The following is a 49,314-nucleotide window of genomic DNA, read 5'->3' as shown; positions in this document are numbered from 1 at the left end:
TAAGATTAACTCAAAAGAAAATACCAAAAATGAACTAATTGAAAAAATACTCCATCGAAACAACCTAAACGAAGCCTTTAAACAAGTAAAATCCAATAAAGGTTCAGCAGGAATAGATGGAATATCAACAGAAGAACTCCTAGAACATCTAAAAGAAAACAAAGATAAAATACTAGGACAAATAAGAGCAAGGAAATACAAACCCAAACCAGTAAAAAGGGTACAAATACCAAAAGCAAACGGGAAGAAACGAAATCTAGGAATACCCACAACAACAGATAGGGTAATACAACAAGCAATAGCACAAGTATTAAGCCCAATCTATGAAAAGAAATTCTCAGAAAACAGCTATGGATTTAGACCCAATAGAAGTGCACATGATGCCCTAAAAAGGATAAAAGAAATAGCAGATGAAGGAAATACTTGGGTAGTAGATTTAGACCTAGAAAAATACTTCGACACAGTAAACCAATCCAAACTCATACAAATCCTATCAGAAGAAATAAAAGATGGAGATGTAATATCCTTAATACACAAATATCTAAAATCAGGAATAATGATAGATGGAATAAAAATAAAATCAGACAAAGGAGTACCACAAGGTGGACCACTAAGTCCGATACTCGCAAACATCTACCTAAACGAAGCTGACCAAGAATTTGAAAAATGGGGATACAAATTTGTAAGATATGCAGACGACATGCTAATATTCGCAAGAAATAAGAAAGCAGCCGAAAGATACTACAAAAGAGTCAAAAAGCTGTTAGAAGGGAAATTAAAGCTAAAAGTCAATGAGGAAAAGACCTCAATAAGAAAATTAAGCCAAACAAAATATCTAGGATATGGATTTTACCATAATAATGGAACCCAATTAAAAGTACACAAAGAAAGCCTAAAGAAACTAAAAGCAAAACTAAAAGCAGTAACAAACAGAAGTAATGCACTAGGCTATAGGCAAAGAAGAATAAAAATTAACCAAATCGTAAGAGGATGGATTCAATATTTCAAACTTGCAAACATGAGAAACCATCTTCAGAAACTAGACGAATGGTTAAGAAGAAGAATTAGAATGTGTGCATGGAAAAGCTGGAAGAAAGTCAAAACTAAATTTACAAATTTAGTAAAATTAGGAACAGGAAAGTTTCAAGCTTGGCAATGGGCAAATACACGTAAATCCTATTGGAGAATAGCAAAAAGCCCAGTACTCAATAGAGCTCTTAACAACAAAAGAATAGCTGAAAGGGGCTATATATCCCTAGTCAGCTATTACAATAAAGTTCAAATTAAACTGTAGAACGGGTCTGTAAATAATTTTGTGTATCAACCTAAATCCTGATATAAGGGTAAGGGTTGATACATTTTTTTATGTATCAATGTTTGTCCATTCCTATAGGAATGGAGCTTTACTTAATTTTACACAACTTTAATAAACTGTCAAATTTTTATGAAAATTTGCAGCCGATTTCATACTAAATTTTTATCTTGATTAAAACCTCCCTTCAAAAAATATTGATAATTGGGATAAGATTTGATCCCAGCCTCGTATTCTACTTGTCCATTTGCTTGAGGCATCTACCATTGCTAGATACAAGCTTTTTTGTAGAGCATAGTCATTTGGAAATATGGTTTTATTTTTAGTTACTTTTCTTAGTTGCCTATTGAAGTTTTCCATGGCATTTGTTGTATATATCAGTTTTCTTATTCCGTCTGGATATTTAAAATACGTCGATAATTCTGCCCAGTTGTTTTTCCAAGAGCTTACACACATTGGATATTTTTTATCCCATTTTTCTTCAAAGACTCCTAAATTTGTTAAGGCTAAGTCTTCTGTTGGTGCCTTGTATACTGCTTTTAGGTCTTTCATTAATTCTTTTATGTCTTTGTAGGATACATATTTTGTTGAGTTTCTTATTTGGTGGATTATACATTTTTGTATTTCTGCTTTTGGATATACTGCTTCTATTGCTTGTGTGAATCCTGGGAGGTTATCTGTTGAAACTATCAGGATATCTTCAAGACCTCTTTCTTTTAGTTGGTTTAAGACTAGTAACCAGTATTTGCTTGATTCATTTTCTCCTACCCACATTCCTAGTATTTCTTTAAATCCTTCTAGGTTGTAGCCTAGGGCAATGTATACCGCTTTTTTGACTACTATGTTGTTTTCTCTTACGTGGTAGTGTATAGCGTCTAAGAAGACCATTGGATAGATTTTTTCTAGTGGTCTATTTTGCCACTCTTCTATGGTTGGTAGTATTTTGTTGGTTATTTTACTTACCATTGTTTCTGATATGCCAAAACCATAAATATCTTTGATGTGAGATGATATGTCTCTTGTTGTCATTCCTTTGCCATACATTGATATTATTTGATTTTCTATGTTTGATATGTCTTTTTCATATTTCTTTAATGATTGTGGTTCAAATGTTCCTTCTCTATCTCTTGGTATGTTTAAATCTATATTTCCATATGATGATCTAACTGTTTTTTTACTAGTGCCATTTCTTGTATTTAAGGAAAGTGGTTTTTCTCCATATTCATAGTCTAAATGCTCATCTAATTCTGCTTTTAAAAGTTCTTCCATTGTATCGCCTAAAAGATCTTTTAGTGCTTCTTGAATATCTTGTGCACTTTGAGGCTGGTATTCTTCAATTAACATTTTTGCTATTTTGCTTCTTTTTGTTTCTGGTCTTTTTCTTGGCATAAAAATTCCTCCTGATTAGTTTTCACTTACCCTAATCAGGAGGTTTCTATACACAAAATTTTACACAGTCTCTGTAGAACCGCCGTATACGGAACCGTACGTACGGTGGTGTGAGAGGTCGGTAGATGAATTAATCATTAACCTCCTACTCGATTAAAACAACTTAATCTTCTGATGGATTTTCGGAAAAATCAGCTCTTGTTCTACGAGCTTCTACACCTACATTTGAATTTTCATCAGCTTCGTCAGTGATGCTTCTTAGATTTTCTTGATCTGGACCTAGTTTTCTATCTAGAGATTCTCCACCTGCGTTTTTGTTAGTTTCCCTAACTTTTTTATCAAGTTCAGAGTTTCCTCTGTATTGATTTGTGTTATTTACTTTATTTTCGTCTGTCATTGAATATCTCCTTTCCATATCAATTATCTTCACACTTATATTATAACATATTTATATAAAAATTTCATTAGATATCGTTTGCTATGATTTTTATTATCTCAATTATAGTTTCACTAGCCTTAATCATATGTTCAATTGGAATTAATTCATAAACTCCGTGATAGTTCATGCCACCAGTAAAGATATTTGGTGTTGGTAAACCCATGAAAGATAGCTTAGAACCATCTGTTCCTCCTCTGATAGGCTCTATAATTGGGCTGATACCCAAATTCTCCATGGCTTTTTTGGCGTAGTCAACTATTTTCATATTTTTTTCAATTATTTCGCCCATATTATAATAGGAATCGTTTAATTTAATATTAATTATATTACCATATTTTTTGTTTAAGAAATTTGCATTATCTTTAAATTCTTTTTTCATAGCTTCAAACTTATTCCTATCATGCTCTCTAATGATATATTCCATCTTAGTGTTTTCAATATCACCATTAATACTTAAAAGATGAAAGAAACCTTCGTAGCCTTCTGTATGTTCAGGCCTTCTTACATCCCCCAAAAGATTGTCAAATTCTCTAGCAACTGTAATTGAATTAATCATAGTATTTTTCGCTGAACCAGGGTGAATTGATTTTCCTTTAATACTTACAATTCCACTAGCAGCATTAAATGACTCATATTCTAATTCACCAAGATAGCCACCATCAACCGTGTAGGCAAAGTCAGCATCAAAAGCTTTTACATCGAATGTATCACAGCCTGTTCCTATCTCCTCATCAGGAGTAAAGGCAATCATAATATCACCATGTTCTATTTGCGGATTGTTTATTAAAAATTCGATTGCATTCATTATTGATGCAATACCTGCTTTATCATCAGCTCCGAGCAGGCTTTCTCCCCTGGTTGTTATTAATGTTAGCCCTTTAAGCTTATTTAGGATTGGAAATTCTTCGACTCTTATACTTCTTTCATCATTAAGTTTGATATTACCACCTTCATATTTTATGATTTGAGGATTATCTATTTTGCCGTACATTTCTGGAGAGGTATCCATGTGGGATAAGAAACCTACTCTTGGAATGTCTTTATTAGAATTGGATTTTAGTTTAGAAAATACGAATCCTTCTTCATTAATGTTTGCTTCTAATCCAAGTTCTTCTAGTTCTTTTTTTAATTCTTTAGCTAAGACAAGTTGTCCAGGAGTGGATGGTTTTTGCCTTTCTCCTTTGTCTGGATCGCTTTTAGTATCAAATGTTATATATTTCAAAAATCTTTTTGTTATATTTTCCATATTACACCTTCCTTTCTTTTAATTATACTCTAAAGATTGTAAAGTTAACGAATATTGGTATATTAAATAGAGAAAAGGTGGGATTATGAATAATAAAAAACTTAAAATGATTGTTGAATCTAAAATTCCTTCTTATGGAACAGCCCATGCAGCAGGTTTAGATTTATATTCATACACAGATAAAGATATAATCGTTAAAGCAGGAGAAACAGTTAAGGTTCATACTGGTGTTAGGGTAGAGATTCCAGAAGGATACTTTGGAGGAGTATATCCTAGATCTTCTACAGGTGTAAAAAAACAACTTATGCTTTCTAATACAATTGGTGTAATTGATTCTGATTATAGGGGCGAGATTATGGTGTTCTTTTATAACTATGGCAAGGAAACACAAGTCATAAAAAATGGTGATCGATTAGCTCAATTAATCATACAACCATACCAAAGGTGTGACATAGAGCTTGTAGATAATTTGAATGATTCAGCCAGGGGAGAAGATGGATTCGGTTCAACAGGTCAGTAATGAAAAATAGGATGTATAAAAGATTTAAAAAGAACAAGTATAAGATATATTTAAGCTTAATAAGCCTAGTATTGGCAATTTTTCTGATTATATTTGTTAAAAATACGATATCTGATTATTATTTGAAAAAATATGATAAAGAAATCATTGTAATTAGGGATAGCGATAATATCCAACATTCTTATTCTTTAAGAGAAATTAGATCGCTTAAAGCTATAAAACAGAAGGTTAGAATAAATAAAGGGCTTGAAGTTGTTGAATTAACAGGAGTTGCCCTAGAAAAACTCTTAGGTGATTTAGGTTATAATCTAGAGGAAGCTCCAGATTTACTTATAGAGGATTCTAATGGTAATACTACTACTTTTCCGATGTCTGTTGCTTTGGAAGTAAATAGGGTTCTTCTTGTATATAAGATTAATAACAAAGCTAACAGGGATTATGATGATTCAATGGGAACATTTTCGATAATAGATACTACAAGCGATAACAAATCCTCTTGGGTAAAGGACGCTAAGCTTTTAAATATACAGTAATACTCATGTTAGGCATGAGTATTTTTTTGCTAGGCTATAAATTTATGAAATGGAGTTAAAATGAAGAGCAATTTTAAGTACGATAAACTTACTCCTATGCTAAAACATTATGTAGATGTAAAAAATGATTTTAGAGATTCTATACTCTTATACAGGGTAGGCGATTTTTATGAAAGTTTTTTTGATGATGCGATTATAACAAGTAAGGCCTTATCTCTAACTTTGACTGGTAAGGATTGCGGACATGAGAAAAAGGCACCCATGTGTGGAGTACCTCATCATGTTATTGATAGCTACGCTTTTAAGTTGGTAAAGCAGGGCTATAAGGTGGCCTTATGTGATCAGGTAGAAGATCCTAAAGAAGCTAAGGGGCTTGTAAAAAGAGCTATAACTAGGGTAATTACTCCTGGTACTATTACTGATATGGAATCCTTGGATAATAGGGAGAATAATTATCTTTTATCATTATTTCAAAATGATTATGGTCTATCTATAAGCTATTGCGATATATCTACTGGTAAACTAGTTTGCCTTGAAATAAAGGGACTTAGTTCGTCTTTAGCAAAAAAGGCAATAGATCAAATTGAAAGAATCAATCCTTCAGAAATCCTAATTAATTCAGATTTTTCAGATAATGTATTGAAAAGATATTTCAATGATAATGAAATCTTTCTTAATTATATAGAAAATCCAAAGGACTATCTTAATAGAGCAAGTATGATTAAGAATCATCTCGGTGAAACGAATTTCAAAAAAATCTCTAATATGAGATTAGCTATCTTGTCCTTAGCTAATTTAATTGATTATATTTATAAGTATCATAAGGATAACCTAAGCCACATTAACAATATTGAAGTTTTAGAAATAAACGATTATATGCAGCTTGAGGCAAATACAAGAAGGAATTTGGAGCTTCATAGAAACTTAAATAATAATACCAAAGAAAACACACTTTTAAGTATTTTAGATAAAGCTGATACCGTGATGGGATCTAGGCTAATAAATGAATATTTGGAAAGACCTCTTATTGATAGGGATAAAATAAATAGGAGACTTGATATAGTTGAAAGCTTCCTTGAAGATAGGATTCTTTCTAACAATATTTCCAATATTTTATCAGATGTTTACGACCTAGAAAGACTTATTGCAAAAATATCCTACAAAAGAGCAAACGCAAGGGATTTTATTTCGATAAAAAACTCTATAGCAAATATGCCCAAACTTAGAGAAATACTAGAAGCAAGTGAAAGTGAGCATATAAGAAATATAGCTTTAAATCTGCCAGATGTTAGCGATATATATGAACTGATTGATAAAGCTATTGTAGATGATCCGCCCCTAGGGATAAGCGAGGGTGGGATAATAAAAGATAAATACAATACAGAGCTTGATTCTCTAAAAATAGCTTCTAAAAATGCTCAAAGCGATTTGATTTTATATGAAAATGAGGAGAAAGAAAAAACTGCTATTAAAAATTATAAAATAGTTTTTAATAAAAATAATGGTTATTCTATTGAAATAACTAAGGCTAACTTGGATAAGGTCCCAAAAAACTATGTCAGAAAACAAACTCTAAAAAATCAAGAAAGATATACTAGTGAGAGATTGGAAGAGATTGCTAATATAATTTTGGGTGGAAAAGATAAGCTTAATGAGCTAGAATATAAGATTTTTTCAAATATTAGAGAAAAAATACTGGCAAATACTATAAAGTTACAAGCTCTCGCTAAGATGCTTGCTATGATTGATGCCTTGAACACATTTGCAAAAATAGCCCTAGAAAATTCTTATGTAAGGCCAAAGCTAAGAGATGACAATATTATAAAAATTAAGGATGGTAGACATCCGGTTATAGAAAATAATCTAAAAGAGAATGAATTTATTCCAAATGACACCGACATAGGTAGTAGAGAAAATCTTATTCAAATAATAACTGGGCCTAATATGGCTGGTAAATCGACTTATATGAGGCAAATGGCAATAATTATAATCCTTGCTCAAATTGGCTCTTTCGTACCTGCAAAAGCTTGTGAAATATCAATTTGTGATCAAGTTTTTACAAGAATTGGAGCAAGCGATAATATTTCTAAGGGCGAGTCGACCTTCATGTTAGAAATGAATGAGGTAAGTAATATATTAAAAAATTCTACTAAGGATTCTTTTGTAATATTAGATGAAGTAGGTAGGGGAACCTCTTCTGATGATGGTCTTAGTATAGCTATGGCTATAGTCGAGTATCTAAGTAAGCACAAGAAAGTTAAGACTGTATTCGCAACACATTTTCATGAACTAACCATTCTAGAAGATGAACTAGAAAATGTAACAAATCTTAAAATAGAAATATTAGAAGAAAATAATAATCTAGTATTTTTAAGGAAAATAAAAAAGGGTAAATCTGATAGATCGTACGGGATAGAGGTTGCAAAACTAAGTGGTTTGCCTAATGAAATAATCGATAACGCTAAAATAATTATGGACAAATTATCTACGAATGAGATATTTGAAATAAATAAAAGTAAGGAATTATCATCTTCTATCGCAGATATATCAAATCAAAAAATACTTGCTATAAAAAATCTTGCTTCAGCTGTAGATATAAATAGCCTAACACCAATAGAAGCGATTAATAAACTAAATGATTTATTAAAGAAAATTGGAGAATTGTAATGACTATAATAAAATTGGACGATCAGACTATCGAAAAGATAGCGGCTGGTGAAGTTATAGAATCTCCAGTTTCAATCATCAAGGAATTAGTCGAAAATTCTATAGATTCTGGAGCGGATACTATCACCGTCGAAATAAAAAATGGTGGTAAGACTTATATAAGGGTTACAGATAATGGTTGTGGAATAGCAAGAGGTGAGATTGAACTTGCCTTTAGTAAACACGCTACATCAAAGATTAAAGACTTTAATGATTTATATGATATATATTCGTTAGGTTTTAGGGGTGAAGCTCTCGCAAGTATTGTCACTGTTAGCCAACTAACCGCTATAAGTAAAACTGATTTTGAAGATATAGGAAGTAAGATAAATTTTGATAATGGTAAATCTTCTTTAACAAGTATAGCTACTAATACGGGAACTAGTATTGTTGTTAAAGACTTGTTTAGAGATATACCTGTTCGTAGGAGATTTCTTAAATCTGATACGCTCGAAGCAAATCGTATAAGTAGACTAATGTACGCTTTTGCTATTGGTTATAAAGATATATCTTTTAAATTTATAAAAAATGACAATATTGAATTTTCAACTAATAAAAATGAGGACTTGAAAGTAAGAATCTCAAAACTCCTTGATGATAGTTTAGGTGAAAATTTAATTAGCCTTAAAGCTAAAAATGATATCTACAAAATTAATGGCTATATATCAAATTCTAACTATTATAGGGGCAACAGATCCGTACAATATATCTATATTAATAATCGCCTAGTTGATAGTGACTTGATTAGGGATAGGATCGAGCTAAATTATAGGGGTCTTATTCCTAATGCTAGATTTCCAGTTTATTTTATCTATATTAGTACTAATCCTAAAAATCTCGATGTTAACGTTCATCCTAATAAGAGGAGTATTAAGTTTTCCTATGAAGATGAACTTATAGAATTAATTGATGGAACCCTTAGCATAAAATTAGGGGAGAACAATAAGGCCAAAGAGATAGATGTAAGGACAGAAACTAGCGAAGATTTAATGGATTTTTCTGATTATGGACAAATTCTCAATAAATATAACAAAGTATCTTCTTTCGCCAAAGAAGAGAATAAGAGTAATTTGTACAAAACTAAAGAAAAAAAAGATTATAAATCTAAGTCGCTTGATGATTTCTTTAACAATAATATAGAATTAGACGTTCAAAATGACAGTATTGAAGATAAAAGAAAAATATCTATTTCAAATAAAAATCAGCCTAAAGAAGAATTCGAAGAACAAACATATTTGGAGGACTTTGAGTTTTTAAGCTATAAGTGTTCTATTTTTAATAGATATTCCTTATTTGAAAAGAAAGATGAACTTTATATTTTAGACCATAGAAGGGCATCGGAGAAGATTAACTTTGATAAGTTTATTAAGCAATTATCCAATAAATCAATTGATAAACAAATTTTACTAGATCCTATAATAATAAAGTTAAATAGAAATGATTTTGAAAAATTTAATAGTAAAAAAGAATTCATAAATAACTTAGGTTTTGACGCTGAAATTATAAGTGATGAGTCAATAATTATAAGGTCAACTCCTTTTATTTTTGAAATTCCAGAAAATGATAAATTTTTCTATGATCTTATTGATATTGATTATGACAGGGATGTAGATTATCTTTATAACAAGCTTAGGAAACTGAACCTTTCATATATTTTTAGGAAGGGAGATAAGATTGGTGAAAAAGAGGCTTTCGCCTTAATTAAAGACATATCAGCTATGGCTAATCCATATAAAACTAGCGATGGCAAAGCAACTCTTATAAAAATAAATGAAAAAGATGTGGAGAAATATTTTGAAAAATAGATTAATAGTAATAACTGGCCCTACGGCTAGTGGAAAAAGCGATATAGCAATTAATCTTGCAAAATCTTTGGAAAGTCAGATAATATCAGCTGATAGCCAACAAGTTTATAGATATATGAATATTGGTACAAACAAAACAGAAGACATTTTTGAAGTTGATCACTTTATGATAGATTTGATTAATCCTGATCAGCCTTTTTCTGTTGAGGATTTTTCAAGAGAGGCTAGAAGTTTGGTAAAAAAAATCAATGATAATAATAGAATTCCTATAGTAGCAGGTGGTACAGGTTTTTATATAGATTCATTAATTTATGAGATGAATTATGGTCAAGTTAAGAAGGATCAAGGATATAGAAATGAATTACAAGCCCTTGCCATTGATAAGGGTAATGAATTTTTATATAAGCGTTTATCTGAAATTGACCCTGAAACTGCCAAAAGATACCATCCTAATGAAGTTAATAGAATTATTCGAGCCTTAGAAATTTATCATCTAAGTGGTAAGATTCCTTCAGATATTAGGAGCGGAGAAAGAAAATTAAATGATAATATTAATCCTCTAGTGTTTTTTCTAAATTATGATAATAGAGATCTGTTATATGAAAGAATCAATCATAGAGTCCTTAAAATGATAGATGATGGGCTAGTAGAAGAAGTGAAATATTTAGTTAGAAAATACAAGCTAACTGATAAATCTCAGTCTATGTCAGCAATAGGCTACAAAGAAGTACTAAGCTTCTTAAATGATGAAATAACTTACGAAGAAATGATTGAGCTAATTCAAAAAAACACCCGACATTATGCAAAAAGGCAAATAACTTGGATGAAGAAATATCTAGATTATGGATTTACCCATGAAATTAAGATGGATAAGTTAACTAAAGATGATGCAAGTGATATAATTTTAAGTATAATAAAGGGAGCTTATGATTTATAAAAATATTTACGACAATTATAAAATAGATTACAATTTTGATGAAGAAATCAAAGATATAGAAAGTTCATTGCATGAAGAATTTTTGAAAATTGATGAAATTTCTGAGTATAATCAACTAAAGGTTTTAAGTGCCTTAAAAAAGAATGACCTTCAAACATCAGACTTTATGCAAGCTACAGGTTATGGCTATGCTGATGTGGGAATGGATAAGATTGAGGCTATATTTTCAGATATTTTTAATACTGAGGATGCCTTGGTTCGTCCGAGCATAGTTTCAGGAACTCATGCCTTATCTATAGTTTTATTTTCGCTATTAAATAGCGGAGACCAGATGGTATCGATAACTGATGACCCTTATGATACAATGCAACAGGTTATTGGAATTGCAGGTAATAAAAAGGGAAATCTTTTAGAAAAAGGTGTTATATATGATAAATTAGCCTTAGATGATGAAAATAAAATTCAATATGACAAAATCAAGGATCTTGTAACATATACAACAAAGATTGTATTGATACAAAGGTCAACTGGTTATACCCGAAGAAGAGCTTTTACTATTTCTGAAATCAAAGAAGCCATTATAAAAATAAGACAAGCTAATCCTACGGCCATAGTTTTTGTAGATAATTGCTATGGTGAATTTACAGAAACTCTAGAACCTACTGAAGTAGGTGCAGATATTGTTGCCGGATCTTTAATTAAAAATTTAGGTGGTGGTATAGCCATTACAGGTGGCTATATATGCGGTAAAAAAAATCTCATTGAATACTGCTCAAATTACTTGACAGCTCCCGGAATCGGAAAAGATGAGGGGTTAAGTTTTGGTACAAATAGGCTAGTTGCGGAGGGATTATATTTTGCTGCTCATATTGTAAAAGAAGCTATGAAAGTTGCTATCTTATTTGCTAAAGCCTTTGCTAAATTGGGCTATGAAGTAATCCCAAAGACCGATGACCCAAGATCAGATTTAGTTCAATCAATAATATTAAGAGATCCTGATAAGGTCAAGACTTTCTGCAAGGCTATTCAAGAAGCTTGTAGTGTTGACTCTAACTTCGTTCCCGAAGCTTATCCTATGCCAGGCTATGAAGATCCAGTTATAATGGCTGCAGGAGGTTTTGTAGAAGGAGCTACATCTGAATTATCAGCTGATGGTCCTTTGAGAGCACCATATATAGTTTATTTGCAAGGTGGTCTTAACTACTATCATGGAAAACTTGCCTTAAAGATTGTACTAGATAGATTCAAAAAAGAAGCTTATATATAAACTTATAAAAGCTCAGCTATAATCCTGTATTTTTAAGGATATAGTTGAGCTTTTATATATCTATATTAGAGAGAGGATTCTTATTTACAGCATTTTTTAAATCTTCGTCATCGAGGTGAGTATAAATCTGAGTGGTCGAAACATTTGCATGCCCTAAGATATCTTTTAATGCTCTTATATCTACATTTCCATACTTATACATTAGGGTCGCTGCCGTATGTCTCAACTTGTGAGTTGAGTAAACACTTACATCAAAGCCTGCTTTTTTTAAATATTTATCTATAGTACTTTGAACAGCCCTATTAGAAATTCTTTTTTTTCTTGTTGAGATAAATAGGGCATCAATATCAATGTTTTTAACATATTTACCTCTAACTTCTATATACTTTTCTATTAGATCTATACAATTACTGGTTAGATAAATAGTTCTTTCTTTATTGCCTTTACCAATAATGTTAAAATGATCATTTGAAATATCCCTTAAATTAACACTAACAAGTTCAGAAAGTCTCATGCCAGTAGTAAGGAAAGTAAATATAATAGCTAAATCTCTACATTTTAAGAATTCGTTTTGTTCTCCTTTAACAGTTTCGAGCAATTTCTCAGTTTCTTGTAAGGTTAGATAAACAGGTTGCCTTTGACTTATCTTTGGGTTAGTTAATTTATCGCTAATATTTGTATCAATAACTTCAATCTCGGAAAATAAATATTTATAAAAAGATCTTATGGCAGAAATTTTTCTAGACCTTGTTGAAGCTAAGTCACTTTTGTCATTATCCAAGTAACTTAAATAAGAATAGAAGTCCTGCAAGGATAAGGTCTCAAAGAATTTGGGGTCAACAATTTTATTAATCGATTCAGGGTCGAACTGTTCATCAAATCTTTCAAAATCACCATAATATATTTTTCTGACAAGCATAAACCTAATCATAAGATTCAAATCATAATTATATTCTCTAATTGTATTAGAAGATAGGCCTCTAATAGATTTTAAATAATTAAGATAGTCTGTTAATATAATTGGTGAAATGATTTCTTTCATAAATTCCTCGGTTTAGCTTAAGAATATTGTTCTTTAATAAAATTGTACCTCTTTCTAGGTCAAAATACAATTATTGCACAAAATTATTATTTTGTGCAATAATTTATCTATGATTGACTACTCCTCTTTTATAAAATAACATAATACTTCTTTGTTCTTTTATTTAGTTCGATTAAAACTGTTTAGTATATATTTTCCTATAATAATGGCTAGAACAGCATTAAGGTATCTTCTACTCAATAGTAACCAACATCTTTATATTTTCCTATATTACTAATGATATTACTTGTTTATGAAATAATTTTTTATAATGCCTTATATTATGGATCTTTGTTTTGGTAAATATTAGAAGAATTTTACGAAGAAATTTAGGATTGATTCATCAATTGCTAATCTTATATTACCTATAATTTAAGTCATTGATAAAATTTTCTTAAATAAAAAACATAGGCCCTATTTTAGCTTGTAAGCGATTTAAAAATAAAAGGAATGCTATTGTATGTCTTTGATTGCAGTTGGTTTTATTATAATTTAAGTTATTATTGTTGGATTAAATGGTCAAGTAAAAATTATTATAATTTAAAGACCTTGTGTTAAAATAATAGGTCCCTATATTGCCTTGTTAGAGATTTAAATATAAAAGGAATACTAATATAATTATGGCTTTTCATTAATTTCTTTTAACTAAATTAAAAGACTACCAATTAAATGGTAGTCTAGTTTAAATACAATATTTTATTTAGCAAAATCTATCACTTTAGACTCTCTTAATACGTTTACTTTTATTTCACCTGGATATTCTAGTTCTTCCTCTATTTTCTTTGCAATTTCTCTAGCAATTACAATCATTTCATCGTCAGAAATTTTCTCTGGTTTAACCATAATCCTAAGTTCTCTACCAGCTTGTAGAGCAAATGATTTTTCAATACCGTCGAAAGAATTTGCGATTCCTTCAAGGTTTTCAAGTCTCTTAACGTATTTTTCTAAGCTTTCACGCCTTGCACCTGGTCTTGCTGCTGATATAGCATCAGCTGTTTGAACTAAAATTGATTCTACACAGTTAGGTTCAACCTCGCCATGATGTGATTCTATAGCATTTATAACGTATTTATTTTCACCGTATTTATTTGCCATTTCAACACCCAAGCTAACATGTGTTCCTTCTTGTTCACGATCTATGGCTTTACCAATATCGTGTAGTAGTCCACCACGTCTAGCTATTTGAGGATTAGCGCCTATCTCTTCAGCTAACATACCTGCAAGATTTGCAACTTCGACAGAGTGCTTTAGAATATTTTGGCCATAAGAAGTTCTAAATTTCATTTTACCAACTAATCTTACTAGTTGAGGATGTAAATTAACTACTCCAGCCTTTTCAACTGCCTCTTGTCCATCTTCCATAATTCTTTGTTCAACTTCTTCGTCTGCCTTTTCTAGCATTTCTTCAATTCTAGATGGGTTGATTCTTCCATCTTGAATTAATCTTTCCAAGGCGACCTTTGCTACTTCACGTCTCACAGGCTCAAAAGAAGATATAACAACAGCTTCTGGGGTATCATCAATTATCAAATCTACTCCGGATGCTTGCTCAAATGCTCTAATGTTTCTACCTTCACGTCCTATTATTCTACCTTTCATTTCATCATTAGGTAGAGAAATAACTGAAACAGTATTTTCAGCAACTTGTTCTGCAGCATATCTTTGGATAGTTGTTGCTAGAATATCAGTAGCTATTTTTCTACTTTCAGCTTTTACTCTTTCTTCAGCTTCTTTTATTAGCTTAGCAGATTCATGAATGGTTTCACTTTTAACGTTTTTAAGAATTATTTCTTTAGCTTCACTATTGGTGAGTCCAGCGATGTTTTGTAATTCCAATTGCTGTTCTTCAATCAATTTATCAATTCTGTCTTCTTTTTGTTTTAACTTTTTCTGATCACTAGAGATTTGATCAGACTTTTTGTCAATCAATAAAGATCGATTGTCTAAGCTTTCTTCCTTTTTCAACAGACGAGATTCTCTCTTGTCGAGGTCTTTTCTAATCTGTTTAAACTGTTCTTCATTTTCAGATCTTAATTTAGATATTTCATCTTTTGCTTCTAGAAGAGTTTCTCTTCTTAAAGCTTCTGCTTGGTTGTTGGCATCTTCAATTATTTTTCTGCTTAATTCTTCAGCAGATCCTATTTTAGATTCACTAACCTTCTTACGATAAAGATAGCCAGAATTAAAAGCTAACAATACGAAGGCGACAGCGATAAGAATAACGATTGGGTTAATACTTTCAAACATCATATCACCTCCTAATATAGGAATTATACATTCCTATATCATTATACCATAAATTATCATTTATACGAAAATATGAAATCTTATTTATTAATTTACAATATAAGTACAGGTAAAGACTAACCTTTAATAATTATTTTGGCAGGTGCACCAACAGCTGTAGCATTTGAAGGAACATCTGTTAATACAACTGCATTGGCACCGATTTTTACATTATCACCTATTACAATATCACCTAACAAGACTGCACCAGCTCCAATCAAAACATTATTTCCAACAGTTGGGTGTCTTTTACCTTTTTTGCTTGAAACTCCGCCTAGGGTAACTGAGTGGTAAATCAAACAATCATCACCTATTTCAGCTGTTTCACCTATAACTACCCCCATACCATGATCTATATAGCATCTTCTTCCAATTTTTGCTCCTGGATGGATTTCGATACCAGTCTCAATTCGTGACTTATAGGCAATCTCTTGAGCTTCGTAAAGACTTCCTTCCAAGAAAAGTTTGTGGGCATACCAATGATACATTAAGGCTCTGATGCCAGGGGAGAAAAGTGCTGCTTCTTCTCTGCTTTTTAATGCAGGATCTTTCCTAAGAGCGTTATCTATTAGCTCTTCCTTGTATTTTTTATAACTGTTCATTTTCATACAATTCAGTAGATAGGTATCTTTCTCCTGTATCTGGAAGAACTGTTACTACTGATTTCCCTTCTCCTAATTTGTCAGCAATTTCTATAGCTCCACATACATTAGCTCCTGATGATATACCAACTGCTAACCCCTCGTCTTTGGCAAGCTTCCTACTCATCTTAATTGCATCATCTGAACGAACATCGACAATTCCATCAAGTATATTAAAATCTAAGTTAGGAGGTATGAAATTTCCACCAATTCCTTGTATCTTATGTCCTCCTGCCTTTCCACCAGAAAGAATTGGACTTTCTTTTGGTTCTATTGCATAAACCTTTGTTTCTTTGTTATGTTCTTTAAGCCTTTTTCCTATACCCGTAACAGTTCCACCAGTACCTACTCCAGCAATAAAGGCATCAGGTGTAAGTTCTTTTAAAATTTCTGGACCAGTTGTTTCATAATGAGCTCTTACATTAGCTGGATTTGAGAATTGATCAGGGAAAAAATAACCATTTTCTTCAGATAATTCTTTAGCCTTGTCATAGGAACCTTGAAGGCCTCTTTCACTTGTCCTAATTACTTTTGCTCCATAAGCCATAGCCAATTTTGCTCTTTCAATGCTCATAGAAGCAGGCATGGTAAGTATAAGTTTATAACCCTTACAAGCAGCAAGAGCAGCAAGAGCTACACCAGTATTACCACTTGTAGGCTCAACAATAGTACCTCCTTCTTTAAGATAACCTTTATTTTCAGCATCTTCAATCATATATAAGGCAATTCTATCCTTAATAGAGCCAGCTACGTTATTTTTTTCGACTTTAGCGTATATATCAGCTCTGCCTTCCTTCTTTAAGGAATTAAGTTTGATCAAGGGAGAATTACCTATTAGTTCTTTTGCGTTATTTTTTATAGTCATAAAAATCCTTTCCAAATTTAATATTTCTGTTTATACCTTATTATATATACCCTAAACTATAAATTATAATAAAAAAAAGAGCCATAGGCTCCTTTTAATAACTATCTCATTTGGCTTTGAACTTCTTTAGCAAAGTCTTCTTCTTTTTTTTCTAGACCTTCACCAACTTCAAATCTAGCAAATCTTCTAATTTTAATGTTTTCTCCAACATCATTTGCTGTATCTCTTAGATATTGCTCAATTGTGATGTCAGGATTTTTAACAAATGGTTGATCTAATAGACAAACTTCAGAGAACCATTTTTTCATTCTTCCTTCAACCTTCTTTTCAGCAATCATCTTTTTCTTATCTTCAGGCATATTATCATTCGCTTCATTCATTGCTTGATTTACAAGAATTTCTTTTTGTTCTTCGACAGTTGCTTCATCAGCATCTGATTCAGAAATAAATAAAGGATTAACTGCTGCAATGTGCATAGCAATATCTTTAGCAAAATTTCTAACTGTATCTGTGTTTGCAGAGAAGTCTGTTTCTGTATTGATTTCAACGATTACACCGATTTTGTCATTGTGGATGTATGAACCAATTACACCTTCAGCCGCAATTCTTCCAGATTTCTTGTCAAGAGTTGCTTGTCCTTTTTCTTTAAGGAGCTTTTGAGCTTGGTCAATATCACCATTAGCTTCTTCTAAAGCTTTTTTACAATCCATCATTCCAGCGGCAGTTCTTTCTCTTAATTCTTTAACTAATTTTGCACTAATTGCCATTGTAATCTCCTTAATTTTCTTCAGTTTCGTCTAGTGATTGAGTTTTAAATTCTTCAGCTGCTTCTTTTATATCTTCATCAGAAACATCTTCTGTTTCTTCTTCAGCTACATCTTCATCATCTTCTTCAGCTTCAAATTCTTCGGCTGCATCGAATTGACTACCTTGGTTAGCTTCTATTACAGCATCAGCAATTACAGATGTTATTAATTTTACAGCTCTTATAGCATCATCATTACCTGGTATAGCGATATCAACTAAGTCTGGGTCACAGTTAGTGTCAACTATTGAAACAACAGGTATTCCTAGAATTTTTGCTTCATGAACAGCTATTGCTTCTTCACCTGGGTCTACAACGAATAGAACATCTGGAAGATTTTCCATTTCTTTAATACCACCTAGGTTCTTTTCTAGTCTGTCCATTTCCTTTTGTATTTGAAGAACTTCTTTTTTAGGTAGAAGATCGAAAGTTCCGTCTTCTTCCATTGCTTCATATTTTTTAAGTTTATTAATTGATTGTCTAATTGTTCCGAAGTTTGTTAACATTCCACCTAACCATCTGTTAGATACATAGAATTGTCCACTTCTTTTTGCTTCTTGCTCAATAGAATCTTGAGCTTGTTTTTTTGTACCAACAAATAGAACCTTACCGCCATCAGCAACTATATCTCTTACTGTAGCATATGCTTCTTCTATTTGGTTAGCTGTTTTTTGTAAATCTATAATATAGATTCCATTTCTTTCTGTGAAGATGTATTTAGCCATCTTAGGATTCCATCTTCTAGTTTGGTGTCCAAAGTGTACACCAGCTTCTAATAATTTTTTCATTGAAACTACTGCCATAAATATTACCTCCGTTTATTCTTCCACCCTCTTCTACTGATGATTTAACCAATAAAGGCAACGAAATCATCATCCAAGGATGTGTTTATTCGTAGTACATGTTGATGATACCACATATTCGTTTTGATTTCAACACTAAAACATAGCTTCTACAAATAATTCTGAATTAAATTTTTCTAAATCGTCAATTCCTTCACCAACCCCAATATATTTTACAGGAACTTCTAATTCCACTTGTAAAGGAAAGATTACTCCACCCTTGGCAGTTCCATCTAGTTTGGTTAGGATAAGTCCTGAAATATCAGTTACATTTTTAAACTCTCTAAGTTGGCTAACAGCATTTTGTCCTGTTGTAGCATCTAGTGCAAGTAGATTATCTCTATTTGCCTTATTAGCGTGAGTTGCTATTGTTTTATTAATTTTTTCTAGTTCTTTCATTAAGTTTTTCTTATTGTGAAGTCTTCCAGCTGTATCACAAATTAGAACATCAACGTTTTTAGCCTTAGCAGACTTAATTGCGTCAAATATAACTGCTGATGGATCTGAACCTTCTTGGTGAGAAATCATCTCAATATTGGCTCTTTCAGCCCATTCGCCTAATTGTTCAATTGCAGCAGCCCTGAAGGTATCAGCAGCTGCAAGCATTACTTTTTTCCCTTCCTTCTTTAAATTGTTAGCAAGTTTTCCTATAGTCGTTGTCTTGCCAACGCCATTTACCCCAATAACCAAAATTACTGACAATTCGTTATCTTTAAGTTTTAGGTCATTATCAAGATTTTTCTCATCCAATTTTCTAGTCATTATTTCCTTTAAAACTGGATATATCAAATCAACATCCTTAATACTTCTTTTTTTGATTTCTTCCCTAAGTTCATCCACAATTTCTACTGTGGAAGTCATTCCTATATCTGCAGAAATTAAAATTTCTTCGAGTTCATCATATAAATCGTCATCTATCTTCACATTTCTTGTAAATAAATTTTTAAGGTTAGAGGTAAATTGATCCCTGGTCTTGCTAAGCCCATCTTTAAGTTTAGCAAAAAATCCCTTATCATTTTCTGAGCTAATTGATGGATCATAAGCTGTTTCTTCTTCATCTTCGAAATCTTCTTGAGACTCATATAAAGCACTTTTTTCATTTAGATTTCCATAGTCACTATCATCATCTTTTATTACATTAACTAAACTTTCTTCACTTTCTTGAATATCTTCATTGCTTTCATATTCTTCTGTCGAAGAAAAATCAGCAAAGTCATTATCTTTGTTTTCTATCTGCTCTACTTGTTCTTCTTTATTTTTTTTCCTCTTAAAAAAATCAAACATTCTGACTCCTTAATTTATATTTGTTGGATTAAGTGCTGGTATGAAACTTGTATCTTTATATTTATTTATAAAATCTTTACGTACTTTACTAACGCAATTTATTAGATAATTTAGGTCATTATCATTTACTTTTATTAATATATTATACCTAAATTTGTTATTTATTCTTGCTATCTTACAGGGGTTGGGACCTATTATTTCAATGGAAGAATCTTTTCTTGTAATCCTACATAAACTCTTGTAAAACATTTTTGATATATCAATAGTTTTAATCCTAGATTCGTTAACAATCCTAATTGTAAGTAGATTTTTATAGGGTGGATAGTTGAAAGCTTTTCTCAAATTTAACTCATAATCGCAAAAACTTTCATAGTCATTGTTCTTGGCAGCCTGAATAACAAAGTTATCAGGTCTATAACTTTGTATAACAACCCTACCAGCTAATTTATCCCTACCGGCCCTACCTGAAACTTGAGTAAGAAGTTGAAAGGTCGTTTCATTAGCTTTAAAGTCACCTACATTTAAGCTTAAATCAGCAGATATTATTCCTACAAGAGAAACATTTTTAAAATCAAGGCCTTTTGCTATCATTTGGGTTCCCAAAAGGATATCAATTTTGTTTTCCTTCATCCCCTTATACATTTTTTCGTACATTTCTTTATTTGTTGCAGTCATTGAATCCATTCTCATTATATTAGCTTCTGGGAAAAGTAGTTTTACTTCTTCTTCTAATTTCTCCGTACCAGCTCCGAATTCTTTAATCTTCTTTGAGTGGCATACTGGACAAATTGTTGGCTGCTTCTTAGTTCTACCACAATAATGACAGACTAATCTGTCAACATTTTTATGGTAAGTCATAGCAACATCACATGCTTCACACTTGATTACATTTCCGCAGGCTCTGCAAAAAGTAAATGAATCATGACCAACTTTATTTAAAAATAATATGCTTTGTTGTTTATTTTCAAGATTCTTAATTATTTCATCTCTAAGCATCTCTGAAATCATAGAATAATTTGATTTTTTTAACTCTTCTCTCATATCTACAACTTCTATAATAGGCATATTATTGTTTATTCTATTTTCTAGCCTTATCAGATCAAAAGCTCCTCTCTTGACCCTATCCATGGTTATTATTGATGGGGTAGCTGAAGCTAAGATTAGGTTACAAGAATGATAGTTTGCCCTTCTTATTGCAATCTCATCAGTATGATATTTAGGATCATTTGAAGAAATATATGAACCATCATGTTCCTCGTCAATTATAATAATTCCCAAATTTTTGAAGGGAGCAAATATTGCTGATCTTGCACCTATGACGATCTTTACTTCTCCGTTATTTATCATTCTCCATTGGTTGAATTTTTCCCTTGGGGTAAGTCTTGAATGCATAATAGCAATTTTTTCTTTAAATCTTCCCTTGAATCTTTCGATGGTTTGAGGTGTAAGAGAAATTTCTGGAACTAGTATTATAGCTTCTTTTTCATCCTTGATGACTTCTTCAACCATTTGAAGAAATATTTCGGTTTTTCCACTACCTGTCACCCCATATAAAAGAAAATGCCCATTCTTTTTGGACTTTATAGTATTAAAGGCTCTTTCTTGCTCTTCGTTTAGGTCAAATTTCTTATATTGATCAAAACTGGATTTTATTTCTTTATCTGCTTCTTTCTTTTCAATAAGAATTATATTCTTATTAACGAGAGAATTTAAACTACTTCTACTAGCTGCACTTTTTGCTAATAGGCTTTTGACATCTGTAAGACCGTTTTTTGATAGATAATCAATTATTTTCTTTTGCTTAACAGCATTTGCATTAAGGATAAATTTACAATCTTTATTGAGTCTTGCATACTCAATGTATTGAATTTTTTGAGTCCTTTTAACATCAAAACTTTGTCTAACAATATTATCTGCTAAGTATTTATAAAGTTTTTCCTTATAGTCGGGGAATCTTTCTTTGATTTCTTTAATTTCCCTTTTTTCATTTAGAAAGTCTAGAAATTCATTTGATAAATTACTAATATTTTTGTAAAATACATGAATATCTTTGATACTTGTAGGCGGCAAAACCTGCCTTAAAGAAGCTTGGATAGGAGATAGATATCTTTTGGACATAAAAAAAGCTAAATCAATTAACTCATTTGAAATTAGCTTTCTATCATCTACAAGGTCAATAATTTCTTTAATTTTATAATCTGCTTCAATTTCTTCTGTTATCTCATAAACAAAAGCAAGTACAGCTTTGTTAGACTTGCCAAAAGGCACTAAAACACGCATAGCTAGGCTAAGACTTGCAAGAAATCTTTCAGGAACTTTATATGTGAAACTTCTATCCAAAAATCTACTATTTGTGTCTAAAATTACTTTTGCGTACAAAATATCACCTTAATAAATCTAAAATTTCGTTAGCTAGTTCTTGTTTGGGCATAATATTTAACCTTCTAATATCATTTTTCGATATAATAGAAGCGATGTTTGTGTCAACATCAAAGCCTGCCCCCCATCTAGTTAAATCATTAGCTATAATATAATCCAGATTTTTCTTTTCTAGTTTTGCCTTTGCATTTTCAATCAAATTATCAGTTTCTGCAGCAAAACCAATTATAGTTTGTTTGGTTTTTTTACTAGCGAAATATTTAATAATGTCAGCATTTTCTATTAAATTTAATTCTAAGCTATTACCAGTTTTTTTTATCTTTTTATCAGATGGATTTTCTACCCTATAGTCAACTGGGGCTGCAGCCATAATTAAAGCGTCAGAGGAATCAAAGTACTTGGCTATAGTATCTTTCATCTGTTTGTTTGTTCTAACTTCTATCCTTGTTATACCATCAATTTCCATTGGTTTAACAGGACCAGATACTAATACTACTTCTGCTCCACGTTTTTTTGCTTCATAGGCTATATTATAACCCATCTTTCCACTAGACTTATTGGTAATGTATCTAACATAATCTATAGGCTCAACGGTTGGTCCAGCACTTATAATTATCTTCTTATTAGCCAAATCTTTTTTAGTAAAATAATCTTCTAAGTAAGCTACAATTTTGTAAGGCTCTTCAAGACGACCATCTCCAACTGTATTACAAGCGAGTAAACCTGCCTCTGGTTCAATAACTCTAACTCCATAGCTTTTGAGTCTATCTATATTTTTGATTGTAGCTTTGTTTTTAAGCATATTGCTATTCATGGAAGGAGCAATAATTACGTCCTTATCACAAGCAAGATATGATGATAATAGGAAATTATCTGCTATACCATTAGCCATTTTGGCAATTGTATTTGCACTAGCTGGAGCAATCAAAAAAACATCTGCCCATTTAGGTAAATCTATATGATGGACAGTTTCGTGTCTTCCTTCAAATAAATCGGTATATACCCTACACTTACCCATAGTTTCAAAACTCATTGGTCTAACAAATTCACAAGCAGATGGAGTCATTATTATTTTAAGATTTGCATCTTTTTTCTTTAGCCTTGAGCACAAATCTAATATTTTATAAGAAGCTATCCCACCAGTAATACCTAGAAGAATATTTTTTTCTTCTAGCATTTTTTGGTAACTTTCTGTTCTATAACTTCATGTAGAGCTTGAGTTACAGGTTTAGCCTCGATAGTATCTGTAAGTGGTGCTGAACCATTAACAATTCTTCTTGCTCTTTTTGCACACATCATACAAATTTCATATCTACTTGGACTAATTTCACTTAGTTTTTTGAAAGATGGATTATTCATCGTCATTCTCCTTAAAATTAATTTTATCTTCCCTAAATACCCTATGCTTTTCTGCATTAATTATTTCATTTACAGATGTAATAGCTGAGTTTAGGTGGTCATTTACTACTAAATAATCGTAATCATTGATATGTTCGAGTTCTTTTCTAGCATTATTCATCCTGATTTTTATGTCTTCATCAGTTTCTGTTCCCCTACCTACTATTCTATTTCTAAGTTCTGTAAGTGAAGGTGGTGCCAAAAAAATAAAGACTCCATTATCAGTATTTTTCTTGATATTAAGAGCTCCTTGAACATCTATTTCTAATATTACTATTTTTCCTTCATTAATCTTGTTTTCAACAAATTCTTTGGGAGTACCATAATAGTTATTATGGACGTGAGCATATTCTAGGAACTTATCTTCTTCAATCATTTTCTCAAATTCTTCATGACTTTTATAAAAATAACTTACTCCCTCTATCTCCCCATCTCTCTTCTTTCTTGTAGTTGCTGATACCGAATATACCAAGTTACTTTGTGTATTCATTAAGTCATGCAAAACAGTACCCTTACCTACACCAGATGGACCTGATATTACTAATAAAAATCCCTTTTTCATTCCGCCCCCTTATTATATGTATTCTACTTTTATGAACTTCTCACTTCAAGTATAGATAATTAATTGTATAGTGCATAAGAGGTGATTGTATGAGCTATGATGGAATAGTGACCAGAAAAATCGTAAATGAATTAAAAGAGAAATTATTGGGGGCTAAGATACAAAAGATTAGCCAACCTTCTAAGAATGATATAGTCTTTAATCTTTACTCAATGGGTAAAAGTTATAAGCTACTTTTAAGTGCAAATAATAATGAAGCCAGGATAAACATAACTAAGAGGAAGTTTGAAAACCCAGATATAGCACCTAATTTTTGTATGGTATTAAGAAAACATATTAACCAAGGTAAAATCATAGAAATAAAACAAAAGGGTCTAGACAGGGTTGTAATCTTTTCAATAGCATCAATAGATGAGATGGGTTTTGATACATCAAAAAAATTAATAATAGAAATAATGGGTAAATACTCAAATATTGTACTGGTAGATGATAATTATAAGATAATCGATGCTATTAAGAGGGTAAATAGTCAAATGTCATCTGTTAGGGAAATTTTACCATCCCTTCCTTATGAATTTATTGATGACGGTAAGCTTGATGTTACTAGTGATGATTTTACTCTTAATATTAAAACTCTAGATCAAAAATTACCTGATAATCAAGTTCCCTATAAAATCTTTCAGCAGTTTTTTACGGGTTTCTCCCCTGCTGTAGGAAAGGAGCTTATCTATAGGGCTGGAATTGATGATAGGATAAATTGGGGTTTGGTAAGTGAAAAGGAAAAAGCTCAACTTAATACAGAGTTTATAAGACTTATTTGTAATTTAAAAGAGGGTAAGTTAAAAAGCTATATTTATAAGGATAAGGATAAAATAAAAGATTATCATTCTATTAAACTTTCTCACTTAAGCTACCTTGAAGAAGTAAAGCAAACTATGAGTGAGGCTGTTGATGAATTTTTTGCAAGTAACAAAACCCATGACAGACTAAATCAGAAAAAGAATGACCTTAATAGGAAGATAAATTCCAATATTAAGGCTGTTAATAAGAAAATAAAGATTCTAAGAGATAATTTATATAAAAAGGATAAGATTGATAATCTAAAGAAACTAGGAGATCTTTTAGCTGCAAATATCTACAGGCTTAAAAAAGGAGATAATAATATCGATGTTTTGGACTTCTATAACAATAATGAAAAGATTCTTATAGACATTGATCCAAGCCTAAGTCCATGGGAGAATGTAAACTCTCTTTACAATAAATCGAAAAAAATAAAAGCCTCCTATGACTATGCTAAAGAAGATTTACCTAAACAAGAAGAGCTGCTCAAATATCTTAATCAAAGTAAAGATTTTATAAATAGATCATCAAGCATTGATGAACTAGATGATATTAGACAGGAGCTTGAAGAATATAAAATTATAAAGAAAAAATCAAATAAGAAAAAATCTATAACTTCAAAATCTAAGCCACTCCACTATATCACTGAGAATTCTTCCCATATATATGTTGGGAAAAATAGCAAGCAGAATGATTATATAACTCTTAAACTAGCAAATAAGGATGATTATTGGTTTCATATAAAGGACTTACCAGGAAGCCATGTCATTTTAAGAAATGAGAATATAAACGATGAAGATATTCAAATAGCGGCTTACTTAGCAGCTGTTAATTCATCTATAACTGATAAAAGTAAGATAGATATTGATTACACACAAAAGAAAAATGTAAATAAAGCAAAAGGAGCTAAACCTGGAATGGTCTACTATACTGACTTTAAGACAATTAGAGTAGATACAAGCATTGATTTAGCTGAAAATATACAAGAAATCAAGTAGAAAGAATAAAACGAATATTATGTGTATACCTGTGCTATTACCTTCTAATTAGAAAGTAAACTAATTAGAAGGTTTTTTATTGATTTTGCATAAAAAAAGTATCAACCTACCACTAATGGATTAGGTTGATACATAATATTCATCCTCTTCTTTATTTCAAGAATAGTTTGTTTGCTATTATTTATTAACAGCTTCTTTAAGAGTTTTACCAGCCTTAAATACTGGAGCTTTAGATGCTGGGATTTGAATAACTTCTTCAGGTTTTCTAGGGTTTCTTCCTTCACGAGCTTTTCTATCTCTTACTTCGAATGTTCCAAAACCAACTAATTGTACCTTATCACCTGCTATGAGTGATTCAGTTACTGTTTCTAGAAAAGCATTAAGTGCTTTTTCTGCTTCACTTTTTTTAAGACCACTTTTTTCTGAAATATTAATTAATAATTCTGATTTATTCATGTTTCCTCCTATAAATCATTGTAATTCTGTTTAACTCTAAGATAGATTATACATAAGCAATAAACTAATTGCAAGCTTTCCTCAAACAAAAAGCTTAATATTGCTTTCTTTCACTAGCTTATCTAGATAAGTTTCATAAGAATTTTCTAAATAAATATCCTTAGCTCTTAATAAAAGCTCATTTTCATTTTCATTAAATGAATTTATCATTAAAATGTAATACTTATTTTTGTATTTTATAATATCACTGACTTTATCTTTATTTTTAAGCTTAGATAAACTTAAAAGCTCATCTTTATCATAAACGAAGTCAGAATTAATTACAGAAAAATTTCTTACAGACTTATTTATATAAGATTTGAAATCATTGGCATCTTTGATACTATCTTTAATAAGTTTTGCTTCTTGTTCATCTTCAAAAACCAAAGCATTATACTTGTATAGCTTTTGAATGTATTTATTTTTCTTATAAAATTCTAAGACATCTGAGTCTTTAATTTTATTGATTTTCAAGAAAAGCTCGTAATGAGCCTTTCTGATTGAATCATTGTAAATAATATCATTAAAAGTATTTTCATTAACTCCAAGCGCCTTGATATTTGCTTTTAATGAATCTTCACCATTTAGTTTGTCTGAAATAAGTTTTTTTAACTCATTTGATTTATTATCATCTAATTTGATTTTATTTTTTTCAAGATCATTTAGCATTACTTGATCTTTAATCATAGAGTCAACTAAGTCTTCTCTTAGAACTTCATCATTTGTTTTTCCTCTGTCATTTTTTTCGTTGAGGAAATTTTCACCATAGACTTTACTATAGTAGCTTTGATAAAACTTTAATTCTTTAGAATATAGATCTTTACTTATAGTCTTATTATTGACACTAGCAATCACATTCTCGTTGGAAAAATTAGTTTTGGAGCAGGAAGTAAGTAAAATTATTGAAAAAATTGCTAATACTAACCCCTTACTTGTTGTCTTTATCAGTTTTTTCTTTGTTATTTTCATCTTTAGAATTATCGGAATTTTCTTTGTCTTTGGCAGAATTTTCTTTATCTTTTTCAGAATCATCTGTCTTTACTTCTGTTTTAGACTCTTTTTTAGAATCCTCAGCTTTTTGTTTACTATCTTGTTCTGTAACTACATGAGCTTCATCGTGTAGTTTTTTGATGTAATCAGCATATTTTTTGTCTTTAATTTTCTTTGTTATTTCTTCTTTAGATTTTTCATAAGAATCACTAATAGAATTAATCTTGATTATATGATAGCCAAATTGGGATTTAACTGGATTGCTTATTTCTCCTTCTTTCATAGAAAATGCAGCTTCTTCAAATTCTTTCACCATTTGACCCTTGCCAAATGAACCTAATTCTCCACCATTTTTAGCACTTGCAGTATCTTTTGAGTACTCTTTGGCTAGTTTTGCAAAATCCTCGCCATTGTCAAGTTTAGCTTTAATTTCTTTTGCAGTTTCTTCATCATCAACTAGGATATGTGATGCATCAACTTTTGTAAATTGATCTTTATTCTCTTCAAAATATTTTTTGATTTCATCATCACTTACCTTGTTATTTTCATCAAACCATTCTCTGTGTTTTTTATACATTAAATCTTTTTTAAGAGTTTCCTTAAACTTCTTGATGTCCATATTGTAATCGTCAAGTGTTTTATCGAATTGTTCTTGACCACCGAAGTTTTGAACTGATTGCATTAATGCGTTATCAACATCCTTATCATCGATTTTGATGTTGTTTTTCTTAATGTCATTGGCAATTAATTTATCTTGAACCATCATAGTTACGATAGAATTTTTAAGTTGTTGTTGGCTTGCTAGCATTGAAGCATAAAAGCTCATTTCAGATTTATAGTCGTCTTTGCTAATTTTTTGGCCATCGACAATAGCAACTGTTTTATCATCGAGTTTTTGTTCTTTAGCTTGTTCTGTTTGTTCTGTTTTATTTCCACTTTCTTTATTAGCGTCTTTGTTTTGATTACATCCTGCAAATAGTAAGGATGCCATTAGCATTACTGGTATTATTTTGTTTTTCATTTCATACTCCTTATATTTTCAATAGTTCTTAATAATTCATAAGTATCCAGCAATTTTGTTTTTGATACTGGAATCTTAAAGGCTGGATTAGTCGACAAATCAAGGCTCATTTCACCTTTGAATTCTTGATTAATCTCAGCTAGTTCTTCGAAGCTAAATTGATCTTTATCTTCGAAATATATGTTTACATTACCGTTTTTTTCTCTAATTTCACTAAAAGATAGTTTATCTGCTAAAGATTTTATTAGTGAAATATACATTAAATTATCTACCATTATCGGGATGTCACCATAGACATCTATTAATTCAGCTACTAGTTCATCATAGTCTTCTTGGTTTAAAATGTTTGATATTCTTTTGTATATTTCAATCTTTTGACCCTGATCTTCAATATAAAAATTAGGTATATAGCCATCAACTTTGATGTCAATATATATATCATTCTTTTGTCTTATTTCAACTTCCTTACCACTAGCTTTCTCAACTGCTTCTTGGAGGAATTTAACATACAAATCATAACCAATAGCTTCTACATGGCCAGATTGACTTTCACCTAAAAGGTTACCTGCTCCTCTTAATTCAAGGTCCTTCATAGCTATTTTATATCCAGATCCAAAATCTGAAAAATCTCTTATAGATTTAAGTCTTTTTTCGCTAATTTCGGATAAGACTTTTCCAGTCCTATAGGTGAAGTAGGCATATGATGATCTATTAGATCGACCTATTCTACCCTTAAGCTGATAAAGTTGTCCAAGGCCCATAGTATCTGCATCGTAGACTATCATGGTATTTACATTAGCTATGTCCATGCCAGTTTCAATTATAGTAGTTGATAGGAGGATATCTATTTTTCCATCTATAAAATCGAGCATTATTTCTTCGATTTGTTTTGGACTAATCCTACCATGGATTATAGAAATATTAGCTTCTGGAACAAGATCTTGTATCTGTTTATAAAGTATTTCAATATCGTTAATCCTATTATAAACAAAATAAACCTGTCCATTCCTATTAAGTTCTCTTTCAATAGCTTGCTTTATAATCCCACTATCATATTCGATCACATAACTATTAACGGGCATTCTTTCTTCTGGAGCTTCATCTAGGGTTGATAAATCCCTAATGCCAGATAAGGACATTTGCAAAGTTCTTGGTATTGGTGTCGCAGATAGGGTAAGTACATCGAGAGAAGATTTCAATTCTTTTAGTTTTTCCTTATGTTTAACACCAAACCTCTGTTCTTCGTCGATTATTAATAAACCTAGATTTTTATATCCTACATCCTTAGACAATAATCTGTGAGTTCCAACAATCAAATCAACTTTTCCAGCTTTTAGTTCCTTAACTATCAAATTGTTTTTAGCTTTAGGATTAAATCTTGAAAGTACTTCGACATGCACAGGAAATTTTTCAAATCTCTTTTTAATTGTTTCATAATGTTGGTTTGCTAGAATTGTCGTAGGGACAAGGAAAGCAACTTGAAAGCCGTCCATTATAGCTTTAAAGGCTGCTCTTATAGCAACCTCAGTCTTACCAAAGCCAACATCACCGCAAAGGAGTCTATCCATAGGTTTATCTGATTCCATATCGTTTTTTATTTCATCTATTGATCTGATTTGTGAATAAGTTTCTTCATAAGGAAAGGAATTTTCGAATTCACTTTGCCAAGGCGTATCTGACGAAAAAGCATGACCCTTTATTTTAGATCTTTTAGCATACAATTCAACCAAATCATCAGCTATTTCATCTACTGCTCTTTTAGCTCTAGCCTTAGCTTTTTGCCAGGCTTGGGTTCCTAATGATGAAAGCTTAGGATTTTCTCCTCTGCTACCTATGTACTTACTTACAAGGTTCATCTGATCAACTGGGATATATAGTCTATCACTGGCTCTATATTCTATAACTATGAAATCTTTTTCAATGTTATTAACTTCAATTTTTTCTAAGCCCTTATAAATCCCTATACCATTATTCTCGTGAACAACATAATCACCAATTTCTAGGTCTGAATAATTTATAATGTCTCTTGATGATGTTTTTGCTTTGCTTTTTCTCCTAGCCTTTCTTTCGCTACCATAAATCTCCCTATGGGTAAATACATAAAAGTTTATATCATATAAATAATATCCACTGCTACTCGTTTTAGATGAGATTTGGATAGGATTTACAGAAAAATCACATCCATCATCTGCATTTCCAACTCTTAGAAAATCTTTTTCTATATATGCCTGGTGTAACTGCTGCCTGGATTTGTCATTTGAAGACAATATTAGTATATTCGAATCCTTGTTTGCCAATTCTATTGTTCTATCAACAAAATAATCAACCTTTTGGTTGAAGTTTTCAGACTCTATCGTTTTTATCTCTATAATTTTTTTGGGATTAAAGAGTTTTGATTTTTTAAGGATTGATGTCAAATTGATTGTACTATAGTCTTCGAGTTTCTTATATATAGTAGCTGATGGGACTCTAACATTCTCAAAAGTCCTAAAGACTTCTCCATTTTCCATCTGTAGACTCAGATTATCAAGAAAATCTTCGTTAAATCGCTCGTGATTATCTAATATTCTTGAAATATCGTCAAAGGCAATAATAGCATTTTTATCTATATAATCTAAAAATGTAGAGTAATTATCCAGCCTATAGGGATTAATTAAGTCGCCATTTGCTACAAATAAACTCTCCTTAATGAAAGATATTATTTGCCTGTACTTATCAATTAACTTTTGATTAAGACTGTCATCAGTTTTTTTGCTAAATGCTTCTAAATCTTTGTTGATATTAGAAATCACCTTATCATAATCATTTTCTGAATACAGTAATTCGCTAACTGGACTAATTTCACAAGAGTCAATTTTTTCTAAAGTTCTTTGGCTATCTTTATCAAATATTCTTATAGAATCAACTTCATCGTCAAAAAGCTCTATACGGATTGGGTTGTCATAAGATACTGGCCAAAAATCTATTATTGATGCTCTCTTTGCAAAATCGCCCTTATTCTCAACAAGAGATGTAGGATTGTAGTTTAATTCCAAAAGTTTTTTGACAAATTTATCAATGTCAATAACATCTTCATCCCCTATTTTAACAAAAGACTTGTTAAATTTATCTAAAGGAGTCAATTTATTTGTCATAGCTTCTAGACTAGTAACAATAATAAATTTTTCTTTCTTGGCTAATTTAGTTAGTACATCCATCCTTTGGGATAGTTTCTTATTATCTATTGACTTAATGTTATAAAAATTAATGTCCAAGCTAGGGTAAAATAGAGCAACATTATCACTTATACCGTTAATACTATCAAGATAATTCACAGCTCTTTTTTCATTTTCAGCTATAAGAACTATTGACTCATCAAATTTCTTAAACAAAGCAAGGACTAAATGAGGCTTGAACCCATCAGTTAGTCCTGATAAATAAATTGGAGAATAGTATTTTATACTATTTTCAATTTCTTGTATTTGTTTTAGAGAATTTATCTTATCAAGTAAATCATTCATTACTTTCATCCACTAGCCTTATGGAATTAGAGTTGTTCATAGCCTTGTCTATACTATCGCCAATAATTGTCTCTATTGCACAACTTGCAAGACTAATCTCTTGTCTAATTATTTCAGCTTCCTTTTCAGTAAAACCACTAAGTACAAAATTAGCTAAATCCATGTAAGAAGGTTTTTTACCAACAGCAAGCTTAATTCTTGGGAAATTATCATCTTGGATTTGATAGATAATTGATTTCATACCATTATGGGTACCAGCAGATCCTTTTTTTCTAATTCTAATACTTCCAAAATCTATATCAATATCATCATAAATAACTATAAGTTTATCTGTATCGAACTTATAGAAACTTTTTAATTCCCTTACTGCTTCTCCTGAACTATTCATGTATGTTTGTGGCTTTATTAGCATAACTTTATGGCCAGAAATCATTCCCTGGCCATAAAGAGATTTAAATTTTAGTTTTTTAACATCAATATTGTGCTTTCTTGCTAGATAGTCGATAGTCAAGAAACCTACATTATGTCTAGTATTTTCATATTGTAATCCAGGATTGCCTAATCCTACGATATAATACATTATCTACCATCCACAAAGAGACCGCTTATTGACTCGTAAGTATTAATTCTATGAATGGCTTCAGATAGAAGTGGAGCTATAGACATTTGAGTGATTTTTGGAATTCTCTTTTCTTCACTTAGAGCAATTGTATCAGTGATAATTACTTCTTTAACATTTGATTTATTAATCTTTTGAATTGCATCACCACTAAATACACCGTGGGTAGCTACTAGATAAACATCTTTTGCTCCGCTATTAATCAAGAAATCACCTGCATTGGTAATAGTTCCAGCAGTATCAATCATATCATCAACGATAATAGCATGTTTACCCTTGAAATCACCTATTACAGACATAACTTCAGATACATTTGGTTTTGGTCTTCTTTTTTCGATAATAGCTATAGGTAGCTTTAGGTAATCAGCAAACTCTCTAGCTCTTCTTACACCACCTAAGTCAGGGCTTACTACTACAAATTCATCTGGTTTATCATAAGCTATATCTTTAAAATGTGTTGATAGTAATCTTATAGCTGAAAAATGATCTACTGGTATATCAAAATATCCTTGGATTTGTCCGGCGTGTAAATCCATTGTTATTACCCTGTCAGCTCCCGCTACTGTTAATAAATTAGCAACAAGTTTTGCAGTTATAGGTTCACGTCCTCTTGTCTTTCTGTCTTGTCTAGCATAACCATAGTAAGGAACTATTGCATTCACGTAACCTGCAGAAGCTCTTCTACAAGCATCTATCATGATTAATAATTCCATCAAATTATCATTGGTTGGATTGGATGTAGGTTGCATTATATATACATCCTTACCTCTGATAGATTCATTGAGTTTTATAGATATTTCACCATCTTTAAACTTTTCTATATCAGCCTTGGTTAGTTCAATACCAAGATATTCAGCAACACTTTTAGCTAATGCAACATTTGAGTTTCCACTTAAAAGTTTTAATTCTCCTCTTTGAATATAAGAGCCTTGATTGCACTTAGATGTCATTTCTTCTCCTTTAATTTTTCCAAATCTCTTTTTTTCTTTTTTTCTACATAGCCTGCGATGTTCTTTTGCTCAGCACGCTCTATTGATAATTCTCCCTTATCAATATCCCTTGTTATTGTTGATCCAGCTGCTACATAGGCTTCACGAGCAATATTAACTGGTGCTACTATATTAGAGTTTGATCCAATAAAAGCATTATCTCCAACTACAGACCTATGTTTAAATTTACCATCATAGTTGACAAAAATCACGCCGCAACCAATATTTATATTTTCTCCCAGATCACAATCCCCTATATAAGCTAAATGACCTGCCTTACATCCCTCTCCTAGACTTGCATTTTTAACTTCTACAAAATTACCTATATGGACATTTTTGCCAAGCTTAGCATTTGGTCTTAGATGTGAGTAAGGGCCTATATTACTAGAATCTTCCATCTCGGATTTTTCTATAAGGGAGTTGTCAATTCTAACATTATCATGAATTATAGAATCCACAATTTTACTAGAGCCTTCAATTGTACAATTGGAACCTATAATGCTAGATCCTAAAATTTTAACGTTACCTGAAATAATTGTGTCTTCTCCGATTTTGACACCTGGTTCTATGCTTACTATCTCAGGAGTTTCAATTATTACGCCATTAATCATATACTCTTCGTTAATTCTTTTTCTTAGGATTTTACTAGCTTCAGCAAGTTCTTTTTTATTATTAATTCCATAGAACAAATCACAATCTTCATTAGCAAAGGCCATGGCTTTTTTATTTTCTCTAGTTAAAATTTCCACGCAATCAGTAAGATATAATTCGTTTTGATCGTTATTAGTATCTAATTTAGCCAAAGATTCTTTAAGGTCAAAGCCCTTAAAAGCATAAATACCTGTATTAACTTCATTTATAGCTAATTGATTTTCCTTTAAGTCCCTATGCTCGGTAATCTGTAAGAAATTATCATCTTTATCTCTAATAATTCTTCCGTAGCCAGTCGGATTATCAATAATTGTTGATAAAACTGAAACACTATTATTATTTTTAGTATGATTTTCTATAAACTCCTCAAGAGCCTCTTTGCTAATTAAAGGAATATCACCATTTAATACTAAGACATCATCATTATCATCTATGTAATCCTTGGCTAAAGATACAGCATAGCCAGTTCCATAGGGAAATTCGTCGCCAATTTTTTGTTCGATAATTTTTATATCAGGAAATAATTCACTAAGTTTATCCTTATTTTTACCAGATATAATTATGGTTTCAGAATTATCTATTTTACTATTATCATAAACGTATCTAATGATTTCTCTATTTAAAATTTTGTGAAGTACCTTAGATGTATTTGATTTCATCCTTGTTCCTTCACCAGCTGCCATTATAATTACTTTTATCATCTTTATTCCTAAGCTATCTCAAGGGCTAAATTCATCATATTAGTATAAGATGTTTGTCTAGCTTCTGCACTATCAGCAACATTTTCTATTAGTGAATCGCTTATAGTAAATATAGCCAATCCCTTCTTGCCGTGCTTTCTAGCAGCCATAAATAAACCATATGATTCCATTTCTACGCACAAAACTCCATATTTTTGTAAGTTTTCAAATACTTCCTTTGGCATATCATTATAAAATTGATCAGATGAATGAACTTGTCCACAGTGAGTTGTATAGGAAAGCTCTTTTGATTTTTCATAAGCCTTTATCATTAAATCGAAATCTGGTGTAGGTGAAAAATGTATATTTCCAAAAAGATTGTCGTTGATTGAAGATTCAGAACAAGCAGAAGATGCTATTACGATATCGTGAAGTTTAACGTCTTTTTGCATTGATCCTGCAGTACCTATTCTGATGATCGTATCAACATCATAAAATTCGAATAATTCATTAAAATAGATCATTGAAGATGGAATTCCCATTCCACTTCCCATGACTGATACTCTCTTGCCCTTGTATAGGCCTGTAAATCCAAGCATTCCCCTAGTATCATTGAATTGACTAACATCAGTTAGAAAATTTTCGGCTATATACTTAGCTCTAAGGGGATCACCCGGCATTAATACTGTTTTTGCAATTTGATCAGCACTTGTGGCTGAAATGTGTGGTGTAGGTATACTCAAACTTATCTCCTTTATACATATTATTACTTATATGATATCATTCTTTATTAATTTTTAAAACAGAAAAACTTTTATATTCTTTCAAGCTCCATAATCTTATCTACTCTTCTTTGGTGCCTACCACCTTCAAACTTTGTTTTTACAAATTCATCTATAATCATTCTACAAGTTTCACTTCCTATAACCCTTGCTCCTATGCATAATACATTAGCGTCGTTATGGGCCCTGCTCATTCTTGCAGAATAGCTTTCGGAAACACAAGCAGCCCTAATCCCCTTGATTTTATTAGATGATAGGCTCATACCAAGACCAGTACCACAAATCAAGATAGCAAAGTCAGCTTTTTCCTCTATTATTTTATCACAAGCTTTTTTTGCAAAATCACTATAGTCTACTGATTTATTATCAAAAGCTCCTACATGATCGACTTCATGACCTAATTTTTCAAGTTCATCTTTAACAACTTCTACTAAATCAAGTCCGCCGTGATCATTACCAATTACATATCTCATAATTACTCCTCCATCATTAATATACTTTTAGCAATCTTCTAATCAATAAGTAATTTCACTTGATATATTTACTCTAATAAATATGGTATAATAAAACTACGCATAAAGTTTAGTTTTACACTTAAGGAGATTATATGTTCGAATTTAATTTAAATAACCATGATTATAAATACGTTCACTTCATTGGTATAGGTGGAATTTCGATGAGCGGACTTGCTCAATTATTACACGCTAAGGGTTATGAAGTTTCAGGGTCTGATAGATCTGATAGCAAAATAATAAATCACCTTAGAGATTTAGGAATTGAAATTTTTATAGGTCAAAAAAAAGAAAATATTAAAAACCCAGATCTTGTAGTTTATACAGATGCTATATTGGATGATAATGAAGAATTGATAGCAGCAAAAAAACTTTCGGTACCAGTAGTAACAAGGGGCGTATTTTTAGGTGCTTTGATGAGAAATTACAAAAACTCCATAGCTGTTTCCGGTTCGCATGGAAAATCAACAACGACTTCAATGATTTCAAAAATATTAATGCACTCTGACAAAGATGCAACTATCCTTCTTGGTGGAGAGCTTGAAGAGATGAAGGGAAATGTAAGGGTTGGAAGCGAAGAGTATCTTGTAACAGAAGCATGCGAATATAAGGGAAATATAAGATATTACTATCCACAAACACTTATAGTCTTAAATATTGATGAAGATCACTTAGATTATTATAAGGACCTAGAAGACATTGTTAATACTTTCAAAGAATATCTATCTAATCAAGACGAAAATTCTATGACTATAACTAATCTAAATGAAGATAATAATAGGTTAATTTTTGATTCAGTTAAGGGTAGATTAATAACTTACGCTCAAGATAACGAAGAAGCTGATTACAATGCTTTTAATATTCAATTTGATAATGATGGACACCCAGAATTTGATTTAAAATTCGCAAATGGAAGTATCGAACATTTTAAGCTTGGTGTGATTGGAAGACATAATATAAATAATGCTATGGCATCAATAATAGCAACTTATGAAAATGGCATCAGCATTAAAACTATTAAAGAAAATATTGTAAAATATACAGGCCTCGACAGGAGGATGCAGGTTATAGGTCATGTTAGTGATGCTACAATAATGACTGATTATGGTCATCACCCATCTGAAATAAAAGTAACCGTGGATGCCTTGGCTGAGCATACAAAAGGAAGACTTATTTGTGTATGGCAACCTCATACATATAGTAGAACAAAAACTTTGTTTAACGAATTTTTAAATTGTTTTGATTCATGCGATGAAGTTATTGTTACTGATATCTATGCAGCAAGAGAAAAATTCGATCCAACTATTCATTCAAAAGATGTAGTTGATGCTTTAGTAAAAAAGGGAATCAACGCTAAATACATATCTCAGTTTGAAGAATGTAAAGATTATATAGAAAAGATTATCAAAAAAGATGATTTGGTACTAACCACAGGTTGTGGAAATCCAGACCTTCTTGCTAGAATGATTGTAGAGGGTTAAAATCATCCAATAGAAAGGACTTTTAGAATTTCTAAAAGTCCTTTCTTATGTATGGATTTAAGATTAGATATTTATTAAATCCAATGAGATAGCCATTGCCTCATCAATTTTAAGCATTATATCATGATTAAAGCTACCTATTTTTTCTCTCAATCTTTTTTTATCAATTGTTCTCAATTGTTCCATTAATGCAACACTGTTTTTTGGAAGACCGAATTCATTGCCCTTTAGCTTAACATGAGTAGGAAGTTTTGCCTTATTTAGTTGGCTTGTAACAGGTGCTACAATAATAGTTGGCGAGTACTTATTACCCACGTTGTTTTGGACAATTATTACAGGTCTTACCCCTCCTTGTTCACTTCCAACAACGGGAGATAAATCAGCATAAAATAAATCTCCCCTTTTAATCTTCATATATTTCTCCTAAATAATTTTCTGTTTTTACAACTTTTCCATCTTTCTTATATACCCTTATAACCCTTAATGAAAGTGCAGTCATCAATTCGTAAGGGATAGTTCCAATTTTATTAGCTTCTTTATATAGGTCCGGATATATCTCGACCTCATCTCCTATATTAACATCTATATTACTTACATCAACCATTATTTGATCCATGCAGACCCTGCCACATACTTTAGCAATTTTTCCATTAATAAGAACTTCACCTTTATTAGAGAAGGCCCTAAAAAAGCCATCAGCATAGCCAATTGAAATAGTTGCTATCTTCATATCCTTATCAGCTATAAAGCTTCTCCCATAGCTTAAAGATGTTCCCTTTTCTATGTTTTTTACGAAGGAAACTACAGATTTTATACTAAAGGCTTTGGATAATTCGACATCTTTTCTTTCAAGTAAGTATTCTGATGGATAAATCCCATATAAGGAAATTCCGATTCTTTGCATATCGCCCTTTATATTGTGAAAAATAGTTGCAGCAGAATTTGCTATATGAAAATTTTCTATATCAAATTCTCTTCCTAAATCTTTCTTAAATCCATTAAAGATTTTATTTTGCCTTTGAGTAAATTCAATATCTTCTTCATCAGCAGTCGAAAAGTGGCTAAAGGCTCCTTTTATATGCAAATTTTGGAGATCTTTTAATTTCAAAATATCTTCAAATTCGAAGGGCCTAAAACCTAATCTTCCATGGCCAGTATCTAAAGCTATATGTACATCTAATTTGCTATCCAACTTATCATTTATTTGTTTAGCGTAGGCCAAATCATAAATTGGAATTTCAATATTATATTTGCTAGATAATATCGCCTCTTCTGGGCTGACATAACCTAATATTAGTATCGGTTTTTTAATATTAGAAGCTCTCAATACCTTTGCTTCATTAAATGAAGCTACAGCAAAGTATGAAACGTATTCTTCTATATAGTTGGCTATAGGAACAGCCCCTAGACCATAAGCATTCGCCTTTATTACGGCACATATGGGACTATCATCTATAGACTTCTTAATATTATTAATATTTTTAATTATTTTGTCTATATCTACTTCGATATAATTTGTGAACATAATTACCTCAATAACTTGATAGCTTTTGATAAGTATTTTATAATATCTGAGGCTATCAATGATTCTTCGCCTATTTCATCTCTTGCTAGATCACCTGCTAATGAATGCAAATACACACCCAGGCATGATGCCTTATAAGGATCTAATCTGTGCAATAAGGCTGCTATAACACCACTTAGTACATCTCCGCTTCCAGCAGTTGCCATACCAGGATTACCAATTTTATTTATGTAAACTCGATTGCCATCTGTTACTAGAGTTTCCTCTGACTTTAGGACTAAAATTAGCTTATATTTTTTTGCAAAATTTTTAGCTATATTTACCCTGTCAGCTTTTATTTCATCAATAGAAAGCTTGCTAAGTCTTGAGAACTCTTTTAAATGAGGGGTTAGTACTAGTTTTTCATGGTTTTTTAAAATTTCTGGATTTAGACTTACAGCATTTAATCCATCTGCGTCTACAAGTATTTTACCACCATAGTTAAGGAATATGCTATTAATTAAAAAATTTAATGTACTATCACGCCCCATACCCGGACCAATGACTAAGACATCCTTATCAATTAGATAAGAGTTAATCTTATTTATATTTGACTTATTATAAACAATATTTTCACTTTCTAAATTTAATATGATTTGCTCTGTAGCTTTAATTTGAAGAATATTACTTATAGAATCTGGAACTATAGCATAGACAAGTCCTGCTCCTGACCTAAGGGCTGCTGATGAAGCTAAATAAATAGAGCCTGCCATACCATCACTTCCGCCGAGAAAGGCAATCTTACCATAATCACCCTTATGGCTAGACTTACTTCTTTTTGGCAAAACATTAATAAAATCTGTGTTAATATTTAAAATATGGGTATCCTTAGTGCAGATTGCGACAGCATAATCGCAATCATGGCTTATGCTTATACTTTTAGTTAAAAATCTCCCATCTAAATAGGCTTTTAAAATATTTCCTTCATGTTTTATTTCAATTCTTTTAGCTACAATATAGGATAAATTTAAGCTGTAAGCTTTTACAAGAGCTTCCTTGGCAGCAAATATTCCAGCTAAAGTTTGCGAAGGTATTTTTTTTGAATTAGCATAGGATATTTCATTTTGGGTAAAAATTTCATTTATATGAGATTTACTTGTGAACTTTTTGATATTAACTATATCTATCCCTATCCCTATCCCTATCATTATCTTGCCTTTAGTTTATCAAAAACTAGTTGAGAATTATTTAAAATTTCTTTATCATCAATTCCTATATATTTTCCATCTTGATAAAGTAATTTCCCATTTATGATTACATTTTTAATATCATTTTCATAAGTAGAAAAACATAGTGAAGATAGTATATCATTATGAGGAATATGGTTTTCATTATTCAAATCAATCATTATTAAATCGGCCTTATAGTTTTCTTTGATAAGACCAACTTTTCTATCTATTCCAAGTGCCTTTGCTCCATTAATAGTTGCCATTTTTAAGACTTCAAAACTAGTTATAGGTCTTGAAGAGAATAACTTTGAAACTAGCATAGTTGTTTCTATTTCTCTAAGCATAGAAAGCTTATTATTGCTAGATGCAGAATCTGTTCCCAAACAAACATTAATTCCCTTATCTAATAATCTTGATAAATTTAAGAATCCTGATGATAATTTCAAGTTAGAACTAGGATTGTGAACTATGCTAACATCATTACCCTTAATGATATCAAGGTCATTATCAGATAAATATATGCCGTGAGCTGCAATTGTTTTATTCTTGAAGATTCCTGCTTTTTCAACAACCTCTGTTGGACTCATTTTGTATTTAGCATAGCAATCATCATTTTCCTTCTGAGTTTCTGATAAGTGGATATGGATAGGTAGTTGATATTCTTGGGCATAGTCTGAAATTTTTCTTAAATAATCTAAGTCTGCTGTATATATGGCGTGAGGTCCCAGACCTACATCTATTAAGGGGTCATTTTTGTATAGTTTAGCAAATTCTATATTTTCTTTAATTTTATTTAATTCATTGTCAGGGCAAGCAAGTCCCCTTGAAATTTGAGCCCTAATATTCATTTGCCTACAGGCTTTAGCAGTTTCATCGCAAAAAAAGTACATATCTGCAAAGCATGTAGTTCCTGTTTTAATCATTTCCAAAATCCCAAGTTTTGAACCGTAGTAGACATCATTTGGGCATAATTTATCTTCTAGAGGCCATATATAATCATTTAGCCAGGTCATTAAGTCTGTTTCAGGCCCATAATTTCTAAAAAGACTCATGGCCACATGGGTATGGGAGTTTATAAATCCTGGCATGGTTAAAAAATTAGAGCCATCAATTTTCAAATCAAAGGGAAAATCATTCCTATCTCCTAGGTAAGAAATATTTTCGTCTTTTATGTAAATATTTTTTTTATGTATGATTTCATCTTCCATGGAAAGGAGATTTGTATTTTCTATTAATATATTCATGCTTGTTAATGACTCCCTTATATTTTTAAATTATCTACCAATCCACTGGTTCTTATACTAGTGGATTGGTAAAAATTTGCTAAATAGGATATTATTTTTACAAAATAATAATTTATTTTCCTATTTTTTCTTTCAATAGTTTGTTTATTGCTTGAGGATTTCCCTTACCCTTGGTTTTTTTCATAGCTTGACCAACCAAAAATCCAAATGCCCTATCTTTTCCAGCCTTTATATCTTCAATTGATTCAGGATTTTCTCTTAATACTTCATCAACTATCTCTTCTAGGAAAGATGAATCAGAAATTTGTAATAAATTCCTATCCTCTGCCAATTTTTCAGGGTCTTCGTTTGATTCGAAAATTTCTCTTAGCAATTTTTTAGCAACATTATTATTAATTTTGTTATCCTTGGCTAAGATGATTAGTTTTGAGAAATTCTCAACAGAAAGTTTCATATCTTCTGGGCTTTGCTCGAACTCATTTAGTCTTCTTGATAGTTCTGATAAAATCCAATTTGCACAAATATTTGGATCATTTACAAGTTTATTAGTTTTTTCGAAAAGATCTGAAAGTTGTCTATCGTTAGCCAAAAGATTTGCGTCATATTTGCTTAAATTAAGATCTTTCATGTATCTATTTTCTTTATCCTTAGGTAATTCAGGAAGCTTTTCTCTTATATGATTAATAAATTCATCACTCAATTCTATTAGAGGAATATCTCCTTCAGCAGAAAATCTATAATCATTACCAACTTCTTTGTTCCTCATGTGGATTGTCTCAAGCTTCTCATCATCCCATCTTCTTGTTTCTTTTACACCGATTTCACCATTTTCGAGAAGTTTTCTTTGTCTTTGAACTTCGTATTCAAGAGCATTTTCTATTGCCTTAATTGAGTTGATGTTTTTAATTTCAGCTATGGCTGTTCTAGTATTATTTTCAAGATTTTCCAAGTTGATATTTACATCTACACGCATAGATCCTTGAGCCATAATACAGTCTGAAACTCCCAAAAATCTAAGAGTTGAAGCTAGAGTTTCTACATATTCCCTTGCCTCATCTGGGGAAGCCATATCAGGTTCACTTACAATTTCAATAAGAGGAACTCCTGCCCTGTTATAATCCATAAGGGTCGCATTATTTTCGTCATGGTTAGATTTACCAGTATCTTCTTCCATGTGGATTTCGGCAATTCTGATTTTTTTGTCTGAAGAAAGGCTTATATAACCATTTGTAGCGTAAGGCTTGTCAAACTGAGTGATTTGATATCCCTTAACCAAGTCAGGATAAAAATACTTCTTCCTATCCATCTTTTGATCATTTCTAATATCACAATTAAATGCAAGACCTGCCATAACAGCAAATTCTACAGCTCTTTGGTTCATTTGTGGAAGGGTTCCAGGATGACCTAGGCATATTGGGCATACATTGGTATTTGGAACAGCCCCGAATTCATTTTTACAAGAGCAAAACATCTTTGTTTCAGTGGATAGCTCCACATGAATTTCCAATCCTATTATTGTTTTAGTTTTCATTTATACTCCTTAAAAATTTCTCACTAGCATTTAATAATTTATTATCTTCAAATCTGTTGGCTATGAATTGAACTGAACCTGAAATTCCACTTCTTACAGGTACAGATATACCGCACATACCAGAAAGATTTACGATAACATTAAAGCCATCAGCCTTAAAGTCACTTAGAGGATCGTCAATATCTTCATCCATTTTTGGTGGTAAGTTGGTAGTTGTTGGAGTTATAATCAAATCATAGTCTTCAAATATTTTTTCTAATTCTTCTTTAATTAAAGTTCTAATCTTTAGACCCTTTTTATATATTTTTTGATCATCATTAGCTGAAAGATACATTGTTCCAAGGGCAATTCTCCTTTGAACCTCTTCTCCGAGACCCTCTGACCTAGACTTAACGAATAAGTCCTCAACATTTTCATAAGAATCTGCTTGATAACCATACCTTACGCTATCATATCTACTCATATTAGATGATACTTCCGAACTCATAACAACATTGTAGACAGGATTTGCGTATTTAGCATAATTCAAATCTATTGGCTGTAAATCCGCTCCTAATTTTTCAAGAGCCTCCAAGGCTATTTTGTAGTCTTCTTTTACAGCATCTTCAATTCCTTCATATAGACTAGAATCAGTTTTGATATAGGCGATTTTTTTATTAGAAAAATCATAATCTTCAAAAGTATAATTATATTTTTCTAAATTTGATGTCATATCTTTTGGATCAGCTGAGGCGCTTATATCAGCAAGCCTTCTTAAATCTTCGATATTTTTAGCAAATAAGGAAACTTGATCAAGAGTATTGGCCATAGATACAACACCATATCTACTCATTATAGAATAGCTTGGTTTATAACCAATTATATTACAATATGAAGCAGGACATCTTACAGATCCACCTGTATCTGTACCTAAAGCTACCAAGACATCTCCTTGAGCTACTGCTACTGCAGATCCTGAAGAAGAACCTCCTGGAACTCTTTGATGATCAAGAGGGTTTTTAGTAGGACCAAAATAAGAAGTTTTACCCCTACCACCCATTGCAAACTCATCCATATTTGTTTTAGCGACAATAATGGCATCCTCAGCAAGTAAATTTTCTATTACACTTGCATTATATAAAGGTCTAAAATCTTTAAGCATCTTTGAGGCACAAGTCATTTTCATATTTTTATATGAAATATTATCTTTGACAGCTATTGGAAGGCCAAACAATTTGCCAAGCTTTTTACCGCTTTTTAGTTTTTTATCAAGCTCTTTTGCTCTTTCAATTGATCCTTCATGGTCTATGCTGATATAGGCGTTTAACTTATCGTCTTCAATTTTTTCTAATGTCTTACCTATATGCTCTTCAACACTAATTTTTCCATTTTTATAATCTGATAATAATTGTTCAATATTCATTTAAGCTCCTATAGTTTCCAATCGAGTCTAAAGTAACCATATTCTGTGTCTTTTGCGTTTTCTAAAGCTTCACTCCTACTAATAGATTCTAGTGGCTTATCTTTTCTAAATACTGCCTTGTGGTTTGATATAAGCTCTGTCATCTCAACGTTATTAGTATCAACAGTAAATATATCTTCTATAAAATCTATTACTATGTTAAATTTGTCAGATAAGAGCTCAACATCCTTGCCATCAAGGCTAAGATTTGCTAGTCTGTAAATCTTTTTTACTTCTTCTTTATTCATTCTACATTCCTTCCAATTCTTTTAAGAAATCATAAAGTTTTTGATCTTCATAAATTTCTACATTTAACTCTTCAGCCTTGGTTTTCTTAGATCCGGCTTTTTCACCAGCTAGTAAAATATCTGTATTTTTTGATACAGAACCTGTAACCTTGCCTCCGTTTTTTTCAATAAGATTTTTTATATCATCACGTTTGTAATTTTCAATAGTTCCTGTTATTACAAAGGTTAAATTATTTAACCCATCACTATTATTATCTTCTTTTGGCTTAGAAATTTCTATACCCTTGGCCAATAAATTTTCTATGGATTTGCTGATATTTGGGTCTGAGAAAAATTCGACGATATTTTCAGCTGTTATTTCACCTATATCATCAATATCTGTTAGCTCATCGACCTTACTAGCCCTTAATTTATCAAAGCTCTTAAATTTATTTGCTAAATCCCTAGAAGTTCTCTCCCCAACATTAGGTATGCCAATAGCATATATGAAATGTTGAAGGTCTACTTTCTTGCTATTTTCGATTGCTTCTAATAAATTTTTAGTTTTCTTATCACCAAATCTTTCAAGCTTAATCAACTGCTCGTAAGTTAGGTCGTAAATATCATCAACTTCGTTTATATCTAATTCATCCATCAATTGGGCAATGGTCTTTTCTGAAAGTCCCTCAATATCCATGGCATTCCTAGATGCAAAATGCTCTATTCGTGCTAAAAGCTGAGGTTTGCAGGAAATTGAATTTGGACAAACTATGTGTACATTTTCTTGAATTAGTTCACTAGAGCAATATGGACAAAACTTAGGCTTTTCGATTTCACTTGTCCCTTCTTGATTTTCATCAACTACACCTAGGATTTCGGGTATAACGTCATTTGATCTACGAATAAATACCCTGGAGCCAATCTTGATTTTCTTCCTTAAAATATCATCATAATTATTTAGAGTTGCCCTACTAACGGTAGCCCCTGAAAATTCCACAGGATCTAAGATTGCACTAGGTGTAACTTTACCAGTCCTTCCGACATTCCATACTACTTTTCGCAATGTTGTGGTGTACTCCTCAGCTTCAAATTTAAAAGCTATTGACCATCTCGGAAATTTATTTGTATTAGATAATACTTCTTGGGTTTTCTTGTCGTTTATCTTAATAACTACACCATCTGTCAATATGTCTATCTTTTTTCTTTCTTCTTCTATAAATTTAAGTTCTCTAATTATCTCATCTAGGTTATGAACCTTTTTGTGATAAGGATGTATATTAAATCCCTGATTTTTTAAGAAGTCCAACATATCTTCTTCAGTTTTGAAATCCAAATTGTTTGTTGGCACAGCATAAAAATATGCGGTTAGGTTTCTTCTTGCAGTTTCTCTTGTATCAAGATTTCTAAGAGCACCCGCTGCTGCATTTCTTGCATTTTTAAGCTGAATTTCATTATCTTTGTTGTATTTGGCTAATTCTGATAGGGGCATCAAGGCTTCACCTTGAATTTCTAGAAGAGATTCTTCCTTTATAGTCAGAGGAATGGATTTAATGGTCTTTACTTGAGCTAATATTTCCTCACCAACAACTCCGTTGCCCCTACTAGCCGCACTTGTGAGTTTTCCATTTTCATAAGTTAGGTTGACAGTTAATCCGTCAAACTTGTATTCCATTATGAATTCTATTTCATCTAGCTTATCTTCATGGTTATCGTTATATTCTTTTCTAAGTCTTTGACATCTATCAATCCAATCTTCTAGCTCAGCATAAGATTGGGCCTTGTTTTGAGAAAGAAGTTTTGTTAGATGGTAGTGTTTTTCAAACTTGTCTAATATTTGCCCACCTACAATTTGAGTTGGAGAATTATCTAGAACAATTCCACTTTCATTTTCTAGCTTTTTTAGTTTATCATAGAGTTTATCATATTCACCATCTGAGACCAAGGGCTCATCAAGAGTGTAATAATGATAATTTAATTCATTAATTTTTTCAATTAATTGGCTTATTTCTTCTCTCATATTCATTTTATACCTTCTCTATTGGTGCATAATCCTGATTTAGTTTTTTTAATCCTTTATTATCGAAAGCCACCACTAACTCGTTGCCTTTTTCTTGTTTATTGATTTGAACAATCATTCCTACACCCCATTTGGAGTGTTTAACCTTATCACCAATCTTAAAATCCTTATCACTAGCTTCTGTTTTTGTAAGTTTTTTTCCGAGAACTTGATGGCGGACTTTCTCTCTCATATAATCTTCTGCCATAGTTTTTTCGTATTCTTTGGAAGAAAATCCGTAAGATGCAATTTTTTCTTCAAGCCTTAGTTTATCAATTATTTCGTCAATAAATCTCGATGGCTTATAATATACAAGCTTACCGTAATTTCTCCTAGCTTGGGCACTGGTTAGGAATAATTTTTCTCTAGCCCTTGTGATAGCTACATAAAAGAGTCTTCTTTCTTCTTCAATATTGCCCTCATCTATGCTTCTTTTGCCAGGAAAAAGTCCTTCATCCATACCAACAACAAAGACAACAGGAAACTCCAAGCCCTTAGCAGCGTGCATGCTCATAAGTGACACACATTCCTCGCCACTTTCGGTTTTATCCAAATCTGAAAGCAAGGATAGATTTTCAAGATAATCATATATGTTTGCCTCAGGATTTTCTTCTTCATATTCTGCTGCCGATGAAATAAACTCATTTATATTATCAATTCTCGATCTGTCTTCCACCGAATATGAAGATTCTAACATCTTTAGATAAGAACTTTTATCTAAAACATCATCAATCAAATCTACTATTTTGTAATTATCTATATTATCGAAAATTTCTTTTAGTGGGCCATAGAATTTATTAGTTAATTTTTTTAGTCTATCAGTAAGTAAGTAGTTAAATTCCTTGTCTATCATCAAATCAAGCATGGATATATTATGTCTATTAGCTATTGTCTCTAACTCTTCTATTGATTTGTTGCCAATCCCTCTTTTTGGTTCATTAATTATCCTTTTTAGGGATAAGTTATCTTTTGGGTTAACTATAATTTTTAGATAAGCAACCAAGTCCTTTATCTCTTTTCTGTCATAGAATTTAAGACCGCCTATAACCTTATAGTTTATCAAACTTTTCATCAAGACTTCTTCAAATGGTCGAGATTGGGCATTCGTCCTATAAAGGATTGCGAAGTCATGAGGACTAAACCCTTCTGCCATCAAGTTTTTAATATTATCTAATACATATTTAGCTTCTTCGCTTTCAACAGAATTAGACTTATAAACAACCTTATCTCCTTGATTATTTTCAGTCCATAAATTTTTCTCTTTTCTTTCAGTGTTATTTTCTATAAGTTGGTTGGCAGTTTCTAGGATATTTCCTGTAGATCTATAGTTCTGTTCAAGTTTTATAAGCTCAGAGTTTTTGAAGTCATTTTCAAAATTTAAAATATTTGAAATATTGGCACCCCTAAAACTATATATGGACTGGTCAATATCGCCAACCACCGTCACATTATTATGAAATCCTGCAAAATACTTAATAAGTTCGTATTGGCTATTATTTGTATCCTGGTATTCATCAACAAAAACATATTCAAACTTTCTTTGATAATATTCTAGACATTCTTTATCTTTATAAAACAAGTACAAAAGTTTATCAATCAAATCATCAAAGTCTAAGGCGTTATAATAGAATTTCTTCTCTTCGTATTTTTTGTAAACTTCATAAAACATATCGCCCTTTGTAAAATATGTATTCAATCTGAGAAATTCTTCAGGGTCCATGGACTTGTTTTTTGCACTAGAGATAACATTTTGGCATTCTTTTACAGAAACATCGTCCTTATACCCTAGTTCATCAATTATTTCCTTTATTAGGGTTCTTTGATCAGATGTATCATATATTGTAAAATTCCTATCATAACCTATCTTATCTATATTCATCCTCAAAATTCTTGCACAGATCGAGTGAAATGTGCCTATCCAAAGATGTGAAACATCCATATTTAATAGCTTGGAAATTCTTTGTTTCATTTCATTTGCTGCCTTATTAGTAAATGTTATGGCAATTATATTTCTTGGATCAATACCTTTTTCTTCAATAAGATAGGCAATACTCGTTGTAAGAACCCTAGTTTTACCTGAACCTGCACCAGCTAAAACGAGTAAGGGGCCTTTGTCATGAAGTACTGCCTTTTTTTGCATATTATTTAATCCATCTAAGTTCATATTTCACATCCTTCCATCTATCCCATTATACCATAAAAATAAAAGAGTAAGTCGACCTTACTC

Annotated in this window: 41 protein-coding genes; 9 read left to right on the top strand and 32 right to left on the bottom strand. The window is 31.4% G+C overall.

Annotation, left to right across the window (positions count from 1 at the left end):
- A partial coding sequence (gene ltrA / locus HMPREF0077_RS01010; protein WP_004835979.1) for a group II intron reverse transcriptase/maturase occupies positions 1-1,294 on the top strand: 1,294 nt, incomplete at its 5' end.
- A gap of 192 nt (positions 1,295-1,486) precedes the next feature.
- Here ltrA and HMPREF0077_RS01005 read toward each other — a convergent pair.
- From HMPREF0077_RS01005 to pepT, 3 genes are all read right to left on the bottom strand, one after another.
- The gene (locus HMPREF0077_RS01005) at positions 1,487-2,656 is read right to left on the bottom strand and encodes an IS256 family transposase (RefSeq protein WP_231723900.1); all 1,170 of its coding nucleotides are present in this window, start codon (positions 2,654-2,656) and stop codon (positions 1,487-1,489) included.
- A gap of 208 nt (positions 2,657-2,864) precedes the next feature.
- On the bottom strand, positions 2,865-3,098 hold the full coding sequence (locus HMPREF0077_RS01000; protein WP_040349206.1) for a hypothetical protein: 234 nt from the start codon (positions 3,096-3,098) through the stop codon (positions 2,865-2,867).
- Positions 3,099-3,165: 67 nt separating this feature from the next.
- Positions 3,166-4,386, bottom strand: coding sequence for a peptidase T (pepT, locus tag HMPREF0077_RS00995; protein ID WP_004835976.1), 1,221 nt, complete (start codon positions 4,384-4,386; stop codon positions 3,166-3,168).
- An 85-nt stretch (positions 4,387-4,471) separates the two neighbouring features.
- Here pepT and dut point away from each other — a divergent pair, with 85 nt between their 5' ends.
- Genes dut through HMPREF0077_RS00965 form a run of 6 tightly spaced genes read left to right on the top strand, consistent with a single transcriptional unit; the run spans position 4,472 to position 12,154 of the window.
- Positions 4,472-4,906, top strand: a complete 435-nt coding sequence (dut, locus tag HMPREF0077_RS00990; protein WP_004835975.1) for a dUTP diphosphatase — start codon at positions 4,472-4,474, stop codon at positions 4,904-4,906.
- Positions 4,906-5,439 carry a hypothetical protein gene (locus HMPREF0077_RS00985; RefSeq protein ID WP_004835974.1) on the top strand — a complete coding sequence of 178 codons (534 nt, stop codon included), beginning with the start codon at positions 4,906-4,908 and terminating at the stop codon, positions 5,437-5,439. The genes dut and HMPREF0077_RS00985 overlap by 1 nt, the downstream gene beginning before the upstream one ends.
- Positions 5,440-5,499: 60 nt before the next feature.
- A complete protein-coding gene (mutS, locus tag HMPREF0077_RS00980) occupies positions 5,500-8,106 on the top strand; it encodes a DNA mismatch repair protein MutS (protein WP_004835973.1) in 2,607 nt (868 codons plus the stop codon).
- On the top strand, positions 8,106-9,950 hold the full coding sequence (mutL, locus tag HMPREF0077_RS00975) for a DNA mismatch repair endonuclease MutL (protein WP_004835972.1): 1,845 nt from the start codon (positions 8,106-8,108) through the stop codon (positions 9,948-9,950). The genes mutS and mutL overlap by 1 nt, the downstream gene beginning before the upstream one ends.
- Positions 9,940-10,887 carry a tRNA (adenosine(37)-N6)-dimethylallyltransferase MiaA gene (gene miaA, locus HMPREF0077_RS00970; RefSeq protein WP_052588089.1) on the top strand — a complete coding sequence of 316 codons (948 nt, stop codon included), beginning with the start codon at positions 9,940-9,942 and terminating at the stop codon, positions 10,885-10,887. The genes mutL and miaA overlap by 11 nt, the downstream gene beginning before the upstream one ends.
- On the top strand, positions 10,877-12,154 hold the full coding sequence (locus tag HMPREF0077_RS00965; protein ID WP_004835970.1) for a methionine gamma-lyase family protein: 1,278 nt from the start codon (positions 10,877-10,879) through the stop codon (positions 12,152-12,154). The genes miaA and HMPREF0077_RS00965 overlap by 11 nt, the downstream gene beginning before the upstream one ends.
- A gap of 52 nt (positions 12,155-12,206) precedes the next feature.
- On the opposite strand, the gene HMPREF0077_RS00960 is transcribed toward HMPREF0077_RS00965, so the two are convergent.
- The 11 genes from HMPREF0077_RS00960 to gmk all read right to left on the bottom strand — a co-directional run bounded on the left by HMPREF0077_RS00960 (position 12,207) and on the right by gmk (position 24,297).
- Complete coding sequence (locus HMPREF0077_RS00960) at positions 12,207-13,196, bottom strand: tyrosine recombinase XerC (RefSeq protein ID WP_004835969.1); 990 nt, start codon at positions 13,194-13,196, stop codon at positions 12,207-12,209.
- A gap of 735 nt (positions 13,197-13,931) precedes the next feature.
- Complete coding sequence (gene rny, locus HMPREF0077_RS00955) at positions 13,932-15,485, bottom strand: ribonuclease Y (protein ID WP_040349201.1); 1,554 nt, start codon at positions 15,483-15,485, stop codon at positions 13,932-13,934.
- A 113-nt stretch (positions 15,486-15,598) separates the two neighbouring features.
- Positions 15,599-16,123, bottom strand: a complete 525-nt coding sequence (gene epsC, locus HMPREF0077_RS00950) for a serine O-acetyltransferase EpsC (protein ID WP_040349302.1) — start codon at positions 16,121-16,123, stop codon at positions 15,599-15,601.
- Positions 16,110-17,027, bottom strand: a complete 918-nt coding sequence (gene cysK, locus HMPREF0077_RS00945; RefSeq protein ID WP_004835966.1) for a cysteine synthase A — start codon at positions 17,025-17,027, stop codon at positions 16,110-16,112. Before cysK ends, epsC begins: the two co-directional genes overlap by 14 nt.
- Positions 17,028-17,128: 101 nt before the next feature.
- Positions 17,129-17,794, bottom strand: coding sequence for a translation elongation factor Ts (tsf, locus tag HMPREF0077_RS00940; RefSeq protein ID WP_004835965.1), 666 nt, complete (start codon positions 17,792-17,794; stop codon positions 17,129-17,131).
- A gap of 10 nt (positions 17,795-17,804) precedes the next feature.
- On the bottom strand, positions 17,805-18,635 hold the full coding sequence (rpsB, locus tag HMPREF0077_RS00935) for a 30S ribosomal protein S2 (protein ID WP_004835964.1): 831 nt from the start codon (positions 18,633-18,635) through the stop codon (positions 17,805-17,807).
- A gap of 135 nt (positions 18,636-18,770) precedes the next feature.
- A complete protein-coding gene (gene ftsY, locus HMPREF0077_RS00930) occupies positions 18,771-19,958 on the bottom strand; it encodes a signal recognition particle-docking protein FtsY (protein WP_004835963.1) in 1,188 nt (395 codons plus the stop codon).
- A gap of 9 nt (positions 19,959-19,967) precedes the next feature.
- The gene (gene priA, locus HMPREF0077_RS00925) at positions 19,968-22,337 is read right to left on the bottom strand and encodes a primosomal protein N' (RefSeq protein ID WP_004835962.1); all 2,370 of its coding nucleotides are present in this window, start codon (positions 22,335-22,337) and stop codon (positions 19,968-19,970) included.
- A gap of 4 nt (positions 22,338-22,341) precedes the next feature.
- Entirely contained in the window at positions 22,342-23,514 is a 1,173-nt protein-coding gene (gene coaBC / locus HMPREF0077_RS00920; RefSeq protein ID WP_004835961.1) for a bifunctional phosphopantothenoylcysteine decarboxylase/phosphopantothenate--cysteine ligase CoaBC, read from the bottom strand.
- Positions 23,508-23,696 (bottom strand): DNA-directed RNA polymerase subunit omega, encoded by a 189-nt coding sequence (gene rpoZ / locus HMPREF0077_RS00915; protein ID WP_004835960.1) that lies wholly within the window; start codon positions 23,694-23,696, stop codon positions 23,508-23,510. Before rpoZ ends, coaBC begins: the two co-directional genes overlap by 7 nt.
- Positions 23,689-24,297, bottom strand: coding sequence for a guanylate kinase (gene gmk / locus HMPREF0077_RS00910; protein ID WP_004835959.1), 609 nt, complete (start codon positions 24,295-24,297; stop codon positions 23,689-23,691). The genes rpoZ and gmk overlap by 8 nt, the downstream gene beginning before the upstream one ends.
- Before the next feature lie 89 nt (positions 24,298-24,386).
- Between gmk and HMPREF0077_RS00905 the strand changes: the two genes are divergently transcribed.
- The gene (locus HMPREF0077_RS00905; protein ID WP_004835958.1) at positions 24,387-26,135 is read left to right on the top strand and encodes an Rqc2 family fibronectin-binding protein; all 1,749 of its coding nucleotides are present in this window, start codon (positions 24,387-24,389) and stop codon (positions 26,133-26,135) included.
- A gap of 177 nt (positions 26,136-26,312) precedes the next feature.
- On the opposite strand, the gene HMPREF0077_RS00900 is transcribed toward HMPREF0077_RS00905, so the two are convergent.
- The 9 genes from HMPREF0077_RS00900 to rpiB all read right to left on the bottom strand — a co-directional run bounded on the left by HMPREF0077_RS00900 (position 26,313) and on the right by rpiB (position 36,335).
- Complete coding sequence (locus tag HMPREF0077_RS00900; RefSeq protein WP_004835957.1) at positions 26,313-26,591, bottom strand: HU family DNA-binding protein; 279 nt, start codon at positions 26,589-26,591, stop codon at positions 26,313-26,315.
- 81 nt (positions 26,592-26,672) lie between these two features.
- Positions 26,673-27,599: a SurA N-terminal domain-containing protein gene (locus tag HMPREF0077_RS00895; RefSeq protein ID WP_004835956.1), complete on the bottom strand. Its 927-nt coding sequence runs from the start codon at positions 27,597-27,599 to the stop codon at positions 26,673-26,675.
- Complete coding sequence (locus HMPREF0077_RS00890; protein WP_004835955.1) at positions 27,559-28,641, bottom strand: peptidylprolyl isomerase; 1,083 nt, start codon at positions 28,639-28,641, stop codon at positions 27,559-27,561. The genes HMPREF0077_RS00895 and HMPREF0077_RS00890 overlap by 41 nt, the downstream gene beginning before the upstream one ends.
- Positions 28,638-32,141: a transcription-repair coupling factor gene (gene mfd, locus HMPREF0077_RS00885; RefSeq protein WP_040349199.1), complete on the bottom strand. Its 3,504-nt coding sequence runs from the start codon at positions 32,139-32,141 to the stop codon at positions 28,638-28,640. The genes HMPREF0077_RS00890 and mfd overlap by 4 nt, the downstream gene beginning before the upstream one ends.
- Positions 32,134-32,721 (bottom strand): aminoacyl-tRNA hydrolase, encoded by a 588-nt coding sequence (pth, locus tag HMPREF0077_RS00880; protein WP_004835953.1) that lies wholly within the window; start codon positions 32,719-32,721, stop codon positions 32,134-32,136. Before pth ends, mfd begins: the two co-directional genes overlap by 8 nt.
- Positions 32,721-33,710 (bottom strand): ribose-phosphate diphosphokinase, encoded by a 990-nt coding sequence (locus HMPREF0077_RS00875; protein ID WP_004835952.1) that lies wholly within the window; start codon positions 33,708-33,710, stop codon positions 32,721-32,723. Before HMPREF0077_RS00875 ends, pth begins: the two co-directional genes overlap by 1 nt.
- Positions 33,707-35,101, bottom strand: a complete 1,395-nt coding sequence (gene glmU / locus HMPREF0077_RS00870; RefSeq protein WP_004835951.1) for a bifunctional UDP-N-acetylglucosamine diphosphorylase/glucosamine-1-phosphate N-acetyltransferase GlmU — start codon at positions 35,099-35,101, stop codon at positions 33,707-33,709. The genes HMPREF0077_RS00875 and glmU overlap by 4 nt, the downstream gene beginning before the upstream one ends.
- Positions 35,102-35,109: 8 nt before the next feature.
- Positions 35,110-35,823 carry a purine-nucleoside phosphorylase gene (gene deoD, locus HMPREF0077_RS00865; RefSeq protein WP_004835950.1) on the bottom strand — a complete coding sequence of 238 codons (714 nt, stop codon included), beginning with the start codon at positions 35,821-35,823 and terminating at the stop codon, positions 35,110-35,112.
- A gap of 71 nt (positions 35,824-35,894) precedes the next feature.
- The gene (rpiB, locus tag HMPREF0077_RS00860; protein ID WP_004835949.1) at positions 35,895-36,335 is read right to left on the bottom strand and encodes a ribose 5-phosphate isomerase B; all 441 of its coding nucleotides are present in this window, start codon (positions 36,333-36,335) and stop codon (positions 35,895-35,897) included.
- 134 nt (positions 36,336-36,469) lie between these two features.
- Between rpiB and murC the strand changes: the two genes are divergently transcribed.
- Positions 36,470-37,855, top strand: coding sequence for a UDP-N-acetylmuramate--L-alanine ligase (gene murC, locus HMPREF0077_RS00855; protein ID WP_004835948.1), 1,386 nt, complete (start codon positions 36,470-36,472; stop codon positions 37,853-37,855).
- 63 nt (positions 37,856-37,918) lie between these two features.
- Here murC and HMPREF0077_RS00850 read toward each other — a convergent pair whose 3' ends face one another.
- From HMPREF0077_RS00850 to HMPREF0077_RS00810, 9 genes are all read right to left on the bottom strand, one after another.
- Positions 37,919-38,269: a type II toxin-antitoxin system PemK/MazF family toxin gene (locus HMPREF0077_RS00850; RefSeq protein ID WP_004835947.1), complete on the bottom strand. Its 351-nt coding sequence runs from the start codon at positions 38,267-38,269 to the stop codon at positions 37,919-37,921.
- Entirely contained in the window at positions 38,259-39,380 is a 1,122-nt protein-coding gene (gene alr / locus HMPREF0077_RS00845; protein WP_004835946.1) for an alanine racemase, read from the bottom strand. Before alr ends, HMPREF0077_RS00850 begins: the two co-directional genes overlap by 11 nt.
- A 2-nt stretch (positions 39,381-39,382) precedes the next feature.
- Positions 39,383-40,567, bottom strand: coding sequence for an NAD(P)H-hydrate dehydratase (locus HMPREF0077_RS00840; RefSeq protein WP_004835945.1), 1,185 nt, complete (start codon positions 40,565-40,567; stop codon positions 39,383-39,385).
- Positions 40,567-41,832, bottom strand: a complete 1,266-nt coding sequence (locus HMPREF0077_RS00835) for an amidohydrolase family protein (protein ID WP_004835944.1) — start codon at positions 41,830-41,832, stop codon at positions 40,567-40,569. Before HMPREF0077_RS00835 ends, HMPREF0077_RS00840 begins: the two co-directional genes overlap by 1 nt.
- Before the next feature lie 112 nt (positions 41,833-41,944).
- The gene (gene gatB / locus HMPREF0077_RS00830) at positions 41,945-43,363 is read right to left on the bottom strand and encodes an Asp-tRNA(Asn)/Glu-tRNA(Gln) amidotransferase subunit GatB (RefSeq protein WP_004835943.1); all 1,419 of its coding nucleotides are present in this window, start codon (positions 43,361-43,363) and stop codon (positions 41,945-41,947) included.
- Positions 43,353-44,765 carry an Asp-tRNA(Asn)/Glu-tRNA(Gln) amidotransferase subunit GatA gene (gene gatA / locus HMPREF0077_RS00825; RefSeq protein ID WP_004835942.1) on the bottom strand — a complete coding sequence of 471 codons (1,413 nt, stop codon included), beginning with the start codon at positions 44,763-44,765 and terminating at the stop codon, positions 43,353-43,355. The genes gatB and gatA overlap by 11 nt, the downstream gene beginning before the upstream one ends.
- 8 nt (positions 44,766-44,773) lie before the next feature.
- On the bottom strand, positions 44,774-45,052 hold the full coding sequence (gene gatC, locus HMPREF0077_RS00820; protein ID WP_004835941.1) for an Asp-tRNA(Asn)/Glu-tRNA(Gln) amidotransferase subunit GatC: 279 nt from the start codon (positions 45,050-45,052) through the stop codon (positions 44,774-44,776).
- Between the two features lies 1 nt (position 45,053).
- Positions 45,054-47,054: an NAD-dependent DNA ligase LigA gene (ligA, locus tag HMPREF0077_RS00815; protein ID WP_004835940.1), complete on the bottom strand. Its 2,001-nt coding sequence runs from the start codon at positions 47,052-47,054 to the stop codon at positions 45,054-45,056.
- A 1-nt stretch (position 47,055) separates the two neighbouring features.
- A complete protein-coding gene (locus HMPREF0077_RS00810; protein ID WP_004835939.1) occupies positions 47,056-49,251 on the bottom strand; it encodes an ATP-dependent helicase in 2,196 nt (731 codons plus the stop codon).
- Positions 49,252-49,314 lie beyond the last annotated feature (63 nt).

Origin of the sequence: Anaerococcus tetradius ATCC 35098, assembly GCF_000159095.1 — a bacterium.
Classification (GTDB): domain Bacteria; phylum Bacillota; class Clostridia; order Tissierellales; family Peptoniphilaceae; genus Anaerococcus; species Anaerococcus tetradius.
This window is presented reverse-complemented; position numbering and strand designations above follow the sequence as displayed.

Bases quoted from the DNA above. Each gene is read 5' to 3' on its own strand.
- HMPREF0077_RS01005 (WP_231723900.1), bottom strand. From the start codon at position 2,656: ATGTTAATTGAAGAATACCAGCCTCAAAGTGCACAAGATATTCAAGAA.
- HMPREF0077_RS01000 (WP_040349206.1), bottom strand. From the start codon at position 3,098: ATGACAGACGAAAATAAAGTAAATAACACAAATCAATACAGAGGAAAC.
- pepT (WP_004835976.1), bottom strand. From the start codon at position 4,386: ATGGAAAATATAACAAAAAGATTTTTGAAATATATAACATTTGATACT.
- dut (WP_004835975.1), top strand. From the start codon at position 4,472: ATGAATAATAAAAAACTTAAAATGATTGTTGAATCTAAAATTCCTTCT.
- HMPREF0077_RS00985 (WP_004835974.1), top strand. From the start codon at position 4,906: ATGAAAAATAGGATGTATAAAAGATTTAAAAAGAACAAGTATAAGATA.
- mutS (WP_004835973.1), top strand. From the start codon at position 5,500: ATGAAGAGCAATTTTAAGTACGATAAACTTACTCCTATGCTAAAACAT.
- mutL (WP_004835972.1), top strand. From the start codon at position 8,106: ATGACTATAATAAAATTGGACGATCAGACTATCGAAAAGATAGCGGCT.
- HMPREF0077_RS00965 (WP_004835970.1), top strand. From the start codon at position 10,877: ATGATTTATAAAAATATTTACGACAATTATAAAATAGATTACAATTTT.
- HMPREF0077_RS00960 (WP_004835969.1), bottom strand. From the start codon at position 13,196: ATGAAAGAAATCATTTCACCAATTATATTAACAGACTATCTTAATTAT.
- rny (WP_040349201.1), bottom strand. From the start codon at position 15,485: ATGATGTTTGAAAGTATTAACCCAATCGTTATTCTTATCGCTGTCGCC.
- epsC (WP_040349302.1), bottom strand. From the start codon at position 16,123: ATGAACAGTTATAAAAAATACAAGGAAGAGCTAATAGATAACGCTCTT.
- cysK (WP_004835966.1), bottom strand. From the start codon at position 17,027: ATGACTATAAAAAATAACGCAAAAGAACTAATAGGTAATTCTCCCTTG.
- tsf (WP_004835965.1), bottom strand. From the start codon at position 17,794: ATGGCAATTAGTGCAAAATTAGTTAAAGAATTAAGAGAAAGAACTGCC.
- rpsB (WP_004835964.1), bottom strand. From the start codon at position 18,635: ATGGCAGTAGTTTCAATGAAAAAATTATTAGAAGCTGGTGTACACTTT.
- ftsY (WP_004835963.1), bottom strand. From the start codon at position 19,958: ATGTTTGATTTTTTTAAGAGGAAAAAAAATAAAGAAGAACAAGTAGAG.
- coaBC (WP_004835961.1), bottom strand. From the start codon at position 23,514: ATGCTAGAAGAAAAAAATATTCTTCTAGGTATTACTGGTGGGATAGCT.
- rpoZ (WP_004835960.1), bottom strand. From the start codon at position 23,696: ATGAATAATCCATCTTTCAAAAAACTAAGTGAAATTAGTCCAAGTAGA.
- gmk (WP_004835959.1), bottom strand. From the start codon at position 24,297: ATGAAAAAGGGATTTTTATTAGTAATATCAGGTCCATCTGGTGTAGGT.
- HMPREF0077_RS00905 (WP_004835958.1), top strand. From the start codon at position 24,387: ATGAGCTATGATGGAATAGTGACCAGAAAAATCGTAAATGAATTAAAA.
- HMPREF0077_RS00900 (WP_004835957.1), bottom strand. From the start codon at position 26,591: ATGAATAAATCAGAATTATTAATTAATATTTCAGAAAAAAGTGGTCTT.
- HMPREF0077_RS00895 (WP_004835956.1), bottom strand. From the start codon at position 27,599: ATGAAAATAACAAAGAAAAAACTGATAAAGACAACAAGTAAGGGGTTA.
- HMPREF0077_RS00890 (WP_004835955.1), bottom strand. From the start codon at position 28,641: ATGAAAAACAAAATAATACCAGTAATGCTAATGGCATCCTTACTATTT.
- mfd (WP_040349199.1), bottom strand. From the start codon at position 32,141: ATGAATGATTTACTTGATAAGATAAATTCTCTAAAACAAATACAAGAA.
- pth (WP_004835953.1), bottom strand. From the start codon at position 32,721: ATGTATTATATCGTAGGATTAGGCAATCCTGGATTACAATATGAAAAT.
- HMPREF0077_RS00875 (WP_004835952.1), bottom strand. From the start codon at position 33,710: ATGACATCTAAGTGCAATCAAGGCTCTTATATTCAAAGAGGAGAATTA.
- glmU (WP_004835951.1), bottom strand. From the start codon at position 35,101: ATGATAAAAGTAATTATAATGGCAGCTGGTGAAGGAACAAGGATGAAA.
- rpiB (WP_004835949.1), bottom strand. From the start codon at position 36,335: ATGAGATATGTAATTGGTAATGATCACGGCGGACTTGATTTAGTAGAA.
- murC (WP_004835948.1), top strand. From the start codon at position 36,470: ATGTTCGAATTTAATTTAAATAACCATGATTATAAATACGTTCACTTC.
- HMPREF0077_RS00850 (WP_004835947.1), bottom strand. From the start codon at position 38,269: ATGAAGATTAAAAGGGGAGATTTATTTTATGCTGATTTATCTCCCGTT.
- alr (WP_004835946.1), bottom strand. From the start codon at position 39,380: ATGTTCACAAATTATATCGAAGTAGATATAGACAAAATAATTAAAAAT.
- HMPREF0077_RS00840 (WP_004835945.1), bottom strand. From the start codon at position 40,567: ATGATAGGGATAGGGATAGGGATAGATATAGTTAATATCAAAAAGTTC.
- HMPREF0077_RS00835 (WP_004835944.1), bottom strand. From the start codon at position 41,832: ATGAATATATTAATAGAAAATACAAATCTCCTTTCCATGGAAGATGAA.
- gatB (WP_004835943.1), bottom strand. From the start codon at position 43,363: ATGAAAACTAAAACAATAATAGGATTGGAAATTCATGTGGAGCTATCC.
- gatA (WP_004835942.1), bottom strand. From the start codon at position 44,765: ATGAATATTGAACAATTATTATCAGATTATAAAAATGGAAAAATTAGT.
- gatC (WP_004835941.1), bottom strand. From the start codon at position 45,052: ATGAATAAAGAAGAAGTAAAAAAGATTTACAGACTAGCAAATCTTAGC.
- ligA (WP_004835940.1), bottom strand. From the start codon at position 47,054: ATGAATATGAGAGAAGAAATAAGCCAATTAATTGAAAAAATTAATGAA.
- HMPREF0077_RS00810 (WP_004835939.1), bottom strand. From the start codon at position 49,251: ATGAACTTAGATGGATTAAATAATATGCAAAAAAAGGCAGTACTTCAT.